The sequence below is a fragment of the Pseudoalteromonas sp. SWXJZ94C genome (assembly GCF_015864385.1).
GTDB lineage: Bacteria > Pseudomonadota > Gammaproteobacteria > Enterobacterales > Alteromonadaceae > Pseudoalteromonas.
Genome location: NZ_JADYXF010000041.1, coordinates 1 through 47,321, shown reverse-complemented (window position 1 = coordinate 47,321; position 47,321 = coordinate 1). Strand labels below are relative to the sequence as shown.

General features: G+C 38.3%; 32 protein-coding genes and 1 pseudogene. 19 read left to right on the top strand and 14 right to left on the bottom strand.

The window, feature by feature from the left end; genetic code table 11:
• The first annotated feature begins 508 nt into the window (after positions 1-508).
• The 6 genes from I6F65_RS16545 to I6F65_RS16520 all read left to right on the top strand — a co-directional run bounded on the left by I6F65_RS16545 (position 509) and on the right by I6F65_RS16520 (position 8,020).
• The gene (locus tag I6F65_RS16545; protein WP_166113271.1) at positions 509-1,117 is read left to right on the top strand and encodes a PilZ domain-containing protein; all 609 of its coding nucleotides are present in this window, start codon (positions 509-511) and stop codon (positions 1,115-1,117) included.
• A 210-nt stretch (positions 1,118-1,327) separates the two neighbouring features.
• Positions 1,328-2,380: an agmatine/peptidylarginine deiminase gene (locus I6F65_RS16540; protein WP_197113978.1), complete on the top strand. Its 1,053-nt coding sequence runs from the start codon at positions 1,328-1,330 to the stop codon at positions 2,378-2,380.
• Entirely contained in the window at positions 2,380-3,273 is an 894-nt protein-coding gene (locus I6F65_RS16535; RefSeq protein WP_166113276.1) for a carbon-nitrogen hydrolase, read from the top strand. The genes I6F65_RS16540 and I6F65_RS16535 overlap by 1 nt, the downstream gene beginning before the upstream one ends.
• A 167-nt stretch (positions 3,274-3,440) precedes the next feature.
• Positions 3,441-6,914: a transcription-repair coupling factor gene (mfd, locus tag I6F65_RS16530; protein ID WP_197113976.1), complete on the top strand. Its 3,474-nt coding sequence runs from the start codon at positions 3,441-3,443 to the stop codon at positions 6,912-6,914.
• Positions 6,914-7,750, top strand: a complete 837-nt coding sequence (locus I6F65_RS16525; protein WP_166113282.1) for a peptidoglycan binding protein CsiV — start codon at positions 6,914-6,916, stop codon at positions 7,748-7,750. The genes mfd and I6F65_RS16525 overlap by 1 nt, the downstream gene beginning before the upstream one ends.
• Positions 7,751-7,768: 18 nt before the next feature.
• On the top strand, positions 7,769-8,020 hold the full coding sequence (locus tag I6F65_RS16520) for a lipoprotein (protein ID WP_024612889.1): 252 nt from the start codon (positions 7,769-7,771) through the stop codon (positions 8,018-8,020).
• Positions 8,021-8,098: 78 nt separating this feature from the next.
• On the opposite strand, the gene I6F65_RS16515 is transcribed toward I6F65_RS16520, so the two are convergent.
• The 3 genes from I6F65_RS16515 to I6F65_RS16505 all read right to left on the bottom strand — a co-directional run bounded on the left by I6F65_RS16515 (position 8,099) and on the right by I6F65_RS16505 (position 13,539).
• Entirely contained in the window at positions 8,099-9,451 is a 1,353-nt protein-coding gene (locus I6F65_RS16515; RefSeq protein ID WP_024612888.1) for a hypothetical protein, read from the bottom strand.
• Positions 9,452-9,555: 104 nt separating this feature from the next.
• Positions 9,556-12,006, bottom strand: coding sequence for a TonB-dependent receptor (locus tag I6F65_RS16510; RefSeq protein WP_166113285.1), 2,451 nt, complete (start codon positions 12,004-12,006; stop codon positions 9,556-9,558).
• 1,107 nt (positions 12,007-13,113) lie between these two features.
• Complete coding sequence (locus I6F65_RS16505) at positions 13,114-13,539, bottom strand: hypothetical protein (RefSeq protein ID WP_197113974.1); 426 nt, start codon at positions 13,537-13,539, stop codon at positions 13,114-13,116.
• A 341-nt stretch (positions 13,540-13,880) separates the two neighbouring features.
• Here I6F65_RS16505 and ccoN point away from each other — a divergent pair, with 341 nt between their 5' ends.
• From ccoN to ttcA, 11 genes are all read left to right on the top strand, one after another.
• Positions 13,881-15,314: a cytochrome-c oxidase, cbb3-type subunit I gene (gene ccoN / locus I6F65_RS16500; RefSeq protein WP_024594372.1), complete on the top strand. Its 1,434-nt coding sequence runs from the start codon at positions 13,881-13,883 to the stop codon at positions 15,312-15,314.
• A gap of 12 nt (positions 15,315-15,326) precedes the next feature.
• On the top strand, positions 15,327-16,001 hold the full coding sequence (gene ccoO, locus I6F65_RS16495; RefSeq protein WP_010554062.1) for a cytochrome-c oxidase, cbb3-type subunit II: 675 nt from the start codon (positions 15,327-15,329) through the stop codon (positions 15,999-16,001).
• Between the two features lie 6 nt (positions 16,002-16,007).
• On the top strand, positions 16,008-16,193 hold the full coding sequence (locus tag I6F65_RS16490) for a cbb3-type cytochrome c oxidase subunit 3 (protein ID WP_010554061.1): 186 nt from the start codon (positions 16,008-16,010) through the stop codon (positions 16,191-16,193).
• Positions 16,190-17,224, top strand: coding sequence for a cytochrome-c oxidase, cbb3-type subunit III (ccoP, locus tag I6F65_RS16485; RefSeq protein WP_197113972.1), 1,035 nt, complete (start codon positions 16,190-16,192; stop codon positions 17,222-17,224). Before I6F65_RS16490 ends, ccoP begins: the two co-directional genes overlap by 4 nt.
• Positions 17,225-17,373: 149 nt before the next feature.
• Complete coding sequence (locus I6F65_RS16480; RefSeq protein ID WP_024610098.1) at positions 17,374-17,865, top strand: FixH family protein; 492 nt, start codon at positions 17,374-17,376, stop codon at positions 17,863-17,865.
• 8 nt (positions 17,866-17,873) lie between these two features.
• The gene (locus tag I6F65_RS16475) at positions 17,874-20,249 is read left to right on the top strand and encodes a heavy metal translocating P-type ATPase (protein ID WP_197113970.1); all 2,376 of its coding nucleotides are present in this window, start codon (positions 17,874-17,876) and stop codon (positions 20,247-20,249) included.
• Positions 20,246-20,413 carry a cbb3-type cytochrome oxidase assembly protein CcoS gene (ccoS, locus tag I6F65_RS16470; protein ID WP_002963071.1) on the top strand — a complete coding sequence of 56 codons (168 nt, stop codon included), beginning with the start codon at positions 20,246-20,248 and terminating at the stop codon, positions 20,411-20,413. The genes I6F65_RS16475 and ccoS overlap by 4 nt, the downstream gene beginning before the upstream one ends.
• Positions 20,406-21,077: a sulfite exporter TauE/SafE family protein gene (locus tag I6F65_RS16465; RefSeq protein WP_197113969.1), complete on the top strand. Its 672-nt coding sequence runs from the start codon at positions 20,406-20,408 to the stop codon at positions 21,075-21,077. The genes ccoS and I6F65_RS16465 overlap by 8 nt, the downstream gene beginning before the upstream one ends.
• 68 nt (positions 21,078-21,145) lie before the next feature.
• Positions 21,146-21,892: an FNR family transcription factor gene (locus I6F65_RS16460; RefSeq protein WP_197113968.1), complete on the top strand. Its 747-nt coding sequence runs from the start codon at positions 21,146-21,148 to the stop codon at positions 21,890-21,892.
• A gap of 94 nt (positions 21,893-21,986) precedes the next feature.
• On the top strand, positions 21,987-22,913 hold the full coding sequence (gene uspE / locus I6F65_RS16455) for a universal stress protein UspE (protein ID WP_197113967.1): 927 nt from the start codon (positions 21,987-21,989) through the stop codon (positions 22,911-22,913).
• Between the two features lie 170 nt (positions 22,914-23,083).
• Positions 23,084-23,998 (top strand): tRNA 2-thiocytidine(32) synthetase TtcA, encoded by a 915-nt coding sequence (gene ttcA, locus I6F65_RS16450; protein WP_197113966.1) that lies wholly within the window; start codon positions 23,084-23,086, stop codon positions 23,996-23,998.
• Positions 23,999-24,066: 68 nt separating this feature from the next.
• Here the strand turns inward: ttcA and I6F65_RS16445 are convergent, their stop codons facing one another.
• The 9 genes from I6F65_RS16445 to I6F65_RS16405 form a co-directional block, all read right to left on the bottom strand.
• Positions 24,067-25,134, bottom strand: coding sequence for a hypothetical protein (locus tag I6F65_RS16445; protein ID WP_024610103.1), 1,068 nt, complete (start codon positions 25,132-25,134; stop codon positions 24,067-24,069).
• A 55-nt stretch (positions 25,135-25,189) separates the two neighbouring features.
• Positions 25,190-26,260: a hypothetical protein gene (locus tag I6F65_RS16440; protein WP_024610104.1), complete on the bottom strand. Its 1,071-nt coding sequence runs from the start codon at positions 26,258-26,260 to the stop codon at positions 25,190-25,192.
• A 634-nt stretch (positions 26,261-26,894) separates the two neighbouring features.
• Positions 26,895-27,293: a hypothetical protein gene (locus tag I6F65_RS16435; RefSeq protein WP_166113318.1), complete on the bottom strand. Its 399-nt coding sequence runs from the start codon at positions 27,291-27,293 to the stop codon at positions 26,895-26,897.
• Positions 27,294-27,557: 264 nt separating this feature from the next.
• Positions 27,558-28,883, bottom strand: a complete 1,326-nt coding sequence (locus tag I6F65_RS16430; protein ID WP_197113965.1) for a PAS domain-containing methyl-accepting chemotaxis protein — start codon at positions 28,881-28,883, stop codon at positions 27,558-27,560.
• A gap of 187 nt (positions 28,884-29,070) precedes the next feature.
• A complete protein-coding gene (gene recD / locus I6F65_RS16425; protein WP_197113964.1) occupies positions 29,071-31,125 on the bottom strand; it encodes an exodeoxyribonuclease V subunit alpha in 2,055 nt (684 codons plus the stop codon).
• Positions 31,122-34,700: an exodeoxyribonuclease V subunit beta gene (gene recB, locus I6F65_RS16420; RefSeq protein WP_197113962.1), complete on the bottom strand. Its 3,579-nt coding sequence runs from the start codon at positions 34,698-34,700 to the stop codon at positions 31,122-31,124. The genes recD and recB overlap by 4 nt, the downstream gene beginning before the upstream one ends.
• A complete protein-coding gene (gene recC, locus I6F65_RS16415) occupies positions 34,687-37,986 on the bottom strand; it encodes an exodeoxyribonuclease V subunit gamma (RefSeq protein WP_197113960.1) in 3,300 nt (1,099 codons plus the stop codon). Before recC ends, recB begins: the two co-directional genes overlap by 14 nt.
• A gap of 168 nt (positions 37,987-38,154) precedes the next feature.
• Complete coding sequence (locus I6F65_RS16410; RefSeq protein WP_197113958.1) at positions 38,155-40,524, bottom strand: TonB-dependent receptor; 2,370 nt, start codon at positions 40,522-40,524, stop codon at positions 38,155-38,157.
• 202 nt (positions 40,525-40,726) lie between these two features.
• A complete protein-coding gene (locus I6F65_RS16405) occupies positions 40,727-41,770 on the bottom strand; it encodes an alkene reductase (protein ID WP_197113956.1) in 1,044 nt (347 codons plus the stop codon).
• Positions 41,771-42,008: 238 nt separating this feature from the next.
• Between I6F65_RS16405 and I6F65_RS16400 the strand changes: the two genes are divergently transcribed.
• Positions 42,009-42,398, top strand: coding sequence for a DUF2750 domain-containing protein (locus I6F65_RS16400; protein WP_166113338.1), 390 nt, complete (start codon positions 42,009-42,011; stop codon positions 42,396-42,398).
• Between the two features lie 267 nt (positions 42,399-42,665).
• Here the strand turns inward: I6F65_RS16400 and I6F65_RS16395 are convergent, their stop codons facing one another.
• On the bottom strand, positions 42,666-43,991 hold the full coding sequence (locus tag I6F65_RS16395; protein WP_197113955.1) for an OprD family outer membrane porin: 1,326 nt from the start codon (positions 43,989-43,991) through the stop codon (positions 42,666-42,668).
• 480 nt (positions 43,992-44,471) lie between these two features.
• Between I6F65_RS16395 and I6F65_RS16390 the strand changes: the two genes are divergently transcribed.
• On the top strand, positions 44,472-47,147 hold the full coding sequence (locus I6F65_RS16390; RefSeq protein WP_197113954.1) for a CHASE domain-containing protein: 2,676 nt from the start codon (positions 44,472-44,474) through the stop codon (positions 47,145-47,147).
• Positions 47,148-47,210: 63 nt separating this feature from the next.
• Here I6F65_RS16390 and I6F65_RS16385 read toward each other — a convergent pair.
• Positions 47,211-47,321: pseudogene (locus I6F65_RS16385) on the bottom strand (IS5/IS1182 family transposase); the annotation flags it as partial.

Here is a 47,321-nt window from a genome sequence, read left to right as displayed (position 1 = left end):
TTCCATGTCGCGTCTGTTAACATTAATCTTGGCATGAGGGTTCGGTGTAACGTTTTTTAGCGAATTCAATTATACCTTATCCTCATGCTGTTTGTTTTTTATACCGCAAAGATCAACACGCCCTAATCAGCCTACGTTAGTAGCTAAGTATTTAAATTAATATGCGAGCGGTTAATGTTAAAACAACATTAGCCGCTTTTTTATGTGCAATAACATCATCGTAAGTAATACTTTAAGCATTATTTACGGTAAAACTACACGCTAGTAATTTAGTATCGAGAGCGCTACTATTAAATAATCTGAGCTCTGGATAATAAATCTATCTCAAGCAGCTATTTCCAGCGTTAACTGCGTTAATATACTTGCAATAGCCCCGCTATTAACACGTAAATTCACCTTGTTCTCACTGAAAATATTTAGCGAGAGAAAAAATTAAATATCCTTCTAGTTTAATATGTTAGTAAACATCTTAGGCAAAGTTCAGGTTAAATACGTTGTGGAGAGTGTAATGAAAAGTCAAAGATTAGGTGAGTTTGAACAATACTTTCAAATTGATGAAAGTATTAGAGTTAATTTATTTACTGTCGACAATAAGCAAGTTCCTAAGTCGCAACTCGAACTTGAAGACGACATTCCCCCTTTATTTAAATTAGCTAACGAAGTAAGTGAATTAGAGCAAAGCTCTTTGCGTCCACTTCGTAATTTAGGCGATATGGCACAAGAGTTAGCGGCTTTTTTACAGGCTCAATCGCGTAAAATTGATTTAATAATGAGCCATATTTTAGCCTCAGAGCAAGCACAAGATAATCATATTCAATGCGACAGTTACGGTGGCGGCGGCATTCGTTTTACTTCACCCGACGTACACTCTATTGGTCAAGCGTTTAGAACCAAACTGTTTTTACATAACGAAGCCTCTGCAGTGTATTGTTATACCGAAGTGGTCGCTGTTGAAAAAATAGATAATGAACATTACCAATACACATTATTATTTGTTGCAATAAGAGATAGCGATCAAGAACTTATAGTAAGAGCTAGTTTACATGCACAAACTCGTCAGCTAAAAAAACGCCAAGAGCTTGAGTTACCCTCAAGTAAAGAAGCCGAAGATAAATAAAAAACATTTACAATAATTACTTAAAGCGCTTTATAAATTGGCTTAAAACCGATTAATAATGCATTCACTGTTTTAGCTATAGAGCCTTTACTACTTGGAGTAAGGCAATTTCTTAATTGCTTTTAATTCCAACTAAAGTACGTATTTTGAAGTGGCTTGGGTATATTTGAAATGCTAAACTAGCATCATCTTAATTTGTATAAAAAATCCATGAACTTTAGACTTTTACCAGAATGGGCTGAGCAAGATGCAATTATGCTAACTTGGCCACATAAAGACACCGACTGGGCTGATAATTTAGCTCGTGTTGAGCCTGTTTACATTGAACTTGCCAAACATATCACCGCGCAACAGCAACTTGTTGTTGTGGCTCATAATGAACTTTTAAAAACGTATATTATTTCGCTATTAAATAAAGCTGAAATTAATTTAGAGCGTGTTCATTTTGTAGTTACGCCAACAAATGATACGTGGGCTCGAGATCATGGTCCACTTACTTGCTCTGCACTTGATAATGCAGACCAGCTAAAAATTTATGACTTTACCTTTAATGGTTGGGGCAATAAGTTTGAAAGTAAGCTTGATAATCAAATAAATCACACTTTAGTAAAAGCACTTAGTGATAAAAAAAATCAATATCAAGTGCTTGACCTTGTACTTGAAGGTGGTGGCGTTGAAATAAACGAGCATGGTGTATTACTTACAACCAGCGAATGTTTGCTTAATAAAAACCGTAATCCTAATTTAAGCCCAAATGACATAGAGACACTTTTAAAAAGTCATTTAGGAGCAACACACTTTTTATGGGTTGATCACGGTTATTTAGCTGGCGATGACACTGACAGCCACATTGATACATTAGTGCGCTTTGCCCCAAACAATACGCTTGTGTATGTTAAATGCGATGATAAGAGCGATGAGCATTACAACGCGCTTAACGCGATGGAAAAGCAGCTTCAAAGCTTTAAAACAGCTGATAACACCCCATATAGTTTAATTGAATTACCTTGGCCTAAAGCAGTTTACGACAATGAACAAACTCGTTTACCTGCCACATATGCTAACTACTTAATTATTAATAACACTGTACTTGTACCAATTTACGCTGATGCAAACGACGAACTCGCTCTAACACAGGTTCAAAAAGCGTACCCTAAGCACAATGTAGTAGGTGTTAATTGTTTGCCAATTATTGAACAGTTTGGCAGTTTGCACTGTATTACAATGCAGTTACCTCGTGGATTTTTAGCTGGAGCAGCATAATGACAAGCCCTGAAAAATTAACTGTTGCCTTAGTGCAACAAAGCAATAGCACTAGTGCCGAGCAAAATATAGCAAAGTCTGTTGCCGGTATTCGTGAAGCTGCCGATAAAGGCGCCAAGTTAGTTGTATTACAAGAATTACATCGTAGTTTGTATTTTTGCCAAACAGAAGATGTCGATGTTTTTGATTTAGCTGAAACAATTCCAGGTCCAAGCAGTAACGCATTAGGCGAACTAGCTAAAGAACTAAACATTGTTATAGTTGCATCACTTTTTGAAAAACGCGCGACAGGTCTTTATCACAATACAGCTGTAGTACTTGAAAAAGACGGCAGTATTGCTGGAAAATACCGAAAAATGCATATTCCTGACGACCCTGGCTTTTATGAAAAGTTTTATTTTACCCCTGGTGATATAGGTTTTGAGCCTATACAGACCTCTGTAGGTAAATTGGGCGTATTAGTATGTTGGGATCAATGGTTTCCTGAAGCAGCTCGATTAATGGCAATGGCTGGCGCTGAAATACTAATTTACCCAACCGCTATTGGTTGGGATCCTAACGACGACATTGCTGAGCAAACTCGTCAAAAAGACGCATGGGTTATTTCACAGCGTGCGCATGCTGTTGCCAATGGCGTACCAGTAATTAGTTGTAACCGAGTAGGTCATGAAAATGACCCAAGTACGCAAAGCGATGGCATTGCGTTTTGGGGAAATTCTTTCATTGCAGGCCCTCAAGGTGAAATGCTTGGCGAAGCAAATAACACTGATGAGCAAGTTTTAGTGGTAGAAATTGATCAAAAACGCTCAGAAAACGTAAGACGTATCTGGCCGTTCTTACGTGACCGACGAATTGATCACTATAAAGACTTAGCAAAAATATACCGCGACTAAGTAATCTGAACTCTAGATAATAAATCTATCTCTAGCAGCTATTTTAGTGCTAAAGAAAAATAAATTTAAATATCGTTATGACTCAATACTTAGTAAATCTCTTAAACCGATTGCAGGTGAAATAATATAATTGGCTCTTTTGAGCCAATTTATAAATGGAGTAATAAATGGCGTTTGAGCAATGGGCAGCCTTGCCTTGGGTAAAATCTCAAAAAGATAAAATTCAGTGGGGGCAGCTTAACGGAAGTGGTTTAAGTATTGCGATTGCTGAGGGTGTAAAAAAACAAGAAAACTTGGTGTTAATAGTCACTCCCGACACGCCAAGCGCACTGCGCCTAGAAACCGAATTAGAATATTTATTACCTGATAATCCAGTAATGATATTTCCTGATTGGGAAACTTTACCGTACGATCATTTTTCTCCGCATCAAGATATTATTTCAGCAAGATTAGCGACATTAAACACCTTAAAAAACGAACAAAAAAGCGTGTTAATTGTACCTGTATCAACCTTAATGTTGCGCACCGCCCCTGCTTCTTTTATTTATGGCTCAACTATTAATTTTAAGGTTGGTGATAAACTTGATACACATAATTTTCGTCAAAACTTAGAGCAAGCTGGCTATTTAAATGTTCAGCAAGTAATGGAGCACGGCGAATACGCAATTCGTGGCTCTATTGTTGATTTATTTCCTATGGGAAGCCCGCATCCATTCAGGCTCGACTTTTTTGATGATGAACTCGATACTATTCGCCTGTTTGATGTAGAAACGCAGCGCTCTGATGAAAAAGTAGATAAAATTGAACTACTTCCAGCCCATGAGTTTCCAACCAACGAAGCCGATATTGAACGCTTTAGAATAAGCTACCGTGAAAAGTTTGGTGCAAGTTCTCAGCAAGACTCTGTTTACATGCAAGTCAGTAAAGGTAACTGGCCCGCTGGTATTGAATATTATATGCCGCTGTTTTTTGAAAAATTAGCGACTATTTTTGATTACCTGCCGGAATCAACAACGGTTATGCATTTAGGTGATTTAGAGCATGCTGCTGATAACTTTTGGCACGATGTAAATGTACGTTATGAAAATCGTCGTGTTGACCCACTTCGTCCATTATTAGAACCCAATGCGCTTTACCAACCTATTGACGAGTTGTTTTCTAATTTAGGGAACTTTGCACGTATTCGCCTGTCGCTTGCAAAACTTGGTACTAAAGCCGGTAATAAAAACTTAAACGTAACAGAATTGCCCGTTATTCGTATTGATCATAAGCAACATGAACCCTACGGCGCATTTATAAGTTATGTGGCAGAACAAAAAAAGAAAAAAGGCCGTATTTTATTAAGTGTTGAATCAGATGGACGCCGCGAATCTTTACTGAGTATATTAAAGCCTAGCGGATTAAAATTTAAAGAATTTGAAACGCTTGAACAATTTACACAAAGCGAAAGTGATGTAGGTTTAATTGTAAGCCCACTTGAACAAAGCGTAGTACTTGGCACTAAACCAAGCTTGTCGATAATTACCGAACAAGAACTGTTAGGTATTAAAGTATCTCAGCGCAGACGACGTAAACATAAATACGAAGCCAGCCAAGATGCGCTTATTCGTAATTTAGCTGAGCTTAAAGAAGGTCAGCCTATTGTACATCTTGATCATGGTGTTGGTCGTTATCAGGGTTTACAAACTATTGATGCTGCCGGTGTAATTACCGAGTTTGTAACAATAATTTATGCAAACGAATCAAAACTGTATGTGCCTGTATCTGCACTTCATATGCTTAGCCGTTACTCTGGCGGTGAAGAAGCAAGCGCACCACTGCATAAACTAGGTTCAGATGCATGGGATAAAGCAAAAAAACGTGCGGCTGAAAAAGTGCGCGATGTTGCTGCTGAGCTACTTGATATTTACGCACAGCGCCAAGCAAAACCAGGTAATAAATTTGCACTTGATGCTCAAGCCTATCGTCAATTTAGTGATAGCTTTCCGTTTGAAGAAACGGATGATCAACGCAATGCCATAGAAGCCGTGTTAGGCGATATGCAATCTAAACAAGCAATGGATCGCTTAGTGTGTGGCGATGTAGGTTTTGGTAAAACAGAAGTGGCTATGCGTGCAGCCTTTGTTGCTGTAAACGACAACAAGCAAGTCGCTATTTTAGTGCCAACTACCCTACTTGCTCAACAGCATTTTGAAAACTTTAAAGACCGCTTTGCTGACTTTCCAATTGAAGTGGGTGTACTTTCGCGTTTTAACTCAACTAAAGAGCAAAAAGACACGCTTGATAGAATGGCTGACGGTAAACTCGATATTGTTATTGGTACACATAAACTTATTCAGCAAAACATAAATTTTCGCGACCTAGGTTTACTTATTGTTGATGAAGAACATCGCTTTGGTGTGCGTCAAAAAGAAAAAATTAAATCACTGCGTGCAGATGTAGACATACTCACATTAACCGCAACTCCAATACCAAGAACACTAAATATGGCTATGAGTGGCATGCGGGACTTATCAATCATTGCAACCCCGCCTGCTAAACGCTTAGCCGTTAAAACGTTTGTACGTCAACGTGATGCCGATCTAATCCGCGAAGCAGTACTGCGTGAAATTAAACGTGGTGGTCAAGTATACTTTTTGCATAACAATGTCGAAACCATTGAGCGAGTAGCGCAAGAAATTAGTGAATGGGTTCCAGAAGCGAATGTAACAAGTGCTCATGGACAAATGCGCGAGCGTGAGCTTGAGCAAATTATGACTGATTTTTATCACCAAAAACATAATGTATTAGTGTGTACAACAATTATAGAAACTGGCATAGATGTACCCACTGCTAACACTATTATAATGGATAGAGCCGATAAGCTAGGGCTTGCTCAACTGCATCAGTTACGAGGACGCGTTGGTCGAAGCCATCATCAAGCTTATGCTTATTTATTAACTGGTGATCCTAAGTCACTCTCCAAAGATGCGAGTAAGCGTTTACAAGCAATAGAATCGTTAGAAGATTTAGGCGCAGGTTTTGCACTTGCTACTCACGATTTAGAGATTCGTGGTGCGGGTGAATTATTAGGTGATGATCAGTCAGGACAAATGCACACTATTGGTTTTAGTTTATACATGGAAATGCTCGAACAAGCCGTAAAAGCACTACGTGAAGGAAAAGAACCAACACTTGAAAACTTACTCCAAAAACAAACTGAAGTAGATTTAAAACTACCGGCTCTGTTACCTGATGATTATATTCATGATGTTAATGCGCGTTTAGGAATGTACAAGCGTGTTGCTAGTTGTGCTAGTCTTGATGATATGGATGAGCTACAGGTAGAGTTAATAGACCGCTTTGGTTTATTACCTGATGCAGCTAAAAACTTATTTAGCTTGCAGCAATTAAAAATGCAGGCAAGTAATTTAGGCATAACAAAAATTGAAGCAAACCCTAAAGGTGGTTACTTTGAGTTTAGTCAAGACACTAAGGTTAATCCTAGCTTCATTATTGGTTTGATACAAAGTGCGCCTCGTGTTTATAAAATGGATGGCGCAAATAAATTGCGCTTCGTTATTAGTGAAGCTAATGCTCGCGAACGCTTGAAAATGGTCACTGCAATGATTGCAGATTTCGAAAAAAAGGTTAGTCATTAATGTTGCTTAAAAAATCGCTTATTGTTCTATGCTGCTTATTTAGCAGTACTGCTTTGGCTGAGCGTTGGTTTGAAGTGGAAGTGTTAGTATATAAGCAACGACCTGCTCCGTATCTACAAGAAGACTTTAGCCTTAAACATGATGTTATTGAAGATAAAAACACGTTAGATTTACTAACGCCTCTTTATACTGAGGAAGCTAAAGAAGCCTGCATCAACGGCGATGCACGCTTTCAAAAACACTCATTTACCGACTCTTTAGTTAATGCAAATCCACGCTCAGGTGTTTGTAACGACAGCACTGATTATATGCAAAGTTACGATGAATTGCCGGTTATTCCACTTGCACCTTCACAGCAAGGTATGAGTGAAGCTTATTTACTATCGCCTAATCAGCTTAAGTTTAATGCCCAACGCAAAGCGCTTGATAGAAAGGGGCTAACCCCTATTTTGCATACTGGCTGGCGATTTGAGGGACAAAGTAAGTCACGCGCACCGAGCGTACACTTAATTGCTGGCAAGCATATTAAAAATGATACGAATAATATACCAAGCTATACAAATCCTGATTTTGTAAGTTTACTTAATTCAAAACCTGAATTATTTATAGACCCTGATCAACCAACTGTTAATTGGGAGCTTGATGGATTATTTAAAATTCACTTGCGTCATTATTTATATATAACTGCTGACTTCGATATTAGTCAAAAACTTGAAAATGGTGATATAGAATCAGCCCGTTTTTCACAGTTTAGACGCGTAATTAGCGGCGAAGTACATTATTTTGATCACCCTCGTATGGGTATGATTGTTCAAATAAGAAAATTTAATCACTAATACCAATAGGATATAACAATGAAAAAACTCCTGATCATCGCAGCAACATTAAGTCTTGCAGCTTGCTCAAAAGTAAACTTAGAGAACTACGAAAAAGTTAAAATTGGTATGGACAAAACTGAAGTTGAAACAATTTTAGGTAGTGCTGATAACTGTGTAGAAAAAACCTTACATACAAACTGTGTTTGGGGCGATGAAGCTAAAAATATCGAAATCACTTTAGTATCAGATAAAGTAACTTTATACAGTAAGCATGGTTTAACCAAGTAATTTGATCTGTAAGTAACCTATTCAAAGATGGGTTACTATTACAAAAAAGGGGGATAGATTTTAATCTATCCCCCTTTTTTATTTATTAGAATAAATAAGCTCAATATTAACGATTTTACTACGGTTTAATGTAATTTTATAACGCTGATATAATTTTTTATCGTCTTCTGTTAATACTAAAACCATATTTAGTTGGTAACGCCTTTCAACGGCTTGCTTAGATATTTTGTTACTATCTAGATGGTATAACTTACCCTCACCACGTTTTAAATAACGAGCAAACGGCGCAAGGCTAAATTGTAGATTATGTTGTAGAGTATCGTAACCAGGTAAAAACTCTTTTGCTGTTACGCGAGTCTCACTGGCAAAATGAAGCCATTGCGCTGCTTGCTTATTTTGATGGCGTCTTTTTGAAAAAATAGATTTAACTTCTTTCGGTATTTTTTTAAACCGCGTGTATTCAAGCCAAATGAATTGGCTCGCTATTTTATCTTTCGTAATACTATTTTTGAACGTAAACCGCCATTTAGGTCGCCCTTGCACAATTGCGCGCCAGATAACTCGCGTTATATCCTCTTTAAATATTTCACGTAATCCGTAAATAACCCCTAAAATTAAAATAAGGGTGGCTGTAACCTCGGTAAAACTTGAGCGGGCATTTAATATTACCAACATCACAAAAGCCATTATAACGGCTGTTACAGTGCCTTTAACTAAACGCTTAAGGTAGCTATTCAAAAAGCGAGTTTGTCTCTGTAGTATAACCCCATGCTCAATTAAACGTTGTAACAAGCGCATTTTATTTGTTATTCGATTAGCGTCTTGTATGGTGGTTTCTGAATTGTAATTTTTGTCGCCACGATAGGTATTTTCATTTTTGCAAAACTGCAGTAAATCGTTACGTTCTTTTGCAAAGTCACTACTGCGCGGACCTTCATCTAAAAGCTTTAAAAATGACTGCTCAACATGCCAACTTAAATAGTTGTCAGCATTAGTAAAAAATGGGAGTAATTTTTCATCATCAGGTGTATAGCGGCGTAATTTTTTTAGTAACCCTTCACTTTGTTCATATACTTCATTTGCACGCTTAAAAAAGTCTTCAGCCTCATCAATTTTTAACGCATCTTTTATATCTGCATCGAGTGCTAAACGTACTTGATAGCAAAATAAATTCAGGTTCTGTCTGTAATCTTGTTGCTCGCCTTTGTTTTTACTAACAAAACGACTTCGCACTAAAGGCAAATGTATGTTGTTGGCGTTATAGGCTAAATGCGATTTGAAGTGGTTATTGAAATAAGATTCTTCAGTGAGCGTTTGCGGATTAATTCCCATTTCGTTCGGAATCGAAAAATACAGGTCAATACGCTGCTCAGAGCGAGGATTTAGCTCTGGTTCAATGACAAAAGATAAGTTTTCGTCTTGTTTTAACAATCAGTTCTCCTTCTAATATTCTTCTTAAGTGTACTTGCCTCCTACGTTTTGTTCAATAAAAAAGGCCCAGTAAATACTGAGCCTTAATAAGATTAATGTACTAATTAAAACTTATAGTTAACACTTGCAAATACACGTGAACCAATTACATCATAAACTTCTGGAACAGTACCCATATCGTTACCGCCTAAGACTTCTTCAGGCTCTTTATCAAATATGTTGTTCATACCACCAGTTAATCTTAATGCATCATTCAAGTTATAGCTCATTGAAATATCATGATAAATAACGTTGTCAGTGCTAAAGTTTTCACCGTAGTAATCACCATCCATACCACGAAGGAATCGTGCATTATAAAGAACATTTAATGAATCAGTGATATCGTAATTAACTGAAAGATTTGACTTTATTTTTGAGTAACCACCGATGTTTCCATCAATAGTACCTGTGTAATTAATGTCATCTTCTTCAAATTTAATTAAATACGTTGTATCAAGGTTTATACGGTAGTTATCAGCAGTGTAGCTAATATTCCAATCAACACCTGATGTTTTTTGAGAACCTACGTTAGTAAGTGCTGAGCTCAAGTTAGATAAATCACCTGCCTGCGTGATATTAACTGATGAACATGATTCTGCATCACCTGCAAAACAGTTATTCATTTCGTTTTGAACATCTAAACGCGTAATAGCATTCGTGATATCAAACTTCCAGTAATCTAAAGTACTTGATAGACCATCAGCTACTTCCCAAACCATACCGAAAGTAAATGAACGACTTTCTTCTGCTTGTAAATCGTTATCACTTGTATAGTTTACAAGTATTTGAGCATCTTGCTCATTGCCCCATGGATCAGCTAGGTAATCGTAAGAACCTGAGTTACCACCAAACAATTCAGCTACGTTAGGTGCTCTAAAGCCTGTTGCTAGTACAGAACGTACCATAAACTCATCAGTTACGTTCCACGTTGCGCCAAGCTTCCACGTTGTTTCGCCACCAAAAGTAGAGTAATTATCGTAGCGAGCTGCACCTTCTAAAGTAACGGTCTCAAATACTGGCATAGATGTTTCAAAGTAAACAGATTGTACTGAATAATCACCTTCAGTTGGATCCTGTTGTGCAGCTGTACTTTCACCCGCTTGAGTAATTAAATCCGGTGTGTAGTAACCGCTTTCAAAACGATTCTCAATACCGATAGCGTAACCAATATCACTTTCTGTCACTGCGCTGTAACCAGCTGAAAGGATAAACTGCTCGTTACCACCTTCGTTTGACTCAGTGTAAATTGAATCATTAGATGTTAATAAGCTACGATCTAAAGAATCACCGCTAAACCAAAGAGCTTGGTTTGCATAAATGCTTTCTTCAACTCGACTTGCATTAATTGAGTTTTGAACTGAATCTTTTGAGTCATTACGACCGTAAGTTGCACTTACATCCCAGCTTGCATCGTTATCTAATAAACCTTGTAATGCAACAGATACACGGTAAGTGTCAGTTTTTTGCTCATAAATACGAGGACCCGCATCAACCATTCTTCTTCTGTACTCTAAAGAGTCATCAAGAAGACCTGTGTCTGCATCGCGAAAGCTTTCAGTGTAAATTGAATCTAGGCTAGAAGTAGTTAAATCAATACTTGCTGGTTGTGGTGCAAGTTGCTGATTAGATTCACGGCGCGTGTACATCAAATCAACGTTAAAAGTAGTATCTGAATCTAACTCTTTATCATAGCTAGTAAATAAGCTGTATAACTCATTAGGAGTTTGAGCGTAGCTTGATGTTGTGAAATCGTAAGATGTCGTTCTATCTTCAAAAACGCCATTACCTTGGTAAGTTTTGCCATTAAGTGTTCCTTCAGGAATGAATGATGATTCACCTGGTGCAACAAATGTGCGGTCTGATTGAATTACTTCACCACGGTTTGAGTACTGAGCACCTATTACAAGGTTACCATCAGCAATGTTCATTCCATGTAATAAACTAACGCCGTAGTTATTGCCGTCACCTTTTGTAGTGCGACTGCCTTCAACATTAAGCTCTGAACCTTCAAAATCTTTCTTTGTAATAATGTTTACAACACCGGCAATGGCGTCAGAACCATATACTGCAGATGCACCATCTTTTAAGATTTCAATAGATTTGATCATTGCTACAGGAATGGTATTTAAATCAACAGACGAATCTGCACCAGTACCTGAAGAAACCATACGACGACCGTTTAGTAGTACTAACGTACGTTGTGAACCCATACCACGTAAGTTTACTGTTGCTGAACCGCCAGAACCATTATTACTTGAAGCGCCTAGGCTAATACCTGCCGCTGATGGCTGAGTTGAAAGAATGTCAGCAACCGATGTGAAACCACTTTTTGCGATAAAGTCATCACCAATAACCGTAATTGGGCTAGCAGATTCCATATCAGTACGATTAATACGTGAACCTGTTACCTGAATTTTTTCAATAGATTGTGCCGCTTCGTCAGCAGCGAGAACTTGCACACTTGAGAACATTGGGATTGCCGCGATTACAGCCAAACCAAGAGTTGATTTTTTCATGAATAGACCCTACTTGTTGGAAATTTACCTTTATTGGTAATGCTCACTTTTTATAAGAATTGTGAGTCAGGGGGGCAAGTTAGGCTCACTTAACTGAACGAAAACTTAACAATCGGTTGATTTGTGTCATCAACAAAAACGAAACAACCATTATAGGTACAAAGGTTACCACTTGTTTCAGTGTTAATTAATAAATACACCGTATATTCATGGTATTAAGATTAATTTGATACATATTAAAAACAGATGAAATCAAACTAGTACAGTTTGTGATTAAATGTAATTAATCGAACGTTGTACCAAATTTAGAAAAATTAACAACTTAATCACAGCGCATTATTAAAACCGTAAAACAAAATGTTAATTACTAACCATGTTTATTCATTAATACCGCTTAAATAGTCTGTTTTAACTGATTCTATGATTTTTACAGGGTGCTTTTTTGTTCAGTGAGGATTAAATATACACATTTTAAACCTTTGTAAATAAGCTCTATTAGACCTGCCGGACTGTGTTTATCTTTCAAGGTTAAATTTACGGGTGTGTTTTAATTTTTAGGCAGGCGAAGCCTATGCGTCATCACCTTTTATAAAGTTATTCCTTATAAATAGGAAATGACGGCGCAAAAAAGGTTAAACAAGCGTTGCCCGTAACCTCTAGGTGCAATTAACTATTTGGTGCTTAAATATAAAGTGAGGGACAAGCGTGAGCAGAATACATGCGCTTTGCTAGATTTTTCATGGGCGTAGCCAGTAGGGTAAGCATAAGAAGTTACCAAGCCTACCAGGATACAAATATCACGCTGCACCTTCCTTCTAAATTGAGAGTCAACACGCCCAAATATAAAAAGTAGTTTAAAGCAGTTAATATGACACGTAAGCGTTATCGCGGTATAAAATCATCTGTGTACTTTATCGCTAACTTTAGGCAAATGCTTTAATTTGAATGGAACGTTTTTATTAGCAGCTTTTATAAGCCATTTTTATCAAAAAATGACACCGCTTAAAATAACAACCTAAAAATACAGTGATCGAACCCAAAAGCCTGCCGTACAAATTTATGATATTAAAACTAGCAAAGGCGGATGAGCTTTATTAAGTTGGGTTTTTAATACGTTACGTAAAAATAATAGCTATGTACTTGCTCAAATTTGCTTACTTCGTCAATTACTGTGAGCTCTAAATTCCAAAGCATATTATTTTCGGAGCAAATCCCAACCATAGTGTCGCTTTGCCAAATATTACCCTGCTTTTTAAACTGCTGGGGAATGTAACCCATGTACATAGTGATACCTTTTAATTTAGCATCAGAAATATGTAATCCTTTTGGTAAATCGCTAAAGATTGTAAACGGCATTTCGGGTGAAAGCGTTTGATTACTTAACCATACTTTAACACCGCTTGAAAAAGTGCATGGTAAATTAGGCTTACATTGTGTATTTTTAAGCAGTTGAGTGTCGTCATTTTTGTAAAAATCACATGCTGTTAATATAAAAATCAGCATCACAAATAAACTTAACCTATATATAAACATAACAATTGCGCCATAAATAAAAGCAAATACTAATAATCGAGACTATAAATAACAAGTGCAAGTGTTACGATTAGAGCAAATTAGGCACAAACTGTATCAAAAAATAAACAACAAGCTCACAAAGTTTGATTGATGTCATAATATTATGTAATTGACCTATCTTTTTTAGGCCAAAAAATTTATCATTTCACCCGCAAAAATTAAGGGTTTCTCGAGTTTGTTTTCTGAAGCATTCATGCTTTGAACATTTTAGGCAACAAACTTGTGAAGTAATAGTAGGCCCCACTTTTTAAAGTGGGTAATTCATTTCTAAACGCATTTATTGCAGCGGAAGCCAGAAAATGAGCCAAACAGTAGCATCACAAACTGAGTATAACTATAAAGTTGTACGCCAATTCGCTATTATGACAGTGATTTGGGGCATCGTTGGCATGAGTATTGGGGTTCTGATTGCTGCCCAATTAGCTTGGCCAGCACTTAACTTTGATACACCATGGTTAACTTACTCTCGACTACGTCCGTTACACACGAACGCAGTAATTTTCGCATTTGGTACCAGTGCACTTTTTGCGACGTCTTATTACGTCGTACAACGTACTTGTCAAACGCGTCTTTTCTCAGACAAACTCGCCGCCTTTTCATTTTGGGGCTGGCAGCTAGTTATCGTATTAGCAGTAATAACGCTACCTTTAGGTATTACTAGCTCAAAAGAATATGCAGAACTTGAATGGCCAATCGATATTTTAATCGCTGTGGTTTGGATTGTTTACGCCGTTGTATTTTTTGGTACTTTAATTAAGCGTAAAGTGTCGCACATTTATGTTGCTAACTGGTTCTACGCTGGCTTTATTATTACTGTTGCAGTGCTTCATATTGTAAACAGCATGGCAGTGCCTGTGTCGTTAACTAAATCATACTCAATCTATGCAGGTGCGGTAGATGCGATGGTTCAGTGGTGGTACGGTCATAACGCTGTAGGTTTCCTACTTACTGCTGGTTTCTTGGGTATGATGTATTACTTTGTACCAAAACAAGCAGGTCGTCCAGTGTACTCATACCGTTTATCGGTAGTTCACTTTTGGGCGCTAATTTCATTATATATCTGGGCAGGTCCTCATCACCTTCACTACACAGCGCTTCCTGATTGGACGCAAAGTTTAGGTATGGTTATGTCTATTATCCTATTCGTACCGTCTTGGGGTGGTATGATCAACGGTATTATGACGCTATCTGGTGCGTGGCATAAACTACGTACAGACCCAGTATTACGTTTCTTAGTTGTTTCATTGTCTTTCTACGGTATGTCTACGTTTGAAGGTCCTATGATGGCAATTAAATCTGTAAATGCGTTATCTCACTACACAGATTGGACAATCGGTCACGTACACTCAGGTGCACTAGGCTGGGTTGCTATGATTTCAATTGGTGCTATTTACCACTTAATTCCTGCGTTATTCGCGCAAGGTCGCATGTATAGCGTTAAATTGGTTAATACCCACTTCTGGTTACACACTGTAGGTGTAGTTTTATACATCGTTGCAATGTGGATTTCAGGTGTAATGCAAGGTCTAATGTGGCGCGCAGTAAATGCTGACGGTACATTGATGTACAGCTTTGTGCAGTCTTTAGAAGCGTCGCATCCTTTCTATATCATGCGCTTTGTAGGCGGTGTATTCATCGTAACAGGTATGTTAGTTATGGCTTATAACGTTTACCGCACTATTTCAGCTGAGAAAGAATCTCTGAAACTAGACGCGCAAGCACAATTAGCATAACGGAGTGAGATGATGAGCAAGAAAAATTCACAAAACAAACATGAAATAGTAGAAAAGAACGTTGGCCTTATGGCTATTCTGACTGTTTTTGCTATTAGCTTCGGCGCGTTAGTTGAGATCACTCCGCTAATGTTTCAAGACGATACAACTAAACCAGTAGAGGGTTTACGCCCTCTTAACGCTTTAGAAATGGAAGGCCGTGATCTTTACGTGCGTGAAGGTTGTTCTAACTGTCACTCACAAATGATTCGTCCTTTTCGTGATGAAGTTGAGCGTTATGGTCACTACTCTGTAGCAGGCGAATCAGTATGGGATCATCCTTTTTTATGGGGTTCTAAACGTACTGGTCCTGACTTGGCTCGTGTTGGTAAGCGCTACTCGGACGATTGGCATTATGCTCACTTAGTTGATCCACGTGCTGTGGTTCCTGAGTCAAACATGCCAGGCTTTCCTTGGTTAGCAGAGAATACGGTTGATACAAGCCTTACTCTGAAAAAACTACAACTTTTCCGTGATACTTTTGCTATTAACCCAGAAAACCCAAAACATCCGGGTTTAGGTTATGGCGATGATGCAGAGCTTCAAGCAGATGTTGATAAAGTTAATGCTATGAATGATGGCAAAGGCGCAACAGAAATCCAAGCTCTCATCGCGTATTTACAGCAACTTGGTACCCACTTGAAGTAAAAAATTATGGATTACGGAACATACAGAGGCATTTTAACTCTGGTAATTTTAGTATTGTTTATTGTGATTGTTGCATGGGCATATAGCAAGCGAAGCAAAACTCGTTTTGACAGCGCTGCTAATGCCATTTTTGAAGATGAAAAAAAACATGACAACACGCTCTCTAACGAGGAAAAGGAGTCTGAAAAATGACTAGCTTTTGGAGTATTTGGGTTATTGTATTAACCCTTGCATGCTTATGCATCATCTTTGGCCTATTAGTTTGGAACTTAAAAAACTACGCAGGCGTAAAAGAAGGTGAAAGCTGTGGACATGAATTTGACGGCATTGAAGAGCTAAATAATCCACTACCAAAATGGTGGACTTACATGTTTTTCGCGACTTTTGTTTGGGCTGTATATTATCTAGCAGCTTACCCAGGTTTAGGTAACTGGGAAGGTTTAGGTAAATGGACTAGTTCTAATCAAGGTATTACGTCTTTAGCTGAATCTAAAAAAGCAGTTGCAGAGGCAAAAGCTGATGGTCGCTTTGTAAAACTTGATAAAGAGTACGAAGTTGCAGAAGAACGCTTTGGTCCTATTTTTAATAAACTTGCACAAGTACCCGTTTTAGATTTAGTTAACTCTAAATTTGAAGGTGATGCAGCGCAGCAAGTAGCGCTTGATAGTGGTAATAAACATGAGCAAACAGATGGTCAAGTAGCCATTGAAATTGGTCAGCGTTTATTTTCACAAAACTGTGCGCAATGTCATGGCTCTGATGCACGTGGTGGTACCGGCTTCCCTAACCTAACTGATAAAGATTGGTTATATGGCGGAACACCTGACAAAATTAAAGAAACACTTCTTTATGGTCGTATTGCAGCAATGCCAGCTTGGGGGCCTGCTCTTGGCGAACAAGGCGTTAAAGAAATGACAGCACATGTGCTGAGCCTTTCTGGTCGTACTGTTAACCAAAAAGATGCAGCCGCAGGTGCAGCTAAATTTGCAATGTGTGCCGCATGTCACGGTGCTGACGGTAAAGGGTCGGTTGCACATAACCTACCGTTTGGCGCGCCTAACCTGACTGATAACATTTGGTTATACGGTGGTTCTCAACGCGTTGTTGAAGAAACACTAAACCACGGTCGTGCTGGTGTAATGCCTGCATGGAAAGACATTTTAGGTGAAGATAAAATTCACCTGTTAACGGCTTACGTGTACAGCTTATCGCAAGATAAATGAGCAAGTAGTTAACAAAGTGTTTATAAATTAATTTATTTAATTCAATAGATTAATCCAGATCAAAAAAGCCTCCACTGTGAGGCTTTTTTTTAGTCTTTTACGTATAATTCCTATAAAATGAGCCTTCCTAAACTAATTTTAGAGACACTATGCAACCTACTCCGTGGTATAAAAATTTTTGGCCTTGGTTTTTAATCTTTTTTCCGTTAGTTGCCATTATTGGCTGTATTAGCTTATTTATTACGGCTATAGGTAACGGTCCAGATATGGTTGTTGACGACTATTACAAAAAAGGTAAAGCGATAAACTTAGAACTTACTAAGTTCGAAAAAGCAAAAGCACTTTATTTACATGGCGACTTAAATGTCACTAACGAACGTGTAAGCTTTAAATTTACCAAAGGCGACACCAGTAATATACATGCATTAAAACTATCTTTTTATCATCGTACAATTAAAGCACATGACTTTGAAGCAACACTTACACCTAATGCCAATCAAGAATTTACCGCATTACTTGATAAGTATACGCAAGGTGCCTACTCAGTATTTATTGAGCCAGTAGACGGCAGCTGGAAACTAAAAGAAAACATTATTCTACCAACGGAAGAAACCGTTTTAGTTAATCCTAACTATAAGTAGTCATAACTATGTCTAACTCATGTTTTCATTGCCTTGAGAGTGTGCCAAACGGATTTAGTGCAAGCGTTATAATTGACGATAAAGCTCAGCCAATGTGTTGCATTGGCTGCCAAGCTGTTGCGCAAAATATTGTTGACCAAGGTATGACCGATTATTATAAATATCGAACAGTTCGTGCCGGAAAGGTCGAACAGTTGGTACCTGAACAACTCGCATTTATAAAAAGTTATGACAACGAAGACATTCAAGACGAATTTATAGCTACTAACGATAATATCTCAGAGGTATTATTAAGCGTTGAAGGTATAACCTGCGCCGCTTGTGCATGGCTTATCGAAAAGCAACTCTTAAACTTAAACACAGTAAAACGTGTTGATGTAAACACATCGACCAACCGCGCGATGATTCAATGGGACAAAACCAGCACCCCATTGAGTGAAATTATTACCGCACTTGCCAAAATTGGTTATAAAGCCTACCCATTTCAATCAGATATTGAAGCACAACAAAAACAGCAAACTGCAAAAGCCTATATTCGCCGTTTAGGTGTTGCAGGTTTAATGACCATGCAAGTAATGATGTTTGCATTTGCCATGTACTTTGGCATGTTTTCAGGCATGGATAGCAATTTTGAACAGTATTTTAGATGGATAAGTTTAATACTTGCATCTCCGGTTGTTTTATACAGCGCACTGCCCTTTTTAACCAATGCAATAAATGGCTTAAAAGCAAAGCAACTCAATATGGACTTACCCGTATCGCTCGCTATTTTTGGCGCATTTGGTGCCAGTTGTTACGCCACATTTATGCAAGTGGGCGAGGTCTATTTTGAATCTGTGTGTATGTTTACTTTTTTGCTGTTACTGGGCAAATACCTTGAATTTAGAGCGCGTTTAAAAGCCAGTGAATTTACTGCAAACTTACAAAAACTATTGCCATTAACAGCGCGTACCATTAACGAAAGTGGCAAAGAGCTTATAATTGCGGCTAAAAAACTAAAACTTAATGACGTAGTACTTATTAAAGCGGGTGAAACAATTCCTGCCGATGGCGAACTTATTAAAGGTAAAACCACTGTTGATGAGTCGATGATGACAGGCGAACATCAGCCAGTAACTAAATTTATTGGTCATAATGTTTATGCTGGTTGCGTTAACCACGACGGCGTTATTGAAATAAAAATTAATAAAATTGGTCAAAATACGCTTTTAAATCAAATTATACGCTTGCAACATAATGCATTAACTAAACGCCCTAAACTGGTTGAAATTACAGATAAAGTTGCGCAATGGTTTATAGCGTGTCTGCTTATATTTGCTTCACTTACAGCTATAGGCTGGTACCAAATTGATCCTGAACACGCATTTTGGATTACCATTTCGGTTTTAGTTGCTACCTGCCCGTGTGCGCTGAGCTTAGCTATACCTACCGCACTTACATGTGCGGTGGCAACGCTTACTCGCAAAGGTGTATTGATAAAACAAGCGCATGTGCTCGAAACACTCTCACAAATTACTTTATTTGCATTTGATAAAACGGGCACGCTTACGCAAGGTAAATTTAGCCTTGATGAAGTAGATATAATCGATAAACAGTATACAAAAGCGCAAGTGCTAGAAATGGCAGCCATGCTAGAGCGTTATTCTGAGCACCCTATCGCCAGTGCATTTGATGAGTTTACGCCAGCTCACCGCAGTCTTAATAACGTTGAAGTACATCCAGGACTGGGAATTAGCGCACAAGATGCAATTAATCATTACGCAATTGGTAAAAGTGGTTGGTTTGATAGCAAAAAATCGAATGCACAAGCAAGCTTGTATATAAATAAACAAGTTGTTGCACGTTTTTACTTTGTTGATAAAGTGAAAAGCGATGCTAAAAAGCTTATAGACTCACTTCAATCGCAAAACTTAACGTGTCACATGTTAACCGGTGACGCGTCAGATGCTGGGCAAAAAGTAGCTAAGCAACTTAAACTTGAAAGTGTGCAATTTGGATGTTCTCCACAAGATAAACAAACCGCCGTTGAGCAATGGTCTTCACAAAACGAAGTGGTTGCAATGGTTGGTGATGGTGTAAACGACAGCCCGGTATTTGCCAGTGCGCATTTATCTATTGCTATGGAAACCGGTGCAGACATATCAAAAAATAGCGCCGATGTAGTGCTTCTTAATAGCGATTTAGTCTCCATTGGTCACTTACTTAATGTAGCAAAACAAACCAGACGTATTATTAAGCAAAACCTTGCGCTGTCTTTATTGTATAATGCTTCCATATTACCATTGGCAGCGTTGGGCTTAGTTGCTCCTTGGATGGCTGTTATTGGCATGTCTGCCAGCTCAATTATTGTGATTAGTAATTCACTAAGGCTATTAAAGTTATGAGCATAATTTACATTTTGATCCCTATCGCCATTTTATTCGTCATTATTGCTATTGGTGTTTTCTTTTGGGCAGTGAAAAGCGAGCAGTTTTCAGATTTAAACAAGCAAGGTCATAGTATTTTGTTTGAAGACGACAAAGAGCAACATAACAAAAGTAATGATTGACCCTCTTTATACCAGCGCATTTTTAATGGGACTAATCGGTAGCGGTCATTGCATTGCTATGTGTGGTGGTATTGCCAGCTCATTACAACTAGCAAGTGACAAACGTAAAACATTTACCTATTCATTTGCTTATAATGTTGGACGTGCACTGAGCTATATGGCTGCAGGCGCACTTGTTGCTGGTATTAGCAGCCAATTTGCTAGGCAAAATACCTCTTTTTCTTTAATGCTTTCATTCATTGCAGCTATTTTTATGCTCCTCGTTGGCGTTTATATAATGCGCTTAGGGCCTACCTTACAATGGTTAGAAAAAGCTGGTAAAACTTTAGTCTGGCAACACATTGTTAAGCTTAATAAATATTTAATGCCTATAAATTCTCCTTTTAAAGCCCTAGCTTATGGTGCTTTGTGGGGATGGCTGCCTTGTGGACTTGTATATTCTGCGCTTACATGGGCGATGACTAGTCCAAGCGCTTTAGATGGCGCTTTAGTCATGCTTTGCTTTGCACTGGGTACTTTTCCCGCGATGATCACGTTAGGCGTTACCGCACAAAAACTAAATAGTATTATTAACCATCCATGGACCCGAATTGTATTAGGCAGTGTTATAATTTGGTATGGTATCTACTTATTGATTATTGCAACTGACAAGCTGGTACATTAACCTATTCGCAGTATTAACCTTTCAAGGTTATTTTGCAGTCGTGTATAAAAATTTAAACGGATTAAATTATGGATTTTTCTCAAAGTCGCGCTAAAGGTAATTGTGCTATTAGCTGTAATAACTGCAGTATTAGCCAATTGTGTTTGCCATTTTCACTTAATGGCCAAGAAATGGACAAGCTTGACCAAATTATTGAGCGAAAAAAACCACTCCATAAAGGCGACTACCTATTTGAATCAGGCGCACCTTTACAAGCTATTTATGCGGTACGTTCAGGCTCATTTAAATCGTACACGCTATCTGAGCAAGGTGATGAGCAGATTACAGGCTTTCATTTAGCGGGCGACTTAGTTGGCTTTGACGCGATAAGTAAAATGGCGCACCAGAGTTTTTCACAAGCACTCGAAACCTCAATGGTATGTGAAATCCCATTTGATACCCTTGACGAACTTGCTGGTAAGTTACCAAAGCTTCGCCAACAAATAATGCGTTTAATGAGTAGCGAGATTACTTACGATCAAGAAATGCTGTTATTACTTAATAAAAAATCAGCAGAAGAACGCTTAGCTAGTTTTATTTATAACTTATCGGAGCGTTTTGGTGAGCGTGGTTTTTCGCGTAAAGAATTTAGATTTACAATGACTCGTGGCGAAATTGGTAATTACTTAGGTCTAACTGTAGAAACGATTAGCCGTTTATTAAGTCGTTTTCAAAAAGCTGACTTAATAAAAGTAGAAGGTAAGTTTATTACTATTTTAGATAATGATGCTCTGGCTAAAACCGCAGCAATAGTTAAACCTCGTCAAATTAAATAGTTTGATTTAGAACAACAATTTATATGCTACCCCTTTAACTGTTTTGTATTTAAGTTACACTAAAAGTACACCCGTTAAGTAAATGGAGTAGCATATGAACACTATTAAACGCATTATTGCGGTTATCGACCCCACCAAAGATGATCAACACGGTTTAGCACGTTCAATAGATTTAGCTAAAAAATCTGGCGCAAGTATTACCGCCTTTATGACGGTTTACGACTTCTCTTACGAAATGACGACTATGTTATCTGGCGATGAACGCGAAGCAATGCGCGATGCCGTTCTAAAAGATCGTGAACTATGGCTAAAAGATTTAATCTCTCCTTTTAAAGACATTAATATTGAAACCCAAGTGGTTTGGCATAATCGTCCTTACGAAGCCATAATTGATACTGTAATTGAGCAAAAATACGATTTAGTAATTAAAAGCACACACCAACATGGTGCACTTAAATCAGTTATTTTTACCCCAACAGACTGGCATTTAGTGCGTAAGTGCCCCGCTCCAGTATTATTTGTGAAAGAAATGGCGTGGCCAGCACATGGTAATATTTTAGCTGCAGTAAATGCAGTAAGTGAAAATGAAGAGCATATAGCACTCAATAAACGTATTATCAAAGATGCACAATTTTTATGTGAACTTGCCAACGCAAAACTTAATTTAGTTAATGCCTATCCTGCAACTCCTATTAATATTGCCATCGAAATTCCTGAGTTTAACCCAGGACTTTACAACGAATCAGTTAAAAAGCATCATCATGAATCAACCAATGCACTTGCTGCAGAGTTTAATTTAAACCCAGAGCAATGTTTTATTGAAGAAGGTCTGCCAGAGGATGTAATCCCTGATGTAGCGAAGCGGTTAAATAGCGAATTAGTTGTTATTGGTACCGTAGGTCGCACGGGCTTAAGTGCTGCTCTTGTAGGTAATACAGCAGAGCATGTAATTGATAGCCTAGACTGTGATGTACTGGCACTCAAACCCGATGGTTACGTGAGCCCTATGGCAAAGGATTAATTTTAAGCTTTATGTGCAAGTTATAAGCGAGTTATTTTTACGTGTTAATAAGGCATGTTTAAATCAATTTTAATTACATCCTAAACTCGCATATTCAGGTGGTTTGGGTATAATACGCCCCTTTATTTTTAGCAAATAACTTTGCTGTATTGTTTTACTAGGGGGCGTAATTGTCACACTCAGATCAAGCTAAAGCTCAATTTAACTTAAATAAGCTGCAAAAGCGTTTACGTCGCCAAACTGGTCAAGCCGTTATGGACTTCAATATGATTGAAGAAGGTGACCGCATAATGGTATGCCTTTCGGGCGGCAAAGATAGCTACACCATGCTCGAAATGCTTCAGCACTTAAAGCGTGTTGCTCCTATCAATTTTGATCTATTTATTGTAAATCTTGATCAAAAACAGCCTGGCTTTCCTGAGCATGTTTTACCCCAGTATCTTGATAAATTGAAAGTTGAATACAAAATTGTAGAAGAAGATACCTACAGCATTGTTACTGATATTATTCCTGAAGGTAAAACAACCTGCTCACTTTGCTCACGCTTACGCCGTGGTATTTTATACCGCACAGCAAAAGAATTAGGTGCGACTAAAATAGCCCTTGGTCATCATCGCGATGACATGATTGAAACATTGTTTTTAAATATGTTTTACGGCGGAAAACTAAAAAGTATGCCCGCTAAATTGATGAGCGATAACGGTGAGCACATGGTTATTCGTCCACTTGCATACTGTAAAGAAAGCGATATAAGCCAATATGCATTTGCACAAGGTTACCCTATTATTCCGTGTAACCTGTGTGGCTCACAAGAAAACCTACAACGTAAACATACAAAAGTAATGTTAGCTAAATGGGATGCAGAGCATCCTGGGCGTATCGAAAGTATTTTTACAGCAATCCAAAACGTAGTACCTTCACATTTGGCTGACGCTGATTTATTTGATTTTAAGAATTTACAAACCGGTGAAGTAATTGATGGTGGCGATATAGCCCTTGATAAACCAGATATTCCTAAAGTACCTGTTAATAGTGAACCTGATGAACAAGATACTCCAAGCGTAGTAACTATAAATCTAAGCTAACTATAATTAAGGGTTTGTATTTATATACAAACCCTCAAAATATACCAATTCAGTATTAAATTTTATTTTTAACTCTCAGCTAAACCTTGTAAAAACTCCAGACTTAACTTTTCTTGTGCATTAGCCTGATATGGTAACTGTTGCAAGCTATCGTATGCAAAATCATCAATATCAAACTCACTAACTTCACTATTACCAAAGCTATTTAGCTCACCTGGACTTGGTGACATTCTTTCAATAACAAAATCACTCAAGCGCATATCTGTAATACCTTGTGGTAGTACCGACCAATGAGCTTTTAAAGAAAGTGTTTGGCTTCCCTTAGTAAGCCGCTCTTTAGCAACTAAATGAGCAAGCGGTGTATTACCACTGTATAAATTTGCTCTTACACGATACAAACCGCTTTTTATAACCGTTAAGTTAGCTGGCACAATCATGTTTTCGTTTTGTGCATATGCATTTTCAAATCCAGTTAACGTTGCACTTGGTGGCATGTATTGAATTTGCGCTACAACAGGTACTTTTTTATCTGCTATATCAGCTTCTATAAATAGTTGCAAATTGCGAGGATAATCTTCTTCTCCCTTAAAAGTAATGCTTACCTCGTCATCACTTGCAGTCGCTTTATTCGTTCGCAGCACTTTTTTAGTATCAGTATTAGAAAGCTCAACAACTACCTTACCAAGACCTTGCCCACTGACGTTTAATATTATTTCTTCTGGGTATGTAAAACGGTACTGCTTAAGACTAACAGTTAAAGCACCACCGTTTTCATCAATAGGACTCGACACAGGATAAAACAAATTTGGTTTTAATCTATCTTCATCTAAAGGGCTTAGTGGTTGAGAATAAGGAGGAAACTTAAGTGCACTCTCGTATTGCATTACTACCTGTTCAGCTGCTTGTGCTAAATCTTCATTAAATGCAATTTGCTGTTTCGACACTTGTTTTGGCTTTTTAGCTTTTGGTAAGTCAATTGGTATAACTTTAGCTGGGGTTATATCAAAATCACTTGGTATTTTTTTTACAGGCGTAATTGAAAGCTCGGTTAATTTCTCAGAACCATTTTTAGTTGTAAACCACAGCGTAAATAAAACAGCGCTAATAATTAAAGCTACCGTATAAAATTTTTTCATTTTGATATTTCATTCTTTTATAAGGCGTATAGTTTTTCACTACACGCCTTGTATGTTATGGGATCACATTATAAATAAGTGCCGATGCACTTAAGTTATTTGAATCTTTTATGTAACGATACTGTTTTTTCCAAAACCAAGTGCCTGTGGTTTCATCAAACGTTTCAAACTCTACAGTATTATTTTCTACATCTACGTTATTCATAGCGATTGTTACATTACCTTTGCGCTCAGCATTATGAATCTCATTGTGGCTGTAACTTTCACTCATCATCATAGGGTAGTGATTCGACATAAAGCTATTGACGGCATCACCCTGTGACTGTAATCGACCATCAGTATCAATACTGCTATTACAACTACCAAATGCTTTTGCTGAACTCGCCCCACAAGATGAATGTGATGCAACAACCGAATCATCATTCCCTTTTAAAAAACCACCCGTTAAACCCAAATATGCATTTCCATCGGCAACAAAGCGTAAACGTGGCGTACGTGCATCTGGGAATGGTGAAATTTTACGTGCATTGTTTACTTTTAAATCGTGTAATACACCAACAGCTTCGGTTACATCACTTCCTAGCCACCATTTGAGTGCAGCATCGACTGCAAAGTTCCATGATGCGCCAGTTAAAGCACTCACAGCTACATCGGCAAGCTCACTTCCCCCACCAGCACCGGCTAGATCAAAGGTTGCTACAATATTAAGTGGCTCTAATCCTTCGTTTTCTAACCAGTTTTCTTGGTTATCAATAATATGGCGAGCAATTAGGTCGCCCGTTGAATGTGTTACAAAAACACAGCCATCACTACACAAATTAGAGCTTGATATTTGTTTTAATTTTGGCCAAACCCAATCGGTTGCAATTTTGCCTTCTACACGTTCGTAAGCAGGCCAATCAATGCGTTCATCTGCTCGATTATTCCAATACGATTGCCAATATGCTTCGCCATCGTTAACGACATTACTATCTGATTTATTTGTTATTTGCGAGGTCTGTAAACCATGAATTAATATAATTTTGTAATCTTTACTCGCTGCAGAAAAGCTCATTAGCATAGCAAGCCCCGCACCAATTAAATGGCTTGGCTTTATTAATGTGTGTGTGCGTTTTTTGTTGTTCATACAATTCCTTAATGTCGCGTATATAAAATATCATTTTTATTTAAGGTATTCATGTTTAGCCCGCATAAACCTGTCAGTGTCAGTTCGAGCACTCACCAGTATTAGGAACAAAAAACAAAAATGCAACAATTTATTATCATTTAACTTTACTAAATATTTTACTAAATTATAAACAGTAAGTTAAAGCAACATAGTTGCGATATTCGAAATTATACCTATCTGCTTAAATATGAGTTTATTTAACGTCGTTATCGGGTGATTTAATTCGTAAAATTGTTCAAATACTTATACTAGTTGATATTACACATATATGAAAAATGATGTTAACTACCAGCCAAAACAGCGTAATTGATTTGATAAATAGCTTGATGAATGGATTAATAATTTAATACATATTTATAGAGGTGTATTTTTTGGATAAACTGATATGAATTAAATACCCAGTTAATAAATTTTACTTACTAAAAAAGGTATTACTCAATACCTTGAGCACCTTTTTAAAAGAAATTTATATAGTTAATTATTATTTAACTTCGTGAGGAGAGTAACCGAAATGAAAATATTTAGTTTTAAAAATAAAAAGATCGAGCAAGTTTGCTTGATCTTAAATTACGACAAATAATAGCTAACTTAATTAAAAGTATAAGCTTTCTATTGTTTCACCACCAATTTTAACATCACATTTGTCGCCAGATTTTGAGTTTGATGATTGAATTGCACCTGCTACGGCACCAAAAATACCAGCTTTACTACCCAGCACAGAACCAAAGTAACAGTAGCTTGAAATATTAACGCCTTGGTAATCACTCGCTAAGTTTAATTTTGGTGTATATGGAGGAAAGCGCCCTTTCAATAATGGATCTCCATTTACTGTAAGCTGCACTTCTTTTCGCTTTTCATCATACTGACCTCCAAACACATATACTTTACCTTGGTATGAAACTGTTTTATCTTGTGCTTGAATCGGTGGTGTTGAACCGCAACCAGCTAAGGCGAGTAAAGGCAGAGTACTGATTAATATTTTTTTTAGCATCACTGAAAGAATTTCCATATAAGTTAACTGAATAAAAAATATACCCTAAAGAATGTTAACTTTCAATAAATTACTCATAGTGAAGTGTATTCTTTATTTAACTAACCTTTCACTAAATCTACGGTTATTATTAAAATTAAAACACGAAATTTCATATAAATTTGTTACTTACTAGGTAACATCTTTAAGGTCGAAAACCAATTCCTGCAGCCATTCACTATGCCTTTGTATTCTACAAGTCTGCATTCATACAACTTGAATAAATTAACCGTTAGCTTTAAGTTCACTGGTAAATTGCCCAATCGCATTCACAACTTCTTGTGCGCCTTGTTGGATCTCTTGCATCACTTCACCAGATTCTTTAGATAACGCTAAACCTTGCTCTGCTTTTTCTTTACCTTTTTCTATTACAGCCACCGTATTTTGGGTTTGTGATTGGTTACGCTGTACAACTTCTACAATCTCTTCGGTCGCTTTTGAGGTACGCGATGCAAGCAATCGCACTTCATCTGCAACCACAGCAAAACCTCGACCCTGCTCGCCGGCTCTAGCGGCTTCAATTGCGGCATTTAATGCTAATAAGTTTGTTTGTTCGGCAATGCTACTAATGCTTTGTACAATACTCGATATTTGCTGCGACTGCTGATCAAGCGCTGATATTTCATTTGCAGCTTGTTCCATATTTACAGCCAGCTCGGTCATTACAGCGACTGTATCTTGTATAACGCGAGCGCCTTGCTCTGCTTTTTTATCTGTCTGTGTTGAGGTGCTATAAGCAATTTCGGCTGCTTGTGATATAGCAATCTCTTGATTTACTTGATCGGTTATAACGGTTGCAAACTTCATTACTTTATAAAGCTCATTCGCGTCATTTGAGATTGGATTATAAGACGCTTCTAACCATACAATATTGCCATGCTTATCAACACGTTTAAAGCGCTCTGCAATAAACTTACCTTCTCTCAATTTAGCCCAAAATTGTAGATACTCTTTTGAGTTAGATTCTGACGATTCACAAAACGTACGGTGATGTTTACCTAGTATTTCATTTTCTTTGTAACCCATTGCAGCCAAAAATTGATCATTTGCTTTTAAAACATGTCCTTCTAAATCAAACTCAATTACCGCCATAGAACGATATATAGCTTTAATAGTATCGCTTTGCTCGCGAGAAGCTGTAATTGTTTTTGTAAGCACGCTACCAAATACAGAAAAATAGAGCAGCTGATCTTGCTCCCCTTTTACAGGATGTACTATTAAACGTAACCATTCTGCCTTACCGTCACTTCGTGTAACTTGTAGTGCACCACCCCAATGTCCTTCTTTTTTAATAGCTTGCTGTAGGTTTTTAAATTCTAAAGATTGACGAGACGAATCTGTAATAAAATCGTCAAAAGAATTATTAGTTAGATCGTCTTCACTGTAGCCTAGGTTTTCTAAAAACTTATCATTGGCGTGCGAAATTCGGCCATCATAAAGAATGTTTAGTACTAACATCTCTCGGTAAAGCCCTTCCCACACTTGTTGTAATGGGTAAAGTTCAGCTTTTAGAGAAGCTATTTCGTTTTGTTTATTTTTAGAAAAAAACATTAATATCCCTACTAATACATTCGATATGAAATTAATTTTATTATAGAAGATATTATTTATAACGCGATAAATAATAAGGGCTTTAATTACTAGATTCAGAAAGTTTTAAAATAGCCAATACATAAACACTGGTATCTACAAATATGTGGATACATCAATAAAATAACTTCTATGTCCCAGCAGAACCTTAATTCTCAAACTTCAACCTTTCATATAAACCAGATGCTCTCGATACGCTTTTATTCATTGCTAATTGCAATACTTTTTTGTCAGCCACCAGCTCAAAGGTGTTTTTAGCACGGGTTATTCCCGTATACACTAATTGCCTGTTAATACCCATGCGCGCTTGTTTTAGCGGTGGCAGTACCATGGCTGTGTAGCTAAACTCTGAGCCTTGTGATTTATGAATCGTCATTACATATACTTTATCGTGCGCAGGGAGTCGTGCTGGCGAAAATGCTCGTTGATTACCTTGCTCGTCAATAAATATGGCTTTGAGCTGATTACTTTCATCGGGCATTAAAATACCAATATCACCGTTAAATAACTTAAGTTGATAATCGTTTTGGCTCACCATAATAGGCATACCCGTGTAGTGGTGAGTATTAGGACTTACGGTAATTAAACCTTGCTGTTGCAAAACGCGCTCTATTCGCTGATTTAAGCTATGCACGCCGTAATCGCCCTCTCGCACTGCAGCTAAAAGCTGATAACTAGCAAAAGCGGCATGTACCTGTGCAACACTTGCACCTTGGGCTATTAAGTTAAGGTACTTTGCATAATGACTTGCTGCACTTTTAACGAGCTTTTCAATCGGTTTTGCTACAAAGTCGTAATCTAAAATTACATCGTTAAAACGCCCTTCAGTACTTTCTTGCTCTACGTAATTTAAAATACCGGTGTTATTGGTGTTTACCGCAAGTGCGAGTTGACCAATACCGCTTTGTGCGTCAAATCGATAACTGTGCTGTAAAAAGGCAATGCAATCTGCAAGTTTAAATTCACTCACGCTTTGCGATACGAGTTTAGGTTTATTATTAAAACATAAACTATTTAGCTCATCACAACGTGCTTGCGAGTAGCTTGGCGTTTGCCCAAGTGTTAAACCTTGGCATAAATCGCTCATTACACTGCCGGTATCTACCGAGGCAAGTTGATCTTTATCACCTAGGAGTATTAATCGCGCGTGCGCGGGCAGTGCTTCTATTAATTTAGCCATCAGCGATAAATCGACCATACTGGCTTCATCAATAATTAGTACATCTAAATGCAGCGGATTGCTTTTGTTATGCCTAAATTTATTAGTAAACGGTTTTACACCCAATAAGCGATGAATAGTTTGAGCGCTTTGCGGGATCAGCGTTTTTATATCATCAGGGATCGTTGTGAGCTTATTTTTGGCACCTAAAATAGATTCACTTAAACGTGCAGCTGCTTTACCAGTGGGTGCCACCAGCTTAATACTAAGAGGTGCTGTTTCATAAAGTGACTGCAAAATAGCCAGCAACTTAGTCACTGTGGTAGTTTTACCTGTACCTGGGCCACCCGTGATCACACTAAAGCCTTTGGTGGCGGCAATCGCACACGCCACTTTCTGCCAATCAGTCTCAATTGTTGAATCAGCAGGAAAATAGGTATTTAAAAGTTCAGCCAATACTTCATTATTAATATTGAGCTTTCGCTCGCTCATGCTTAATAATCTATCCGCGAGTGTTTGCTCATAACCGGCAAGGCGCGCAAAATAAAGTCGCTCGTTAAATAATTGTAGTGGTTTACTCTCGCCTACGCTTTCATGGTTTTGTAAATAACTAAGCGCTGTGTGTACATTAAAATTATCACTAAACGGGCTTAGCGCACTGGGTACATTTCCATCGAGTTTATTAAAGTCACTGTTGCGCAAGTTAAAAGGATTATTCCAATCAACTTCATTTAAGGTTAGGCAGCTATGTTGGCTTTGCTGCGATAAGCACAGCAATAAAATAATATAAAACAGTTCATTGTGAGTTTGATCAATGTCATTAGCACACAGTAATTCTGCGAGTTTAACATCAACTACACGTAGTCGGTTTTGCGCTAATAAATACTCAAGTAGCGGGACTTCGATAATCGTATTATTTAACACAATGTCCTCTAATGGGGCATCTTGTGCTACATTTTTTGAAGTAAGAGGCTCTGCGGCTTCATTATTAAGTGTCTCGTCTATATCGTCAAACAAGCCAGGTTGCTCATTTAAATCGCTCATAGCATGGCTCCTTGGCTAAATAAGCCATCTAAAATAATCACTTGTTCTTCAGTTAGCTTTTTAACGTACACGCCTTGCCCCGCCGGCATTCCACGTAAAAACGTGTAATACACGCCGCCTAAATGGGTTTCTATCGAGTAATCAGCTATACGTTGTTTTAATAAACGATGCAGCGCTACCGTGTAAATTAAATACTGTAAATGATACTGATGGCTGCTCATCGCTTGCTCAAGCATATCGCCTTCGTAATCAGCTGGCGTACTGCCTAAATAATTAGACTTATAATCTAAAATATAATACTTGCCTTGGTAGCAAAATATTAAATCAACAAAGCCCTTTAACAAACCTTTTACCTGTGAAAATTCAAGCTTACTTTGCGTAAAGCCAAAATGTTTAACCAGCATTTCGTTTAGCTTTGGTGCACTTAAGCTCTCAAGTGGTAAATTAAACTCCATTTCGACTAGGCAATCATTGGGTGTAAGCACACCCAATGAAAGAAGGCTGTTTTCTAGAGAGCTTTTATCTAGGGGGCACGCAAGAACATCAAGCACCCATTTTTCAGCCACTTCTCGCCATTGCTCACCTATGTGGTATTTTTCAAGGCTGCGCTTAACTACCTCAGATAAGTTTTGCTCGGTATTAGTTGGGTGAACTATTGGGCTAATAAAATCTATTTGTTCGAATATTTCATGCAAACAGCTACCCGGCTTTGGCCCTTTAGGAAAGCTATAAGGTGATGGTAGTTCGTCCTCTTGCACTGCAAACTCGTCTTTTTCGTGATCTTCATCACTTCGCCCTGGGGCTAATTGGTCGCTATGCTTTTTAAAGCTTAACGCACTAAAGCTGGTTGCTCGCCAGTTACGCTCAATATTCGCCGTTACTCTATTAACACTTAATGTTTGCTGCGCAATTTTGCTATTACTAAAACAAAGCGTGCCCTGCTCTAATAACGTTTGTGAGGTAAATTGCTGATAGCTCATCGCGCTATTAGCGTCGCAAAACTCACTTAAATGCGTGCGCCATGTTTGGCTACTGGCAAGTTCAAGCCCTGCAAATAACACGTGTCCTAGTGCACTACTTTGCATAGCTAAGCGGCTACTTTGCCCTTGCCCTATGTTATAAACACCAAGCGCACAAAAATGCACAGCGCGAGTAAGTGCTACATACAGCAGGCGTAAATCTTCAGCTAAGCGTTCTTGTTCTGCTTTTTGCAGGGCATCTTCGTCTTTACTTAAATCGTAGATTAGCTTGCCGTTATTGTGATAAAGCGCTTCTTTTGTTTCGCGATAGCCACTGGCAAATGGCATAAATACCAGAGGGTATTCAAGCCCTTTTGAGGCATGCATAGTGACAATTTTAACTAAGTTGGCGTCACTTTCTAGGCGTACCTGTACTGTTTCACCGTCTTGTTGGCTTACCTTTTGTGCAAACCAGCGCAGCAAACGTAGCGTGCCTTCAAGCTCTATTTGTTTTTGCTGAAGTATTTCGCCCAAATGCCTAAAGTCAGTCAGCCAACGCTCAACGTTATATCCCAATCCTTGCCATTTAGCGCTAAGCTGGTTATGGCTCATTAAGCGCTCAAGCATTGCCATAGCGCCTTGCTTGTTCCAAATGTGGCTAAGCTGTGCAAAAAAGTTTAAGTACTCTTGCCATTTATTTTCATCATCGGCGAGTGCATGTATTTCGTTATAACTTAAACAAAATAGTGGACCAGCTAAAACACCGCGCAGCAATGACTCATCATATTGTCCATGCAGCGCTGTTAAAAAGTTAAGTAGGTGATGGCTAAGCTCTTGGCTAAAAACGCTTTCTCGCGATAAATACACGCTGGCTATTTTGGCTTCGCTAAGCGCTTTTTTCATTATTTGCGCTTCAACACGGTCGCGCACTAATATACAAATATCGGCAGCGCTTACAGGGTTACTGCCAATACACGCGTCCCCCTGTTTTGCTTTTTCAAGCAGGGTCACTATTTTATTAGCAAAGTGAGTGGCTAAATGCGCTTGCCCTACACCTTTGTTAGTTGGTTTGTTCTTTTCATCGGCGGCTTCATCCACAAATACATTAAATTCGAATGCGGTAGCGGGTTTGCCATCAATTAAAAAAGAGTCATCCGCTTTTTTACCTTTAGCAGCTACTGCGTTAAACGGTATAGCGTCGTTATAAATAAAGCTGTTAGCGTGTTTGCCAAATAAACTATTAACGCTATTTACTATATCGGTGCTTGAGCGAAAGTTAGTACCCAGCGTAAATTGCTGATCAATCTGTACAGCTTCTTTTGCGCCAATATACGTAAAAATATCCGCGCCCCTAAAGCCATAAATAGCCTGTTTAGGGTCGCCTATCATGGCAAGCGTGGTATTTTTTTGCCCATAAATTTCACTAAAAATACCGTACTGAATCGGATCGGTATCTTGGAATTCATCAATCATGGCAACCGGAAACAACTGCGCAATTTTTTGCGCCAGTACGTCGCCTTGCTCGTTATTAAGCGCACTGTGTAAATTGGTCAGTAAGTCATCTGGGGTGATCACGCTTTGCTCTTGCTTGCGCTTAACTATTGCGGCTTTTACCCAGCGTGCTGCATGTTGTACAACCGCTATTTTAAGCCCTTGGTTTATGGTGTTGTTAAGGGCGGCAAGCTCGTCAAACTGACTCAGTAATGGATGCACAAATAATGGCTGATTTTTTTTATAGTTGCCTGCATCGCTTAAGTTTTCTGTACTCCATACTTCAAACGAATACTTGCTAGTGCCAAATTCAAAAAACAAATCGCCGCCTAAACAAAATGTCTCAAGCGCACCAAGGCTGCCTTTTCGTGCTGGCGTTTTAGACCCGCTTAAACCCGAGCCTTTTATAGCACCTATAAATTCTTGCTCTAACACCGCTTTTTTAAATGCAGGTACACGGGTTATGTATTCGTCGCGGGCTTTCCACACATCGTCTAAATTTATTTGTGGTGTAATGTGCGCATTAGCTTTGTTTAAAATGCTCGCCACTTGAGCAAATAAAGCCTCTGGTGCGGCAAATACATCTAAAATAGTATCGGTGCGTTCTTTGTTAAGTGGGTATACAAATGCACGCCAAAAATCTTTAATGGTTTCGAGCAGTATGTCGCGCTCATCTAAAATAAATTCGAGATTAAACGCCACACCCGACTCAAACGCATGTTGTTTTAGCATCCGCTGACAAAAGCCATGGATGGTAAAAATAGCGGCTTCGTCCATTGATTTAGCAGCTGCATCGAGTAAATCAAAGGCGCGGTGTTTATCGTCAATTTTGGCAATTACGCCTTCAATGAGTTCGTCATTTGGGTCTTGCCCAAGCAATGCGTCGCGCGCAGCAATAATTCGGCTGCGTACGCGGTCTTTAATTTCTTGGGTGGCGGCGTCGGTAAAGGTTACTACCAAAATTTGCTCAACACTGAGCGGCGTATTTAACTCACCTTCTATTTGCATACCTAGTAAGTAACGTAAATACAGCCCCGTAATTGTATAAGTTTTACCAGTACCCGCACTGGCTTCTATTAAACTTTGACCAATGAGCGGCATAGTAAGAGGATTAAGCGCTTGCATGGTCACTCTCCTTTGCGTGTTCAAATAAAGGCGTGAGCAATTTATCACTCCATTTTATAAATTCTTCTTGGCAGTCGTTTAGCGATTGCACCGTTAAGCGAATATACGGATTTTCGCCCTCGCCTCGCCCTATGTATTGCGGGCTAAATTTGCTCATTGCTTTTGTTATATCGCCGCCGCTTTTAACGTATTCATAACCACTTACCGGAAAAAATGGCACTGGCTCTGCGCGCAGCGCTTTGTATAACTCAAACCAATCAGCTAATAGTGCATCGGCATCAGCTTTATTAATTGGCGCAAAGGTAATTTGCTTATCAAGCCCAAGTAACAATGTTTCTACTTGTTGATCCATACTTTGCGCTGCGAGGTGATAAATAAAGCCTTTAATTAAATCTTTCGCTTTAATACTCGCGCTGCGATAAAACACTTGTTTTTGCAAATACACATGATTGAGCCAGCCCTCTATTTTAGTGCCTTCGATGGTAAGCAAAACTTCTATTGGCTCACTTTTTCCGCCTTTAATGTGCTCTTTTACTTGCCCTGCAAGCGCATCAACTCGGTGCTCCATACTTTCAAATATGAGGCTGCCTACATTAGCTTGAGGTAACTCTCCCCGCTGCAGTATTTGTTCGGTACTTAGTGGTTGCTCGTTTATATTGGCTTTAAGTATTTCATCAAGATAAAAATAACGGCGCAGCGCATCTAGGCTAAATGGCTCTTCGTCTTTTGCTACTTCGTTAAATTGTGGCAGGCGTAAACCTAGTGTTTGTTGATAAAAGCTCTCTTGTGCGCTGCACACACTTCTAATAAACACATCTAGATCTAACTGCTCTGGCACAATCACATCAAGCGCAATAACCGGTTGTGGTTTAATTGACTCACTTGGCAGCCAAATTGGGTTGTAACTGTGGTTACTCAGCACAGTATTAGCTTGCTCATCGGCTAAATAATAATGGCTATTAAAGGGCTGTAAATGCTGCTGATTAATTAGACATGCTGGCAGTGTTTTTTCGCTTTTATTGCTTAATACAAAACTACGCCCTATGTATTCTAACAACTCACTTACAAGGGTTGATGGCATGCGCGGTTGGTTATCAAAACACGAGCGACCAATGTAACTCATGTATAAGTTGTCGCGGGCACTTAATAGCGCTTCTAAAAATAAGTAGCGGTCATCTAATTTACGTGATCGGTCACCTTTTTGCTTTTTAGAATAGGGCACCAAGTCAAAACCAATGGGTTGTACGTTACGTGGGTAATCGGCATCGTTTAAGCCCAGCATACATACCACTTTAAATGGCACGGCGCGCATGGGCATAAGCGTACAAAAGTTTACTTGCCCGACCAAAAACCGCTGCCCTACGCCTTTTTCTTGAATGCCTTGTTTAATTAAGTAACTAACAATACGCTGCGAAACCGCTTTACTGTAATCGCCGTTGTCGTGGTGTTTTTGTAATTCTTCGAGCACGTTTTGAAGTACTAATAAATCCCAGCTGTCATCGCTTTCACTTTCGTATATAGCGTTTAGTAGCTCGCTTAAAATATGCGCTTTATTAGTGAGCGTATCGTCGGGCGTTAGCTGCTCTTTAAAGCTTTGCAGTACATCAATAAAGTGCACGAGCTTATTGAGTGTATCGAGCGCCATGCCTTCTACTTCGTCAGCGCTGTAAATACCGTTAAACGGGCATTGTTCGTCGCGCATAGCAATACCAAGCAGTAAACGGTTAAGCCCATGTTGCCAGGTATTTAAATCGATAGCGGGTAAATCAAAGCTGCTTTTATGCGCTGCGTTTATACCCCATTTAACCCCAACACGTTCAAGCCAGTATTGAATTTGCTCGTATTCGTGCGCTTCAAGCCCAAATTTTTCGGCTATTTGCGTCACTTGTAATAAATCGAGAATATCCGACACACCAAAGCGCGAAAACGGTAAGTTAGCTAAACTCGCAAATGAGCTAAGGACAGGCTTTTCTTGCTCTATGGCTAAATCGGCCAATGCGTAAGGAATAAAGCGGCTGCCTTGTGCTCCACCAAATACGGCTTCAATGTAAGGGCTGTAAGTGCCTACATCGGGCATCATGACAATTATGTCTTTGGGGGTAAGCGCTGGGTTTTGATTAAATAAGTTAAGTAAGTAGTCGTGCAAGCGCTCAACTTCTCTGAGCGGTGTATGGCAATCGCTGAGCGTAATGCTGGTGTCGGTTGCGCTGATTGGTAATTTACCTTCGTCGTTTATAAACCACTCTTTGTTATCGGTCAGCGATTCACCTTTAAACGCAAGCTGATAAATCTCGCTTTGTACTTGCCCTAGTAACGTGTCGTCAAACACATCAATAAAGCCATCAATCCAACGGGCATCTAGCTGTACAAGTTGTTCAAAGTAGTCGCGACCTAATTTACCCCACGACGATAACAATGGATTACCAATAAAGTAGTATTCTTCGTCTGGATTGGTTTGTTTTTTTTGTTGCGCTTCCACCAGCGGCATTTTGGCGTATTTAGCGCTTATTTTAGCTGCTGTTTTTTCATCTATAATATCGCCCCAGTAATGCTCACTCGGGTTAAAAAAGAATAATATAACCTCTGTTTTTTTACTCAGTGCTTCAAACACCTCAAGCTGGGAGCTGGCAATCGCCGATATACCAAATAAGCTAATGCGTTGTGGCAGTAAGCTATTGTCCATAGTCTCAAGTGCAGCAAGTAGCTGCCCTTGCATATTAGCGCGATGAAATTGGCTCTGCCCAAGTTCTTGGCTTAGTTTTACAATGCGTCGCCATAAGTCAGGTTGCCATGGGGCAATGGCTACATCTACATCATCAAGCTCATCTTTGCCACTATCCCATGTGGCTATCCAGTGCGGTCGGTACATTAAATATTGGTCGTACACATCGGCTATTTTTTCGCATAGCGCAAAGGTTTTTTGCCCGTCAATATCGCCCTCTAAATAGGTTTTTAGCGGTAAATAAAGCGGTTCATCAATGCAGGTTGGTAAAATTGCAAACAATTTCCAAGCAAGGTTGGGCTTATTAAATGCCGACTCTTTAGGGACATTTGGCAGTAATTGCTGATACAACTGCCAAATAAAGCTCGACGGCAGCGGAAAATCGACCTGCGCCGCAACCCCTAAGTTTTCGCTCAAACCTATTTTTAACCACTGCGACATACCCGGCGATTGCACTAGCACTACTTCTTTATCGAACGGGCTTTGCAATGGGTTTACTTTTAACAGCTGGTGGAACTGCGCTTGCAGGGCTTCCATCCGGTTTGATTGAATAATATTTAGCATATAACACTGACCTTGCTTGAGATAAAACCAGTGTAAGATATTTTTAATATTAGGGGTAGTTATTCACTGAAATTGGTTCTAATAAATCAATACGTTAGTCATTAAATAAAATAAAGCCCATCAGTGATGGGCTTTATTTTAATTCAATTGCTAAGCCTAATTCTAAACTTAAAAGTCAGCGGTAAATGTAACTGCTGCGGTGCGAGGCGCACCAATGTAATAAGTAGAGCCATTACCTGTGCCACCTGCTAAATAGCTTTTGTCTGTAACGTTATAAACAACAAACGATATATCAATGGCTTTAAACGGACCTGCATCTACATCAGTTGAGTAGCCAGCATTAAAATCAAGTACGGTGTAGCTGTCAACTTTATTGCGGGCGCGAGTGTCTTCATCTTGCCATGCACCTAAACGCTCGCCTGTGTATTTAGCCGATAAACCAACACGAAATCCATCGCTAAAGTAGTCGGTAGATACTACAAATAAATCTTCTGATGAGTCTATTATGCTGTCGCCTTCTCTAAAGCTTGGTGCTACATCATTGCCACTTTCATCTTTTAATATTACGCCTTGTGAGTCGTATGCATTTGGATCATCGGATGAATACTCAGAGCTGCTATTAGTATACGACGAGTACACGCTCCAGCTTGGTGTTAACATATAGCTTGCTGCAAGCTCGAGCCCATTTGAGTCAATGCCTCCTACATTTACGTACGAGCCATTTGTACCAATCGTGTAATCAATGCCGTCTGTGCCACTGCCTGGAGCAATAAAGGTAATGCGGTTATCAAACTTAACACTGTAAGCCGTCGCTGTAAGGGTTAACCTGTCGGCTTGATAACGTATGCCAAAGTCTATGTTGTCGGCCGTTTCTGGCTTTATGTTTGTAAGCGTTGAGCTGTCTCGTTCAAGCACACCGTCTTTTATTGCGGAAAAATTCTCGCTGTAACTGGCAAATAATTCTGTGCTGTTATTTAGCTGATACAACACACCGCCACTAAATAACACATCTGAGTCACTGTCTACTTTATCTGAACTTTCGTTAGCAAAGTGGTCGTACTTTTGTAACTCAACTAAATACTGTTTTGCACCAATATTTAATGTTAAATCGCCAAAATTAATTGAGTCTTGTAGGTACCATTTGAATGTATCGGTATCAAAGGTGTTTTTGTATTGTGTCCAGTAAGGCGTGCTATCAAAGTGATGATAAATACGTGCGTCAATTACTTTGTGCCAATCACGAGATTCGTCACGCTCACTTTGCTCATACCAAAAGCCCGCTTCTATATCGTGATAACCAAATGTAGCTTGGTAGTTTGCCGTTACACCTAGACGATCTTTGTTGTAATGTGTATGGCGGTATGACATGACAGGCGTTGCTGTTGCATCGTAACACGCAGGATTTAAACCAGCACCCGACTCCCACGGCCAGCTCAAACTTTGCGTACAATCGGCATTGGGTGCAAGCGGGTTGCCTTCACTATCAGCAAAACCATAAGAGCCTGCATTAGTGCCGCCCTCGGTTGTTGGTTCGCCATTTTCATCAACAGGTGTTGTTAAGTAAGGTGGGATCCAATCGCCGCGACCTGAATTTTTATGGTAATAAGGGCTGACGGTTAATAATGAGGTTGGCGAAATCGCGTATTCAAACTTTAAATAGCCTAAGGTATTTTCACGGAGCGTCCCCCAACCTTCTGCAAACATTTGGTCAAAGTGCGGAACTCCCGTCCAATTCCATGTGAGCTGATCCCAATCGGGCGTTTGTTCAAACTGCTCAAGGCTTACACTGTTATAGTTTGTCTCGCTTACATCGTCGTAAGATAAGCGCCCGGTAAGTGTTAAGTCGTTAAAATTAGATACAAACTTAACCTCAGCATGTTGGTTGTCTTTCCCCCCATTACTGCCTGAGCCAATCCAACGACTTGTGTCGGTTTGCGAGTAACTTACGTACGCTTCGGTGTTATCAAAAACAGTGCCTGTTTCGTGTTTAAAGTAATAACGCGTGGCATCGTGACTCCCTGAGGTATAAGCAAAAGTAGTGCCCTTTTCAAGGCTTGGATCTTTACTTACAAAGTTAAATGTACCGCCTAGCGCTTCAAGTGAAGCCGATTTAATATCAGACGTACCTTGGCCAACTTCTACCGTTGCTAAGTTTTCGCTATCTAGGTAGCGGTTAGCTTTTGCACCACCGCCATAATTAGAGCCTCCATTGGGAATGCCATCAACGGTCATTCCTAATTGCTGTTGGTTCCCATCAATACTGAAACCACGCATGGTAATTGTAGTAGACCAATCGTCGCCACCAAATGCATCACCTTCGTTTATGCTAATCCCTGGTAAATTATCAATAACTGATAATATGCTCGATACCGAACTTTGTTGCTCAAGCATTGCAGGCTCAATAACATTGTTAGCGTAACTCGTTGGTTTAGCAACCACGGTTACTTCTTCTATGGTGCTGTCGTTAGCATGAACAGATGTTGATACAGCCATGGCAATAGCCATGCTCAAAAGCGATTTGTTTTTTAAAGCGTACATTGTTGTCCCGTTTAGTTTTAATTATGAAATATGAAAACGGGGACAGTATGAATTTTAAATATGACAACGAAGATGAACTTTATTTACATAAAGGTTAAACAAATATGGGAGATTTATGGCGGGAATATGTAAAAAAAAAGACACCCAATAGTTTCCCTTTGGGTGTCTTAATTATTTTTTAGAACTTATTACAAATAGTAATTTATTTCAATTGTGCAAGCATGTCATCGCTGTACGGTACTAACTCTTCACCGTTTGCAACTTTGCTAATATAATCTGGATTTGCAATAAGTGGGCGACCAATCGCTATTAAGTCAAACTTGGCATTGTTAATAGCCTCTTTTGCTGACTCAAAACTATAACTACCCACGCCTACTAATGTACCTTTGTAGCCTGCCCGTAAAAATTCAGAGATGCTTTTGCCTTCAAGCGAGTCAAAGCGCATGCTGTCGTCAAAAATACCACCGTGTAAGTACGCTAATTTTCTGCTTTCAAGTTCTGTTAATAAGTAATCAAATACCGCTTTATCGCGGCTATCTTCGCTCATATTAAAATAAGCACCCGGTGTTAATCTAAGTGCAGTACGATCACTGCCTACAGCTGCAATAACTGCATCGGTTACTTCTAGTGCAAAACGCGACATATTCTCAGGCGTTTGACCGTATTCGTCGCTGCGTGTATTTGCAGCGTAATGTAAAAATTGGTCAACTAAATAACCGTTAGCACCGTGAATCTCTACCCCATCAAAACCAGCTTCAATAGCGTTTTCAGCGGCTTTTGCAAAATCAGCAACTAGACTTTTAATGTCATCAGTTGTGGCTGCTTTTGGTGTGATGTAGGTAAGCTCACGCATACGTGGTACAGAGCCTTCAACGCCAATTGCCGATGGAGCAAGTACATCGCCATCAAAAAAGTGAGGGTGTGCAACACGGCCAACATGCCATAGCTGTGCAAACATTTTGCCGCCATTAGCGTGCACTGCATCAGTTACTTTTTTCCAACCTTGAATTTGCTCACTGGTAAATAAACCCGGAGTATTTGGGTAACCTTGTCCGTCTGGGCGAATAATAGTTGCTTCGCTAATAATTAAACCGGTCTCGGCACGGCTAGCATAATATTCAACCATATCCTGCGTTGGCACTAAGTTATCGTCAGCCATGCAACGAGTTAGTGGTGCCATAAGTACGCGGTTTTTAAGCTCAATCGTGTTATTTAGTTTAAACGGTGCAAGTAGATCTGTTGTCATTTTTCAATCCTTCATTAAGAGTATGCTTAGTACAATGTGGTCTTTTTGCAAACATTCAAGTTTATTTTTGAATGATCGCTCAAATTAGTGAGAAAATTATACTGATCAAGATATAAATTAGATCTACATTGATGAAATTAAATAGCAACTTTTCAACACTCTGTCATATAACTCGATATACTTGTGTGCATATAATTTAGATATATTAATATCGATAGTAATTAAGAGTGAGCTAATTATGACAACGCCAAATACAAGCGAAGAACAAGCAGTAATTTTAGGACTTGGAGCAAAAAAACGTCTCGCCTATATGTTCGAAACCGTACAGCAATTTAAACAAGTATGGATTTTAAACGATGATGATGGCTGCGTTATGCTTGCCAACGAAGATGACGACTGCGTACCAGTATGGCCAACTCGCGAATTTGCAGAAGCATGGGCTACTGGCGAATGGGTTGGTTGCACAGCTAAAGCAATTCCACTTGCAGATTGGTTTAGTCGCTGGACACCGGGTCTTGAAGAAGATGACTTACTTATTGCTGCATTCCCAACAGAGGAAGATGATGGCACGATATTGTTTTCAGATGAGTTTGAAAAACAATTAAAAGCGCCAAAGCAAAAATATTAAATTTTGTTAGCATTAACTAAAAGTATCTATCTTTAGAGATTGAATTGACCTTGATGTATCGGGGTTTTAAGCTAAACAAAGTCTATAATTTTAGCGATTATATAAATATGCTAATTTCGACTTATAAATGCTAATAAGCCAATACAATGGTATTTTTAAAGGTTAATCACTAAATTTTAAACGCGATTACTATAAAAAGTAAGTCGCGTTTTTTATAGGCAATATTTTTAATTTTCATAACGCTCAATGTATTAACACCACATCACTTTAAAACTTAATAGTGTAATCGGCATATAAACGATGGTCGGCTCTATCGCCTTTAACGCCATCTACATTACCTATTTTTTCTGTATTGTAATCTAAAAACAACCAACGAAAGCTCAACCCCTTTATAGACTCAACGTTGTAACGAGTATCAATAGCCCAATATTTTTCATCGGCTTCACCCCCTAACTTACCTAAAGCTGAATTTTCTGCACCTGTACCGTTAGTATAATAAAACTTTGTTTTTAATCCTGGAACAAATGCTTTTAAGTTAATACCAAAGCGTGCTTGCCACGTTTTTTCGTTTTGATTAGTAAAATCGGCACCAATTAAAGACCTTGTTGGGAAAGGATTCGTACCATGATCACCACTAAAGTTGTCTTCTATCCAAGCATCACTTACTTTTGTAAAAGCAGCACCTACAGTCCAAATATCTTTTTTCCAATTTGCATCTAAATAATATGCTAGACCATCATTTTCACTATTAGTTAAACCTGCCAGAGCCCCAACTTTATCTTCATCGTCTAAATCACCACCCTCTGCGCCCGTTACAAATAAGTCACCATCATCTTTTGAGATAAATAAGCCACTCGAAAGCGTTAAATCACTCTGCTCTAACTTAATATCGTAACTCCCCCTAAAAGCCGCTTTTGCTAAATAATCTTGCGAACTAAAATACTCAGCTTCAAGGGTTAAATCATCTTTACTATAAGCTGTTCCTAATCCCCAAATAACGCTAATAGCACCTGTACTTGACTGGTCGGTTGAAAAATCCTCCCACTTTTTATCGTGTCTACGGCTCCACTTATCATAAATAAAGCCATATATTTTTGTATCACCAACGGTGTAATCTGCAAATACACCTCTAAATGTATTGGGAATTGCCCTACTCCCTGAACTTTTTAACAATATGCTGTTAGTTTTTTGACCCCCAATTTTAACATGCCCACTATTACCCAACTTAAAGTCTAAAAAATACTGTCCGAACTTTGAAAAACCGCCATCCACCTCACCACTTTTATTACCTGCGGGTAAAATATTCCCAGCTGCCGTACCTGTAGAGTTAATATTTAACACCGTATACGAGGAGACTCCTACGCTCATTAAATTATCAAAATATCCCGATGCATAATTTAGTTCAATCCCCTGCGCCAAAGTAGAATCGTCACTTGAATCTGCATCGTAATCGCGGTCAAAATAAATAGTTCTTAGTTTTATATTAAATTCATCTTGCGCTGTAAGCCCTTTAAAAGCAGCCTTAGATGGAATAGAAGCACACACCAAAATTGCGCCAATAACCATTACTAATTTCGAAACCCGATGAGCCATAGTTAACCCCACTAACGTTTTATTTAAGTGATTTACTAATTAAAAATATATAGGTAATCATTTAGCTTTTATTAAATATCTTAATTTAAAATATAGAACATAATTAAACTTAAGAGAGCCTCATATTTAATATTAGATAAAAGCAATTTTTGAACTGATAATCTAAAATTAAAAAAGCACGCTAAAAAATCGCATAAAACAATCCTTTTTACTGATAAAAATATATTTCTGCATTTATTATCAGTAAAAATAAGCAGACTAAATAAAATATTGTAGTAACTTTGCTTATTTAAATAGAGAGTTATTAGAGGAGAAATAGTCAAAATTAGATATTACTATTCACTTATATATACCTTAAACCACTGTGAAATATATATTTTATTAAGAAAACCAAGTTGTAACCTTGTAAATAAGTGCTATATTTAATTTGGTTACAATATATTCATGGTCCACTATAAAAACATAAAAAAGGATGAATTAATGGTTGCGATACGTTGGGCTAATAAAGGATTTTTGCTACAAGTAACCCTCCAGTTTACTCTTCTTATTATTGGTATTATTTTCACTTATTCTCAGCATATTAAATATCAGCAAGAACTCGACTCTAAAATTGCAACTGCTTTAGACAATAGATTAACAACTTTAACCACGGGCATAAGTAACCGAGTTGATCTTTATAAATATGGACTTTTTGGTTTAAAAGGGTTTATACATGGTATTGGTATTGATAATTTAGACTATCAAGCTATTTCGGATTACTCTCACAGTCGAAATTATGCGTTAGAATTTCCAGGCGCTAATGGCATTGGCTATATTAAAAAAGTCCCTTCAAATCAGTTAACACAATTTTTAGAAAATGCTAAAAATGAACGTCCTGATAAAACGTTTAATCTAAAAGAGCTTTCAAGTTATGACGATGAACGCTTTTTAATTCAGTATATTTTCCCTGAAAAAAACAACTTACAAGCAATAGGTCTTGATATTGGATCTGAAAGCATGCGCAGAAAGGCAGCATTATATTCAGCAATGAATAATAGTGCCCAGCTTTCAGCTCCCATAACTTTAGTTCAAGCCAATGAAAAAGCGCAGCAAGGCTTTTTAATTTTAATTCCCGTGTACAAAAATATTATAGTTCCAGAAGATAAAACACAGCGCCTAAAAGATTTGATAGGTTGGACCTACTCACCCTTGTTAATTAATAATATTTTAGATTCACTGTCTCAAGTTGACGAAAATTATTTGAGTATTAGTGATTTATACAACAATAGTGAATCTACTTTTTTTAACTATGGCGATGAAGGTAATAATTCTAAGTTTTTTGTATCTAGTACAACTCATATTATGGGTAGAGACTGGAAAATAACATTGCATGGTTCAAATGCTTTTATCGAAAATCTTCACTTACCTAACAAATATAAAGCGCTCGTTGATGGAGGATTTTTAACGATTCTTGCAATGTTATTTATATTTGCTTTACAGTTGTTCTTTTATAGAAAAGCACAAAGAATACAATTAGAAGTAGAAACAGCTAAAAAACATAAAAAAATACTTGAACACGCAAATTCAACTTTAGAAACTGAAGTAAAACTCCGAACACAGCAAATAGCCGATATAAGTACTCTACAACGTAGTATTTTAGACAGTGCAAGCTACTCCATCATTGCCACAGACAAGGATGGTTTAATAACTGAGTTTAACCCCGCAGCAGAAAAATTATTAGGCTATAAAGCTAACGAAGTTATTGGCATTACTAACCCGGCTCTTTTTCATATGGAAGATGAAATTGTAGAAAAAGCAAAACAACTAAGCATTGAGTTAAATAAACACATAGAGCCCGGCTTTAATGCACTAGTAATAAAAGCAACACCAACAGAGCCTGACGTTAACCAGTGGACGTACGTTGATTCAAACGGCAAGCATATTCAAATTAGTTTAAGTGTTACTTCTCTACTGAATAACAAAGCGCAAGTTGTTGGCTTTTTAGGTATAGCCTTTGATTTAACGCAACAAATAAAACACGAAGAAGCACTTGCACAAGCAAAAGAACTTGCTGAGCAAAGCTCTAAAGCAAAATCAGAATTTTTAGCAAATATGAGTCACGAAATTCGTACTCCTATGAATGGTATATTAGGTACTTTACAGTTACTACAAGAGCAACCACTTAACGTCAAATCAAAAATATTTTTAAAAAAAGCACTTTACTCAACCCGCTCTTTAACAACAATTATTAACGACATTCTTGATTTTTCTAAAATAGAAGCAGGTAAATTATCACTTGAAAATAAACCTTTTGAACTGTACGAATTAATAAATCACTTAGAATCAGATTTAGGAATTCCCGCTAAAGAAAAGAATATTTACCTGCGTTTTATTTCTAATATTGAACACAAGTATTGGGAAGGTGATTCAGTTAGACTCAGACAAATATTTTTAAACCTAATCTCCAACGCAATTAAATTTACACACGATGGTGGTGTTACTGTTGAATTTAAATTAACAGACGACAATAAAATCTGCGGTGTTATTTCGGACACAGGAATCGGTATTTCACAAGATGTAATTGATCGTTTATTCGAACGCTTTGAACAAGCAGAAACATCAACTACAAGAGAGTATGGCGGTACAGGTTTGGGGCTGCCAATCACTAAATCACTAATTAATTTAATGAAAGGCGAAATTAAAGTAACCAGTAAACTAGGTTCAGGTAGTAAATTTTTTGTTTATTTACCACTTAAGCAAGCTGACATTAAGCCAATGGATATAAATTTAAAAAATTTAGCGTTTCCTGATCTTACAAATAAAACAATTTTAATCGCCGAAGATAATAAAATTAATCAACTTGTAGCCTCTGCAATGCTTGAACCAACACATGCAAATATTGTAATAGCAAATAATGGACTCGAAGCAATAGAGCTTTATAAAAAGCTATTGCCCGATATAATTCTAATGGATATTCAAATGCCTAAAATGGATGGCTTTGAGGCATGTAAAAAAATTAAAGAAATAAACGATAAACAGATTATTGTTGCGCTCACAGCCAATGTATTTACTGAACAAAAAGAGCTCTACAAAAAGCTATTTGATGGTTATATTTCTAAACCAATAGAAAAACACGAACTAATTAAAGCCCTACATATTATAAGTAGCATAGAATAACGTTAAGAGTTTTTGAGATTAAAAAGTGCATATTAGGGGCTGTTGATCTTTGTAGTATATATATTAATCAGCCCACATTGGTAGCCACATCATAGTGAATGCTAAAGCGAGCATGGAATGATAATTCCGTTCAAGCTTTTCATACCTTGTAGCTATCCCTCTATATTGTTTGAT

Coding starts and splice junctions, on each gene's coding strand:
- I6F65_RS16545 (WP_166113271.1), top strand. CDS start 509: ATGAAAAGTCAAAGATTAGGTGAGTTTGAACAATACTTTCAAATTGAT.
- I6F65_RS16540 (WP_197113978.1), top strand. CDS start 1,328: ATGAACTTTAGACTTTTACCAGAATGGGCTGAGCAAGATGCAATTATG.
- I6F65_RS16535 (WP_166113276.1), top strand. CDS start 2,380: ATGACAAGCCCTGAAAAATTAACTGTTGCCTTAGTGCAACAAAGCAAT.
- mfd (WP_197113976.1), top strand. CDS start 3,441: ATGGCGTTTGAGCAATGGGCAGCCTTGCCTTGGGTAAAATCTCAAAAA.
- I6F65_RS16525 (WP_166113282.1), top strand. CDS start 6,914: ATGTTGCTTAAAAAATCGCTTATTGTTCTATGCTGCTTATTTAGCAGT.
- I6F65_RS16520 (WP_024612889.1), top strand. CDS start 7,769: ATGAAAAAACTCCTGATCATCGCAGCAACATTAAGTCTTGCAGCTTGC.
- I6F65_RS16510 (WP_166113285.1), bottom strand. CDS start 12,006: ATGAAAAAATCAACTCTTGGTTTGGCTGTAATCGCGGCAATCCCAATG.
- I6F65_RS16505 (WP_197113974.1), bottom strand. CDS start 13,539: ATGTTTATATATAGGTTAAGTTTATTTGTGATGCTGATTTTTATATTA.
- ccoN (WP_024594372.1), top strand. CDS start 13,881: ATGAGCCAAACAGTAGCATCACAAACTGAGTATAACTATAAAGTTGTA.
- ccoO (WP_010554062.1), top strand. CDS start 15,327: ATGAGCAAGAAAAATTCACAAAACAAACATGAAATAGTAGAAAAGAAC.
- I6F65_RS16490 (WP_010554061.1), top strand. CDS start 16,008: ATGGATTACGGAACATACAGAGGCATTTTAACTCTGGTAATTTTAGTA.
- ccoP (WP_197113972.1), top strand. CDS start 16,190: ATGACTAGCTTTTGGAGTATTTGGGTTATTGTATTAACCCTTGCATGC.
- I6F65_RS16480 (WP_024610098.1), top strand. CDS start 17,374: ATGCAACCTACTCCGTGGTATAAAAATTTTTGGCCTTGGTTTTTAATC.
- I6F65_RS16475 (WP_197113970.1), top strand. CDS start 17,874: ATGTCTAACTCATGTTTTCATTGCCTTGAGAGTGTGCCAAACGGATTT.
- ccoS (WP_002963071.1), top strand. CDS start 20,246: ATGAGCATAATTTACATTTTGATCCCTATCGCCATTTTATTCGTCATT.
- I6F65_RS16465 (WP_197113969.1), top strand. CDS start 20,406: ATGATTGACCCTCTTTATACCAGCGCATTTTTAATGGGACTAATCGGT.
- I6F65_RS16460 (WP_197113968.1), top strand. CDS start 21,146: ATGGATTTTTCTCAAAGTCGCGCTAAAGGTAATTGTGCTATTAGCTGT.
- uspE (WP_197113967.1), top strand. CDS start 21,987: ATGAACACTATTAAACGCATTATTGCGGTTATCGACCCCACCAAAGAT.
- I6F65_RS16445 (WP_024610103.1), bottom strand. CDS start 25,134: ATGAAAAAATTTTATACGGTAGCTTTAATTATTAGCGCTGTTTTATTT.
- I6F65_RS16440 (WP_024610104.1), bottom strand. CDS start 26,260: ATGAACAACAAAAAACGCACACACACATTAATAAAGCCAAGCCATTTA.
- I6F65_RS16435 (WP_166113318.1), bottom strand. CDS start 27,293: ATGCTAAAAAAAATATTAATCAGTACTCTGCCTTTACTCGCCTTAGCT.
- I6F65_RS16430 (WP_197113965.1), bottom strand. CDS start 28,883: ATGTTTTTTTCTAAAAATAAACAAAACGAAATAGCTTCTCTAAAAGCT.
- recD (WP_197113964.1), bottom strand. CDS start 31,125: ATGAGCGATTTAAATGAGCAACCTGGCTTGTTTGACGATATAGACGAG.
- recB (WP_197113962.1), bottom strand. CDS start 34,700: ATGCAAGCGCTTAATCCTCTTACTATGCCGCTCATTGGTCAAAGTTTA.
- recC (WP_197113960.1), bottom strand. CDS start 37,986: ATGCTAAATATTATTCAATCAAACCGGATGGAAGCCCTGCAAGCGCAG.
- I6F65_RS16410 (WP_197113958.1), bottom strand. CDS start 40,524: ATGTACGCTTTAAAAAACAAATCGCTTTTGAGCATGGCTATTGCCATG.
- I6F65_RS16405 (WP_197113956.1), bottom strand. CDS start 41,770: ATGACAACAGATCTACTTGCACCGTTTAAACTAAATAACACGATTGAG.
- I6F65_RS16400 (WP_166113338.1), top strand. CDS start 42,009: ATGACAACGCCAAATACAAGCGAAGAACAAGCAGTAATTTTAGGACTT.
- I6F65_RS16395 (WP_197113955.1), bottom strand. CDS start 43,991: ATGGCTCATCGGGTTTCGAAATTAGTAATGGTTATTGGCGCAATTTTG.
- I6F65_RS16390 (WP_197113954.1), top strand. CDS start 44,472: ATGGTTGCGATACGTTGGGCTAATAAAGGATTTTTGCTACAAGTAACC.